We start from the raw sequence: 56722 nt of genomic DNA, 5'->3' as shown, positions 1-56722 counted from the left end.
TGCAGGCGTGGTTGAAGCACCGCTTGCCGCCGCGTCACATGAAGGCTGCAGGCGTGCGTCGACGCGGGGAGAAGCATGAGTAATTCGATGGTCATCGCCCACCCATTGTCCCGTTGGCCGGGCCTGGGCGCCTGGAACCTGTATTTCCTGGCGAAGTTCGTCATGCTCGCCGCGGGGCTGTTGGACTTCCAGCCGTTGCCCAACCTGCTGTTCGCAGCCTTCCTGATGGTGCCACTGCCAGGGCGCTGGTTGCGTGTCGTGCGGCAGCTGGTGGCCGTGCCAATTGGTGTTGCTTTGTTTTACCAGGACACCTGGCTGCCGCCATTCGAGCGTCTGCTTGCGCAGCCCGGTGTGCTCGATTTCACGCCTGACTACATGCTGGAACTGCTGGGCCGCTTCATCAACTGGCATTTGATGGGCGCTTTACTGTTGACGATGGTGGGCTATTTCTACCTGCGACACTGGTTGCGCCTGAGCACTTTGAGCGTGGTTGGGCTGCTGTGGCTGGCCACAAGCGGATTGCCGTCGATCACACCGGTCACCTCGCGCCAGGTGGTGACCGACGTCGCCACCCAGAAGGCGGCCGCCGTGGCGGCAGACGATGCCACGCTCAACGCCAAGCTCGATAGCTTCTTCGACAGCGAGCGCCAGCGGGTCACCGCGTTCCCGGTAGTCAGGCCCGACGAGCAACCTTTCGATCTGTTGGTGATCAACGTCTGCTCCTTGGCCTGGGATGACCTCACCGCTGTCGGCCTGCATGAAAACCCGCTGTTCTCGCGCCTGGACGTGATCTTCGACCAGTTCAACTCGGCTACCTCATACAGTGGCCCGGCCGCGATCCGCGTGTTGCGCGCCAGCTGTGGCCAGCCCTCGCATGAAATGCTCTACAAGCCAGCCCCTGAGCAATGCTTGCTGTTCGAAAACCTCGCCCGGCTTGGCTTCGAGCGCCAAACGCTGCTTAACCACAGTGGCCATTTCGATGATTTCCTGGGGGACATCACTAGCCAGCACATGCCGTCGCCGGCGCTCTCGAGTAGCGATTTCCGCCGCTCGCTGGTCGGCTTCGACGGCTCGCCGATCGCCAGCGACCTGGAGGTCCTGCAGGGCTGGTGGGGGCGCCGCAAGGCCTCGGGAGCTGCGCATGTGTCGCTGTTCTACAACACCATCAGCCTGCACGATGGTAACCGGGTGGTGACCGCCGACGGCGGCACGCGCGCGGCGGACTACAACACCCGCGCAACCCGTCTGTTCGATGACCTGGGCAAGTTCCTCGATGAGCTGCAGCACAGCGGCCGACGGGTCGTCGTGGCCATCGTGCCCGAGCATGGCGCGGCCCTGCACGGCGACCGCATGCAGCTACCGGGCATGCGTGAGATCCCTACGCCGTCGATCACCCATGTACCTGTGGGGATCAAGTTCATCGGCATGGATCAACCGGCGCGCAACGAGCCCCTGCATGTCTCGACGCCGACGAGCTACCTGGCGCTGTCCGAACTGCTGTCGCGCGTCTACGCCAATCAGGGGGCTGGCCAGGTCCTGGATCTGCCGGGCGTGCTGAAAGACCTGCCCACCACCGAACATGTCGCTGAAACCTCCGGTGCCCAGGTGATGGACTTCCAAGGCACCAGCTATATGCGCCTCAAAGGCCAGCCTGACTGGCAACCGATTCCGAAGGAGAGCAAGTGATGACAAGGAAAGCCGATCCTGCCGATCGTAGCGATGATATCGCCCGGCTCCGTCAGCACCTGGACATGCCAGAGCTGAACTACCAGGACATCTCTTTGATGGTCGGGGTGCGCGAAGCCCTGCGGCGCTGGCCCTTGCTGGGAGAAAGCTGCGCGAAGTCCATGAGTGACCTCGCTCCTGAAATAGCTCCAACGCCCAAGGCCACCGCGCGATGACCAGCCTCGCGCTGCACGGGCTGCGTGGCGGCCTTGGACGTAGCGCCATGCTCGCTGCGCTGGGGCATGCCCTGCGAGAGTTGGGCGAGCGGGTGTTGTTGGTCGACCTGTGCCCGGAAAACCTGTTGGGTCTTCATTTCAACCTGCCGCTGGCCGGCTGTGACGGCTGGGCCTGCGCCGATCTGGATAGTCGCCCTTTTGGCGAGCAGGTCTACGAAGTGTACGACGGCTTGTACGTGATGCCGTTCGGCGAGGTGAGCGAGTCGGCCCACGCCAGGCTGACCGGAACGCGCGATCCCGCTATCTGGAATGCGCGTGCGGCGCAATTGGCCAGTCATTTTGACTGGCTGCTGTTCGACCTGCCGTCGACGGGTGCTCTGCGCGAGTTGGAGGTGGATGTGCGCGTGCTGGTCGCGGAAGCTGAAATGAGCAGTCACATACTCTTGGAGCGCCAGAGACCCGAGCGCTTCGATTTGCTTCTGGTCAACCGATTCGACCCGGCCAGCCGCTTGCAAAGCGACGTGTTGATGGTCTGGCGCAAGCTTTATCACAGTCGCCTACCGTTGCAGGTAGTGCACCGCGACGAGGCGTTCGTCGAAGCCCTGGCCTGCAAGGCACCGGTCGGTCACTACGCGCCACAGAGCCTGGCCTCCCGTGATGTGCAGAGCCTGGCCGTGCGCTGCCTGACGAGGCGACGGTCGTGAAGCTTTCGCCGTCGAACGCCTACCGCTACTACACCACTCGAGGTGCCGGGCGGCTGACCGCGCTGGTGTTCACCTTGGGCACTTGGCTGGCTTTTCTTCTGCTGCGCCTGGAGTCCCCGGCCTGGCAAGCGCTGCTGGCCGATCGTCAGCGGCTGTTCCCGCAAGTGGCGGGCAAGCGCCCGACCTTGGGCGACCCGCTGCGCCTGCTGATTCAGGGCGCCTGGTTGTTGATCCGGCGCGAGCCGGTACCTCGCGCGCCGTCGGCGCTGGCGCGGGGTTGGCGTGCCTTGTGCGAGGGCGCCGTCGCTATGCGGCAACGCATCCGGCTGCTGCGCGCGCATTTGGTCGAGCGGTTGCGGCAGGTCCCGGGCCAAGTGCGCACCAGCACCTGGCAGCGTGATGCCGCCCAACAGTTGCGCAGCCTGAGCAAAGGCGCCCGGCGCGCGTTCTACTTCGTGCTCACGGTGTGCGCCCTTGCCTTGGCGCTGCTGTGCGTGACCGAACCATTCGGCTACCTGGCCCAGCTGATGTTCATTCTGCTGCTGTGGGGCATCGCCATGCTGGTGCGCCACATGCCCGGTCGCTTCCCGACCCTGATGCTGATCATCCTCTCGACGATCATCTCCTGCCGTTACCTGTGGTGGCGCTACACCTCCACGCTGAACTGGAACGACACGTTGGACCTGGTGTGCGGTCTGACCCTGCTGATCGCCGAGACCTATTCCTGGTTCGTGCTGATCCTGGGCTATATCCAGACCTGCTGGCCACTGGAGCGCAAGCCGGCGAACCTGCCGGAGCAGCTTACCGAGTGGCCGACCGTGGATCTGATGATCCCCACCTACAACGAAGACCTCTCGGTGGTGCGCACCACCGTGCTCGCGGCGTTGGGTCTGGACTGGCCGCGCGAGCGTCTGCGCATCTACCTGCTCGACGATGGCCGCCGCGATAACTTCCGCGCCTTTGCTGACGAAATGGGTGTTGGATACATCATCCGTCCCGACAACAAGCACGCCAAGGCTGGCAACCTGAATCACGCCCTGGGCGTCACCGACGGCGAGTTGGTCGCGATCTTCGACTGCGACCATGTGCCGGTGCGCTCCTTCTTGCAGATGACGGTGGGCTGGTTCCTCAAGGACCCACGCCTGGCGCTGGTGCAGACGCCTCACCATTTCTTCTCGCCTGACCCGTTCGAGCGCAACCTGGGCACCTTCCGCAACCGCCCCAACGAAGGCGAGTTGTTCTACGGCCTGATCCAGGACGGCAACGACATGTGGAACGCGGCGTTCTTTTGCGGCTCCTGTGCCGTGTTGCGACGCACCGCCCTGGAAGACATCGGCGGGTTCGCCGTGGAGACCGTGACCGAAGATGCCCATACCGCCTTGCGCCTGCACCGCCATGGCTGGAACTCCGCCTACCTGCGCCTGCCGCAGGCAGCTGGTCTGGCTACCGAGAGCCTGTCGGCGCACATCGGCCAGCGAATTCGTTGGGCGCGCGGGATGGTACAGATCTTCCGCACCGACAACCCCTTGTTCGGTCGTGGTCTGAGCCTGTTCCAGCGGGTGTGCTATGCCAATGCCATGCTGCACTTCCTGGCCGGTCTGCCGCGTCTGGTATTCCTGACCGCACCGTTGGCGTTCCTGCTGCTGCATGCCTACATCATCTACGCCCCGGCGCTGATGATCCTGCTCTACGTACTGCCGCACATGATCCACGCCAGCCTGACCAACTCGCGCATGCAGGGCAAATACCGGCGCACCTTCTGGGGCGAGGTCTACGAGACCGTGCTGGCTTGGTATATCGCACGGCCCACCACGGTGGCCCTGTTCGCGCCGAAGAAGGGCAAGTTCAACGTCACCGCCAAAGGCGGGTTGATGGAGGAGAGCCAGTTCGACTGGCGTATCGCCCAGCCTTATCTGTTGCTGGCGGTGCTCAATTTCGTCGGGCTCGGTTTCGCGGTCTGGCGCCTGTTCACCGGCCCGAACGAAGAGATCGGCACGGTCATCGTCAGTTCGCTCTGGGTGACCTACAACCTGTTGATCATCGGTGCTGCGACGGCTGTGGCCGCGGAGGTGCGCCAGGTGCGGCGTGCGCACCGGGTGCAGATGCACCTGCCGGCTGCGCTGGTTCTTGAGAACGGTCACGCCTATCCGTGCACCCTGGTGGACTATTCGGACAGCGGTATCGGCCTTGAGCTGGGTGACGGCCTGGCACCGAAGACCGGTGGCCGGGTGCGTCTGCTGCTCAGTCGAGGGGAGCGTGAATTCGCCTTCGATGCACGAATCACCCGCCGGGTTGGGCGCCACCTCGGCCTGACCTTCGATGAACTGGACACACAGCAACGCATCGACCTGGTGCACTGCACCTTCGCCCGCGCCGACGCTTGGCTGGCCTGGCAAGAGGCGCACCAGCACGATCGTCCACTGCAAAGCTTGGTCGATGTCCTGAAGTTGGGCGGAGTCGGCTACCTGCGACTGCTCGAGTACGTTCCGGTGCGGCTGTTGGGGCCGGTACGACCGCTGGTCGTACTGGCGCGCTGGCTGGCGACCTTCATGCCGCGCACCCCGCGGCCTCTTCCTTCCACGAATCTTTTAACCCGAGACGCATCATGACTCGTTACCCCGCACGTACCTGGGGCCTGGCGATGGCGCTGCTCGCCTGCGTGTTCCAGGCCACCGCCGACACCACCCCGTCCACCCCCGAGGCCGTTGCCGAGCCGGTGGTACCCAACTGGCCCGTGGCGAGAACGTTCGAGCAGCTCGGGCATCCTGCCGACACCCTGTTGCTCGGTGTGCGCAACAGCGAGCAGATCGAATTCGGCCTGCGGCGCGACCGTCTCGCCACCGAGGCGGTCCTGCAGCTGGACTACACGCCATCGCCGGCGCTGCTGCCGACCCTGTCGCACTTGCGCGTCTACCTTAACGACGAACTGATGGGCGTGCTGCCGGTAGAAAAGGACCAGCTTGGCCAGCGTGTGCAGCGCCAGCTGCCGCTCGACCCCAAGCTGATCAGCGACTTCAACCGGGTGCGCCTGGAGTTCGTCGGTCACTACGCCGACATCTGTGAAGACCCTGCGCACAGCGGCCTGTGGCTGAACCTCAATCGCAAGAGCGAGGTGCACCTGCGCGAGCAGGCCCTGGCGATGGAAAACGACCTGGCGTTCTTCCCGTTGCCGTTCTTTGACGCGCGCGATACCGGCAAAGTCGACTTGCCGGTGGTCTTCGCCGCCAGCCCGACGCTGGGCGAACAGCGCGCCGCCGCGATTCTCGCCTCCTATTTCGGCAGCCAGGCGGGTTGGCGCAAGGCGACCTTCCCGGTGCTCTTCGATAGCCTGCCGGCTGCAGGCGACAAGCCCAAGCCGGCGATCGTCTTTGCCAGCAACGAGCGCCGCCCGGCCTTCCTGGCCGATTTCGAGAGGTTCCCACGAGTGGACGGCCCGGTCGTGCAATTGATCGACCATCCAAGCGATCGTTGGAGCAAACTGCTGCTGGTGCTTGGCCGCAACGACGAGGACCTGGTCAAGGCTGCCTCGGCACTGGCGGTGGGCAACAACCTGTTCCGTGGCGATCGGGTGAAGATCGAGCAGATGAGCGATCTGCAGCCTCGCAAGCCATACGATGCGCCGAACTGGACCCGCACCGACCGTCCGGTACGTTTCGCCGAGTTGCTCGATTACCCGCAGCAGTTGCAGGTCAGCGGCTTGCAACCGAACGCGATCATCCTCGATGTGAACCTGCCGCCAGACCTGTTCGTCTGGCGCAACCAGGGCATTCCGCTGCGCACGCTGTATCGCTACACGCCGCCGGCGGTGACGGACGAATCGCGCCTGACCATCAGTGTCAACGATCAGTACATCACCAGCATGCCCTTGGTAGGCAATGATCGTCGTGGCGGCACGCTCGAAGAGCTGCGCCTGAGCGTGCTATCCAGCGATAGCACGGCATTGAGCGAGCAGGCATTGGTGCCGGCGCTGAAGATCGGCGACCGCAACCGCCTGCGTTTCGACTTCAGCTTCGCCAGCAAGCTCGGCAGCTCCCAGCGTGATCAGTGCCAGACCTCTTTGCCGGTGGACGTTCGCGCGGCCATTGACGAAAACTCCACCATCGACCTTTCGGGGTACCACCACTACATCGCCATGCCGGACCTGCGTGCCTTTGCCCGCAGCGGCTTCCCGTTCAGCCGCATGGCCGACCTGTCCGAAACCCAGGTCCTGGTGCCGGGCAAGCCGACGCCGATGCAGGTGGGCATTTTGCTCGATGTGATCGGTAGCATTGCCGGCCAAGTCGGCTACCCGGCCTTGGGCATTCGCCTGATCGATGACTGGAAGCAAGCAGCCTCGGCCGATGCCGACCTGCTGGTCATCGGCACATTGCCCCAGGAGCTGTCCCAGGAGCGCAACCTTGGTCTGTTGCTCAATGCCCAGCGCGACTGGCTGGCGCAGGGGCGCTCCACAAACATGCCCGGTCGCTACCGGTTCGACACATCGCCCGTGCCGGCCAGCAGCCATGTGGCAATCAGTGCCCAGGCCCCGATCGGCGCGATCACAGGTCTCAAGTCTCCCTTCCACGAGCAGCGCAGCGTGGTCGCCTTGCTGGGCAATACCGATGCCGACTATGCGCTGCTGCGTGAGGCGCTCGGCGATACCGGCAAGCTCGATGCGGTAGCCGGCTCGGTCACCCTGGTGCGATCCAGCGGGGTGAGCAGCCAGTTCGTGGGCGAGCATTATTTTGTCGGCCAGTTGCCCTGGTGGCTGCTGTTGTGGTTCCACTTGTCCGAGCAGCCGCTGTTGATCGCGGTCCTTGCCACCATCAGCGTTCTGTTGTTTGCCTTCCTGCTGTGGCGTGCGCTGCGTTGGGCTGCCCGACGTCGGCTGGGTGAGGCTGACTGACCATGCGGCGGGTTCTGGTAATGCTGCTGGCGCTCGGTCTACCGGCGCTTGCGAGCGCGGCGCCGGCCTGTTCATGGCCGGCGTGGGAGCGCTTCAAGAGCGAGCTGGTGAGTGCGGACGGGCGCGTCCTGGACCCCAGTGACAAGCGCCTGATCACTACCTCGGAGGGGCAGAGCTACGGCCTGTTCTTTGCCCTGGTCGGCAACGACCGGGCAACGTTCGCCAAGCTGCTGCGCTGGACCACCAACAACCTGGCCGACGGTGACCTGTCGCGTCATCTGCCGGCCTGGTTATGGGGGCGTGACGCCAAGGGCAAATGGCAGGTGCTCGACCCCAACAATGCCAGCGATGCCGACCTCTGGATCGCCTACAGTCTGCTCGAGGCCGGGCGTCTGTGGCACGAACCTGGCTATACGCAGCTCGGTCACCATCTGCTTTGGCGCATCGCCGCCCAGACCTTGCGACCGATGCCGGGCCTGGGGGTGATGTTGCTGCCGGCGGATTACGGCTTCGACAATGCCCAGGGGTGGCGCCTGAACCCAAGCTACCTGCCATTGCAGTTGCTCGACCGGTTCGCCCTCATCGACCCGCTGTGGGACGAGTTGGCGGGCAACACCCGCCGGCTGCTGCTCGAAGCCTCGCCGAAAGGCTTCGCCCCCGATTGGCTGCTCTGGACGCCTGCCGGCAAGATCGAACCTGATCCGCAGTATGGCAGCGCGGGCGACTACGATGCCATTCGCGTCTACCTGTGGGTTGGCATGCTGGCTAAGGACTCGCCACGGCGCAGTGAACTGCTTGAGCGTTTTGCACCGATGGCCGCGCTGACAGTGAAGAACGGCCAGCCACCGGAAACCGTGGATGCCCGCAGCGGCGAGGCGAAAGGCGGCGGCCCCGGCGGTTTCTCCGCCGCGCTGCTGCCATTGTTGGCCGTGGCGCCAGGCGCAGGCGAAGGTCTGCAAGCCCAGCGCCAGCGTTTGCAGGAGCATCCGATCGAGCCGCGTGCCTACTACAGCCAGGTACTGGCACTGTTTGGTCAAGGCTGGGATGAGTCGCGATATCGCTTCGATGAGCAGGGGCGCCTATTGCCGGCCTGGAGTGTGTCATGTACCGAATGATTGGCATCGTGCTGCTCGCTGGGCTCGCCAGCCAGGCCGCAGCGCAACAACCGACCGACCGACACGAGCAACGCCAATGGTTGCTAGAGCAGGTCCGCATAGGCGAGGCGCTGCATCGAGATGACCTGGTGCGCGATGCCCTGGGCCGCTTGCGCCTGCTCGAGCCCCGTGATGCCGAGGTCTTGCTGGCGTCGTTGCGCCTGGCCTTGCGCGAGCGTGACCAAGTGCAGGCCAACCAACTGTTGGCGCGTATCAGCCAGGTGGCGCCGGGCAGCGCCCAGGAGCGCAATGCCAAGCGTTTGCTCGAGCTGCAGAAGCCAGACGTCAACCGACGCCTGCAACAGGCCCGCCTGTTCGCCATGACCGGCCGTAGCGCCGAAGCGGTGGAGCTGTACGATCAATTGTTTGCTGGCGATCCGCCCAGCATGGACCTGGCTGTGGACTACTGGCGTGTGCGCAGCAGCCTGCCCGGTCAACGGCTGGAGGCGATCGACCGGATGCAGGCACTCGACCGCCAGTACCCGGGCAACGCTGGCCTGCGCCAGACCTTGGTGGGGTTGTTGTTCGCCGAGAATCGCAACGCCGAAGCGCTGGCCGTGCTCGAGCAGCTGTCGCGCGACCCGGCCGCCCGCGATGCCGCGGCTCAGCGGGAATTCGACTACCTCTCAGGACAGCCGGTCAGCCGTGATAGCGTGGCTGCCTGGCAGGCATTCGTGCAGCGCTACCCGGCATCGCCATTGCTGCATCAGGCCAGCGAGGTCCTGGCGCAGCAACAGCGCCTGGTCGCCGATCCTGCCTGGCAGGCAGGCCAGCTTGGCCAGCGTCTGCTGGCCCAAGGGCGCAACGCGCAAGCCGAGGCACAATTGCGTCGGGCGCTGCGCCAGTACCCGGAAGACTCCGAACTGCACGGCGCCTTGGGCTCAGCTTTGATGGGCCAGCGCCGCTACGAAGAGGCCAACGCCTCCTTCCGGCTGGCCGCGGCGAAGGAGCAGGACACCCGCCGGATAAGCAAATGGCGGGACCTGGAAGCATCCAGCCAATATTGGGGGATGCTGCAGAAGGCCGACCGCGCCTTGGAGAAGCAGAATCTTAAGGTTGCCCGCTCCCTCTATCAGCAGGCACGCAAGCAACGGCCGGACGATGAATTCGCCGTGCTTGGCCTGGCCGATGTGGCCGCGGCCGAGGGCGACCCGGCTACGGCTGAGCGCCTGTACCAGCAGGCGCGGCGTATGGCACCCACCAATGAGAGCGCCGTGCGCGGCCTGTTGCGTATCTACCAGGCGCAATCGCCCGACAAGGCTCGTGCGTTCCTCAATGGCCTGCCAGCGAAGCAGCAGGCATCCTTCGCCGATCTGCGCCGCAGCCTGGAGCTGGAGCAACTGCGTGGCCAGGCCGATGCCGCCACACAGCGCCAAGACTGGTCTGGCGCGAGCCAGGCATTGAGCAAAGCCGTAGAGCTCGCGCCTGATGAGCCATGGCTGGTCTACCAGTTAGCCGGCAGTCTGCGGCAGCAGGGCCGCCAAGGCGAGGCCGATGCCGCCTTCTCCAAGCTGCTGCAGCGCCACCCCGCTGACCCTGCGGCGCGCTATGCCCATGGTTTGTACCTTGAGTCGACCGACCGAGACGCCTTGGCCTTGGACAGCCTGGCCAATGTGCCACAGAGTGCCTGGACCGACGACATGCGTGCGCTGGACAAGCGTGTACGCCGACGCGTGACCCTGGCCCAGGCCCAGCAGTTGCGTGACCAAGGGCGTGAAGCCGAAGCCACAGCCTTGCTGGAAGCCGGGCTGACTGGCGGTGACAACGATCCCGATGACCTTCTTACACTGGCCGATTGGGCTGCGGCCCGTGGTGACCAGAAGGCTGCCCAGGGCTACTACGAGCGCGTGCTGGCGCGCCAACCAGGGCAACCCGAGGCGCGCCTTGGCCTGATCGAAAGCTGGATCGAAGCTGGCGACCTGCCCCGGGCACATCATGCTCTAGAGCAAGATGTACCGCAGTTCCCGGCCAGCGAGATCAACGCCCAGCGCCGCGTCGCCAACGCCTGGTTGGCCGTCGGTGAGCGGGACAAAGCCTCGGCCATGTTCGATCGCCTGGTCACCCAGCAGACACAGCCTGACCCGCTGCTGCGCCGGGATGCCGCGCGCCTGACGGCTGCCCACGACCCGCAGCGAGCGCTGGATCTGTACGCAGCGGCCATGGCCGATGCCGACCTGCTCGAGCGCCGCGCGGTGCAACCACGGGACGATCGGGCGCTGACCTATGCGAGCCGCGCCAAGGACGAGGACGACTGGCTGGCGCGTAGCCTGCGCAGCGACGTCGATGAGCTGTACCGTCAGCAGAATCCCAGCATCACGCTGATGCATGACTATGGCTGGCGCAATGACGACGGGACTCCCGGGATCTCTGAGCTCAAGAGGCAGACGACCCTCCTGCATGCCGACATGCCCCTGCAGGATGGCAAGGCGTTCGTGCGCCTGGAGCGGATTGGCCTGGATGCGGGCAGCTTCGATCTCGAAGATGGCCAGCACACCGAGGCCTTTGGCACCTGCCAGGTCCGCGGTACCACCCGTTCGGGTGATCCACTGCCGGCCGGATGTCCTGGCGGCTCGCAGACGGCCAATGGCCGGATCATGGCAGTGGGCTGGGAAGGCGAGCGCTGGGCTGCCGACCTCGGTACTACCGATGGCTTCGAGGTCAACAACTGGCTAGGCGGTGCCACGGTCAACGGCGACCTGGGAGAGCTCGGCTGGTCGCTGACCGCCTCGCGGCGGCCAATGAGCAATTCGCTGCTTTCGTTCGGCGGTGCCAAGGATCCGCGCACAGGCGTGCGCTGGGGCGGGGTCACCGCCAACGGCGCAACCCTCGGATTGAGCTGGGATCAAGGCGGCGACGATGGTGTGTGGGCCAGCCTCGGTCATCATTGGCTGTACGGTGAGAATGTCACCGACAACCAACGTACCCGAGCCATGGCAGGTTACTACTACCGTCTGGTGGAGCGGGCTGACGAGCGCATGCGCATCGGTCTGACCGTGATGCATTGGCGGCATGACAAGGATTTGGGCGATTACTACTTGGGCCAGGGTGGCTACTACAGCCCGGAGCGTTACAACTCCATCGGGGTACCGTTCAGTTATGCCTGGCGCAATTACGATTGGTCGGTATTGTTGGAGACCTCGGTCAGTTGGTCCCAATCCAAGAGCGGCAGCCGTCCGCGTTATCCCAACCAGTCGCTGAACGACAAGTTGCTCAATCGCTACGATCTCGAAAGCTCGAATATCGGCGATATCAGCGAGGGCAGTTCCAGCAACGGCGTGGGTTATCACTTAAGAGGCCTGTTCGAGCGCCGCCTGAGCGACCATTGGGCCTTGGGCGGGGGCTTCGACTGGCAGCACAGCGATGACTACGCGCCGAGCAGCGCCATGCTCTACGTGCGGTATCTGTTCGAGCCCTGGCGCGGCAACCTGCTGTTGCCGGTGGAACCGCTGGAGCCCTACAGCGAGTGGCGTTGAGGCCTGGCAGCCGCTTCAGCAGGAACACCTGCCCCTGCTGAAGCGGCCAGACGGTCCCCAAGATGAACAACAATTCATCCAGGCGATCCATCGCCTCCGGTTGACGACAGGGGGAGGGCAAGGCGTAGTATTGATAGTTAGCAAACTATGAATATCCTTGGTTCCTCTCATGACGCTTGATGCACTGCACATGAAAATCAGCAGCGGCATGGTCGTGGCCGCCCGCCACTGGCGACGCATCTGCCAGGCGGCCCTGACGGGCTACGGCATCTCCGAAGCCTGCGCTGTGCCATTGCTGATGATCGTGCGCCTGGGCGATGGGGTGCACCAGGTCGCGGTGGCCCAGGCCGCCGGCCTGGAAAGCCCATCGTTGGTGCGCCTGCTCGACCAGTTGTGCAAGGCCGGACTGGTATGTCGCAGCGAAGATCCCCTGGACCGCCGTGCCAAGGCCTTGAGCCTGACCACGGAGGGCCGCCGTTTGGCCGAGTCGATCGAAGAAGAGCTGGTGCGCCTGCGCCGACAGGTGTTGCGCGGGATCGACCAAGCCGACCTGGAGGCCACCTTGCGGGTGATCCAAGCCTTCGAAGACGCAGGCCAAGTCGCACCGGGCGGGCTTGCATGAACGGTTTCTTCAGTTCGGTCCCTCCGGCCCGCGATTGGTTCTATGGCGTGCGCACTTTCGCCGCTTCGATGATCGCCCTGTACATTGCCCTGCTCATGCAATTGCCACGTCCCTACTGGGCCATGGCCACGGTGTACATCGTCTCCAGCCCCTTCGTCGGGCCGACCAGCTCCAAGGCTCTGTATCGCGCCTTGGGCACGTTGCTGGGTGCCGGCGGGGCGGTCTTGCTGGTGCCGCCATTGGTACAGTCGCCAGCGCTGCTCTGCGTCGCCATTGCCTTGTGGACCGGCACGCTGCTGTTCCTGTCGCTGAACCTGCGCACGGCCAACAACTATGTGCTGATGCTGGCCGGCTACACCTTGCCTATGATCGCCCTGGCTGTGGTCGACAACCCGCTGGCGGTGTTCGATGTGGCCTCCTCCCGAGCCCAGGAAATCTGCCTGGGCATCGTCTGCGCGGCGGTGGTCGGCGCGATCTTCTGGCCGCGCCGCCTGGCGCCGGTGGTGCTCGGCTCGGCCAACAGCTGGTTTCACGAGGCGATTCGCTACAGCGACACTTACCTGGCCCGCGAAGTCGCCGCCGACAAGGTCGCCGGCATGCGCGCCTCGATGGTCGCCACCTTCAACAGCCTGGAGATGATGATCGGCCAGCTCGGTCATGAAGGCACCGGCCCCCATACCCTGAAAAATGCCCGCGAGCTGCGCGGACGGATGATCCACCTGCTGCCGGTGATCGATGCCCTGGACGATGCGCTGATCGCGCTGCAAAGCCGCGCCCCGGGCCAGTTCGCCCAGCTCCAACCACTGCTGGCCGAAACCCGCACCTGGCTAGAAGGCACCGCCCAAGACGCCTCGCTGGCGCGCTGGACTGCCCTGCACGAGCAGCTCGAGTACCTGCAGCCCAGCGCAGCCGCACTGGACCAACGCCAGCAATTGCTGCTCTCCAACGCCCTTTACCGACTGAGCGAATGGATCGACCTCTGGCAGGACTGCTGCGCGCTGCAGCACGCCTTGCGCAAGGATGACGCCACGCCATGGCGTGCGGTGTACCGCCACTGGCGCCTGGGCCGGCTGACGCCGTTCTTTGACCGCGGGCTGATGCTCTACTCGGTGTTTTCCACTGTCACCGCGATCATCGTCGCCAGTGGCCTGTGGATCCTGCTCGGCTGGAACGATGGTGGCAGCGCGGTGATCCTCGCCGCCGTGGCGTGCAGTTTCTTCGCCGCCATGGATGACCCGGCACCACAGATCTACCGGTTCTTCTTCTGGACGCTGATGTCGGTGATTTTCTCCAGCGTCTACCTGTTCTTGGTGCTGCCCAACCTGCACGACTTCCCGATGCTGGTGCTGGCCTTCGCCGTGCCGTTCATCTGCGTCGGCACCCTGACCGTGCAGCCGCGTTTCTACCTCGGCACCTTGCTGACCATCGTCAACACCGCCACCTTCATCAGCATCCAGGGCGCCTACGACGCCGACTTCCTGACTTTCATCAACGCCAACATGGCGGGCCCCGTGGGGCTGCTGTTCGCCTTCATCTGGACCCTGCTGCTGCGCCCGTTCGGTGTGGAGCTGGCGGCCAAGCGCCTGACCCGCTTCAGTTGGCAGGACATCGTCGAGATGACTCAGCCCGCGACCCTGGCCGAGCATCGCCATGTCGGCGTGCAGATGCTCGATCGCCTGATGCAGCACCTGCCGCGCCTGGCCCAGACCGGCCAGGACAGTGGCGTGGCGCTGCGCGATCTGCGTGTGGGCCTCAACCTGCTGGACTTGCTGGCCTACATGCCGCGGGTCGGTCAGGGGCCTCGCAAGTGCCTGCAGGCCGTGGTGGAGGAGGTGGGCGCCCATTACGCCCAGTGCCTGCGTGCCAAGGAGCGCCTGCACGCCCCGGCGGCGTTGCTGCGTGACATGGAGCGCGCCCGCCAGGCGCTGGCCCTGGATGCGCACGACAACGACCGAGGCGATGCCCGCGTGCACCTGTTGCATGCCTTGAGTGGCCTGCGTCTGGCGCTGTTGCCGGGCGTCGAGGTGATGCTCGAACCTGCCGACCAACCGCAATTGCCCCCGGGCATCGATGGAGCCCCACTGTGATCGGTGATCTGGATATCAGCGGGGTATTCCTGCCCACGCTGCTGGTGATGATGGTCTTCACCTACCTGTTGTTCCTGGGCGTGCACGCCGTGCTGGTGCGCCTTGGCTTCTACCGCCTGGTCTGGCACCGGGCGTTGTTCAACGTTGCCCTTTACGCCGTGCTGCTTGGCGCGGTGGATCACTTTTGTCGAAACCTGATGCTGCCATGAAAAAACCGTTGTTGACCTTGGGCCGAGTGGTCCTGACATTGCTGGTAGTCACCTTCGCGGCCGTGCTGGTCTGGCAGATGGTCGTGTACTACATGTTCGCGCCTTGGACGCGTGACGGGCACATTCGTGCTGACGTGATCCAGATCGCCCCGGACGTATCGGGGCTTATCCAGAAGGTCCAAGTGCGCGACAACCAGATGATCAAGCGCGGCGATGTTCTGTTCACCATCGACCAAGATCGGTTCACCCTCGCCCTGCGCCAGGCCAAGGCGACCCTGGCCGAGCGTCAGGAAACCCTGGCCCAGGCCTCCCGTGAGGCACAGCGCAACCGCAAACTGGGCAACCTGGTGGCGGCCGAGCAGTTGGAGGAGAGCCAGTCGCGTGAGGCACGCGCTCGTTCGGCGGTCAGCGAGGCCCAGGTGGCGGTGGACACGGCCCAGCTCAACCTCGACCGTTCGGTAGTGCGCAGCCCAGTGGACGGCTACCTCAACGACCGCGCGCCGCGTGCTCATGAATTCGTCACCGCCGGGCGGCCAGTGCTGTCGGTGGTCGACAGCGCCTCGTACCACGTCGATGGCTATTTCGAAGAGACCAAGCTCGGCGGTATCCACATCGGTGACGCCGTGGACATCCGCGTGATGGGCGACAATACCCGGCTGCGAGGCCATGTGCAGAGCCTGGCGGCGGGCATCGAGGATCGAGACCGCAGCAGCGGCGCCAACCTGTTGCCCAACGTCAACCCGGCCTTCAGCTGGGTGCGCCTGGCCCAGCGGATCCCGGTGCGTATCGCCTTCGATGACGTGCCAGAAGACTTCCGCATGATCGCCGGGCGTACCGCCACGGTGTCGATCATCGAGGGCCAGCGGCCATGAAACAGCTGATCCTGGCGGGGCTGTGCCTGTCCCTGGGCGCCTGCATGATGGTCGGCCCGGACTACGAAGTGCCCAAGGACGCCGCCGTGCAACGCAGCGACCTCAACGGCCCGCTGCGCCAGGACGCCGACAGCGTGGTCTCGGCGCCGGTGCCAGACGACTGGTGGCAGCTGTACCACGATCAGCGCTTGAACGAGCTGGTGCACCAGGCCCTGGCGGCCAACACCGAGCTACGCGTCGCGGCGGCCAACATCGCCAAGGCTCGTGCCCAGGTGGAAGTGGCCGAGTCCCAGGGTGGCTTCAACGGTGGGGTCAAGCTCGGCGCCCAGCGGCTGCAGGAATCCGGCGAAGCTTTCCTGCTGCCGGAAAAGGTGCCGGTGGCCAACATCGGCGAGGCGATCATCAGCGCCAGCTACCAGTTCGATCTGTGGGGTACCTTCAAGCGTGGCACCGAGGCCGCCAAGGCCAATGCCGACGCGGTGCAGGCCGCGGCCGATACAGCGCGCATCACCCTGGTGGCTGACGTGGTCAAGGCTTACACCCAGGTGTGCTCGGCCAACGAGGAGTACCACATCGCCCGTGAGTCCCTCGACCTGCAGGAACAGAGCGTGCAACTGAACCAGCGCCTGCGCGACGCTGGCCGCGGGGATGAAACCCAGGTCACCCGTTCGCAGACCCAGTTCAAATCCTTGCGCGCCGAGCTGCCGCGCTTCAAGGCCGAGCGTGAGGCTGGCCTTTACACCCTGGCGGCCCTGCTGGCCAAGCCGGTCGAGCAGCTGCCGGCCGGCACCGCTGACTGCGCGGAGCTGCCACACATCACCCAGTTGCTTCCGGTAGGCGATGGCGCTGCGCTGCTCAAGCGCCGCCCCGACGTGCGCCAGGCCGAACGCCAGCTCGCCGCCGCCACCGCAGCCATCGGCGTGGCCACCGGTGCGTTGTATCCGGACATCAGCATCGGCGCCCAGGTCGGCACCATCGGTATCCTCGAAAACCTCGGCGACCCGTCGACCAACCGTTGGGGCTTCGGCCCGCAGGTCAGCTGGACCATCCCCACCAACGGCACCCGGGCGCGCATCCGCATGGCCGAGGCCTCGACCCAGGCGGCGTTGGCGCACTTCGATGGCGTGGTGCTCAATGCCATCCGCGAGACCCAGACCCGCCTGGCCCAGTACAGCGCGTTGCTGGAGCGCCGCGACGCCCTGGCCGACGCCGAGCGCTCGGCGAAGGAGTCGGCGGACCAGACTCACCTGCGATACCAAGTGGGACGCGAGTCGTTCTTGGCCGATCTGCAGGCGACCCGCACTTATACCGATGTGCGCGCGCAGCTGGCTGCTGCCAATACCCAGGTGGCCATGGGGCAGATCGGGGTGTTCCTGGCCTTGGGCGGTGGATGGCAGGGCGCGGCGGCCAAGCCTTGAGGGCCCATTCGCGAGCTTCATGATCGAGGGCACGCCGTCGGGCGGCGGAAGCATCATTAGTTTGTCACAAGATTTTTCATGAAATCCGCCCACGAGCCTTGAGCGAAAGGGAGTGGAAGTGAACAATGTTCTCTTTCGTATTTACCGCGAGAATGGCCATGATGTCCCCCTCCCGTCTGCTCGCCTGGCTGCCCGCCTTGTTGCTCGGCCCGATACTGGCGCTGAGCAGCTCCCCGGCGCTGGCCGAATCCCCCGCCGAGGCTGCCAAGGCGTTGCACCTGCTCGACTACATCGGCGCCGACTACCCACCGACCGTGCACGACGGCAAGGTGGTGGATGCGGGTGAATACCGCGAGCAGCAGGAGTTCAGCGCCGTCCTGGCCGAAGTGCTCAAGGCCCTGCCGGACAATCCTGAGCGTAACGGGCTCGAACAGGGCGTGCAGGCACTGCGTCAAGCCATCGACCAACGCCAAGAGGGTGCAGTCGTCGCCAAGCAGGCCCGCCAGCTGGGCGCACGGCTGGCGGTGGCTTATGAAGTCAGCCAGGCGCCGATCATCACCCCCGATCCGGCCCGTGGCGCCTCGCTGTATGCACAGAACTGCGCCATCTGCCACGGTGATACCGGTGCCGGCGATGGCCCTGCGGGCCTGGGGTTGGAGCCGCCACCGGCCAACCTGCGCAGTGTTGCGCGCCTCGACCAGCTGAGCCTGTTCGACCTCTACAACACCCTGGCGCTTGGCATCGAAGGCACCGAGATGCCGTCGTTCGCTGACCAGCTCGATGAACGTCAGCGCTGGGATGTGGCCGCCTACGTGGCGAGCCTCACGGCCGACCCGCAGGCCGCCAAGGGCGACAAGACCTGGAACTTGGCCGACCTGGCGCGCCAGACCCCGGCCGAAGTCGCTGCCAGCGAAGGCGCCGAAGCCGTGCCCGCCTTCCGCGCCCAGCGTGCCCAGCCGCCGCAGGTCAAGCGTGGCCCTGCGCAGTTGCTCGAGTACACCGCCAGCACCTTGGACAAGAGCCTGGCCGCCTACCGCGAAGGCGACCATGACCAGGCTTATGACCTCTCGGTAGCGGCCTACCTTGAAGGCTTCGAGCTGGTCGAAAGCTCCCTGGATAACATCGACACCCTGGCACGCAAGGACACCGAGAAAGCCCTGATGGCTTACCGTCAGTCATTGCAGGACGGGCTGCCGGTCGCCCAGGCTGAGCAGCGTCTGGCCGAGGCCAAGGCCAAGCTCGACGGCGCCGCCAAGCTGCTGGGCGGCGATGGGCTGAGTTGGTCGCTGAGTTTCGTTTCCGGCCTGTTGATCCTGCTGCGTGAAGGGCTCGAGGCCATCCTGGTGCTGGCGGCGATCCTGGCCTTCTTGCGCAATACCGGCCAGCAATCGGCAGTGCGCAGCGTCAATCTCGGCTGGGGCCTGGCGCTGGTCGCAGGCTTCGCCACCTGGGCCCTGGCGGCCTATGTGATCGACGTCGGTGGTGCCCAGCGCGAGCTGCTCGAAGGCTGTACGGCGTTGTTCGCCGCGGTGATGGTGCTTTGGCTGGGCGTGTGGATGCACGACCGTCGCCACGCTGCGGCCTGGCAGGACTACATCAAGAGCAGCCTGGTCGGCGGTGGTGGGCGTTTCGGCTTTGCGGTACTGGCGTTCTTCTCGGTGTACCGCGAGTTGTTCGAGGTGATCCTGTTCTATGAAACCCTGTGGCTGCAGGCCGGCCCAGCGGGCCACAACGCCGTGCTGGCCGGAGGGGCTACTGCGCTGGTGCTGCTGGTGGGCCTGGCCTGGGTGATCCTTCGTGGCTCGGCCAAACTGCCGTTGTCGCTGTTCTTCACGATCAATGCGGCCTTGCTGTGCGTTTTGTCGGTGGTGTTCGCCGGGCATGGCATCAAGGCGCTGCAGGAAGCCGGCGTGTTGGGCACGCGGCCCGTGGCGTTCTTCGAGTTCGACTGGCTGGGGATTCATGCCGATGCCTATTCGCTCGGCGCGCAGGCGCTGGCATTGCTGGCGATCATGTTCCTCTATGGGCGGTCACGCCTGGCCGAGAAGCGCCGGATCGCGGCGAGCTGAAAGCCGCTCCCGCAGGCATACTGTGAACCTGTGGGAGCGGCCTTGGGTCGCGATTGGAGGGTCAAGCCCTCCCCAACGATTTCGAGGAAACACCTGCAATGCGTGTATGGATCGATGCCGACGCCTGTCCCAAGGCGGCCAAGGACCTGATCGTCAAGTTCGCCCTCAAGCGCAAGTTCGAGGTGGTGCTGGTGGCCGGCCAGGCCCAGATCAAGCCGGCGTTTGCCTGTGTGCGGCTGATTGTGGTGCCCAGCGGCATGGACGCGGCCGATGACTATCTGGTGGAAAACGCCGTGCCTGGCGAGCTGGTGATCTGCAGCGACGTGCCGTTGGCCGATCGCCTGATCAAAAAGGGCGTGTCCGCCCTCGACCCGCGTGGGCGTGAGTTCGATGAGCGCAACATGGGCGAGCGCCTGGCGGTGCGCAACCTGTTCACCGAGCTACGCGAGCAAGGGCAGGTCGGGGGAGGGCAGGCGCCTTATGGCGAGCGGGAGAAGCAGGCGTTCGCCAATGCCCTAGACCGGATTCTCACCCGGCTGTCGAAGGTGTGACGAACAGCCCCCAAGGGTTGGATGGGTATCCAACTGCTTGGGGGCGGAGCTGGTCAATCGTTCTCGTGGGTCAGCTCCAGCACTCGATCAACCAGCTTGTAGATACCGCTGGCCGCCTCGCTGATGGACGTTGCCAGCATGTAGGCGGGCGTGGTCACTAACTTGCGTTGGGTGTCCTCGACGATGTCGTGTACAGCGCACTCCTCGTGGGTACCGCCCATCTTCACCACCGCCGCGCTGGTGTCGGCGTCGGTGCCGATGGTGCAGACCACGCCCGGGCCGTAGATCTTCGCCGCCAGCGCCGGGGAAATGCAGATCAGCCCCACCGGCTTGCCTGCCTCGGCGAACGCTTCGGCCAGTGCCAGCACGTCCGGATTGACGGTGCAGTTGGCGCCCTCGACGGCAAAGTTGGACAGGTTCTTCGCCGCACCGAAGCCACCCGGAACGATCAGCGCGTCGAAGTCCTCGGCCTTGGCCTCGCGGATGTCCTTGATCTGGCCACGGGCGATGCGCGCCGACTCCACCAGCACGTTACGCGACTCAGGCATGGGCTGGCCAGTGAGGTGATCGATCACATGCATCTGGGCGATGTTGGGCGCGAAGCACTGCACCTGGGCGCCGCGCTGGTCGAGGCGCAGCAGCGTGATCACGCTTTCGTGGATCTCGGCGCCGTCGTAGACGCCACAGCCGGAAAGTATCACCGCAACTTTTTTCGTCATGCTCATTACTCCAGTGTCGAGGCGCTAAATGTCCTCTAGTTTGGCAGATGTCGCCATAGGGTTTCCCACGCACGAGGCCTAATCTTTGGGGATAACCCCGGAGATGCTTGTCCATGGACCTGATTCTGTTGGCCGTGCCGTTCTTTTTCGTGCTGATCGCCGTGGAGCTGATCGCTGACCGCGTGCGGGGTCAGCGCAACTACCGGCTGGCCGATGCGATCAACAGCCTGAGCACGGGCGTGCTGTCGACCACCACCGGTCTGTTGACCAAAGGCGTGGGTCTGGTGAGCTACGCCTTGGCCTGGGAATATCTGGCCTTCTCGCGCCTGCCGGGGGACGCCTGGTGGACCTGGCTGCTGGCTTTCGTGCTGTACGACTTGTGCTACTACTGGCTGCACCGCCTGGGACATGAGCGCAATATTCTCTGGGCCGCCCATTCGGTGCATCACCAGAGCGAGGAGTACAACCTCACTACCGCCCTGCGCCAGACCAGCAGCGGCTTCATCTTCTCCTGGATCTTCTACCTGCCCCTGGCGCTGATCGGCGTGCCACCGCTGGTGTTCGTTACCGTGGCCTCGCTGAATCTGCTCTACCAGTTCTGGGTACATACCCGACACATCCCCAAGCTGGGCTGGCTCGAATGGGTGCTGATCACGCCGTCCAATCATCGCGTCCACCATGCGCAAAACCCTCTGTACTTGGATCGCAACTACGGAGGCGTGTTCATTCTCTGGGATCGGCTGTTCGGTACCTTTCAGGAAGAGGACCCGCGTGAGCCTGTGGTGTTCGGCGTGACCACACCCCTGGCTAGCTGGAATCCGCTGTGGGCCAACCTGCAGTTCTATGCACAGCTCTGGGAGGATGCCCGGCGTACCCACTCGCTGCGGGACAAGCTGCGTATTTGGTTCATGCCCACCGGTTGGCGCCCGGCAGACGTCGCGGCACGTTATCCACAGGCCAAGCCGGACCTGGCGCGGTTTCGCAAGTTCGAGATTGCATTGGGGCGAGGGTCACAGGTTTACGTCGTGGCGCAGTTTGCGGTCTACGTTGCCTTGGGCAGCTACCTCATGCAGGTGGCCGAACAGGTGCCCACGGCCGGCCTCGTGCTGGGCTGGACAGTCATGGCGTTTGGTTTGTTCGTGCTCGGCGCTGCACTTGAGAATCGGCCTTGGGCCAGGCGCCTGGAGCTGGCACGACTGGCATCGAATGCACCGGCGCTGTACCTGGCCGGTGCCATGGGCTTAGGGCCGGTCACGCCCTTGGGGTGGCTCTTGCTCCTGGGATACAGCGGCGCCAGCCTCTGGGGTCTGACCCGCTGCGGCTGCCTTGCGCTCGGCGCGCAGGGTGCGGAACCGGCGGCGCAACCAGAGCAGGCCACCGAGCGCCAGCAGGCCGCCGAGCACCCATAGCTCGTACTTCTTTACGTTGCCCAGCATGCCTTCGAGGATGGCGCCGAAGTGGTACGCCGCGGCGCCCAGGGCCAGGGCCCAGACCGCTGCGCCGATGCCGTTGAGCAACAGGTAGCGCCGGGGTGGGTAGCCGGACAGACCTATGGCCACGGGCATGACCGTGCGCAGGCCGTAGACGAAGCGAAAACTCAGGACCCAGATGTCCGGATGGCGGCGGATGTGGTCCAGTGCCCGGTCGCCCATGGCCTGCCAGCGCGGTTTGCGCGCGAGGATGGCCCGGCCGTGACGGCGGCCCATGAAGTACCACAACTGGTCGCCGGCATAACTGCCGAAGAACGCTGTGAGCACCACCAGATTGATGTCCATGTATCCGCGGAACGCAAGGAAGCCCGCAAGAACCAGGATGGTCTCGCCTTCAAAAAACGTGCCGAGAAAAAGGGCAAAGTAGCCGAAATCCTGCAGGAATTGTTGAAGCATTTTCTGGGGTGCTAGCGAAATGAACGCGCAGCCTACCCCTTCGCGCGCATTCGGGAAAGTGTCCAAATGTGTCTCGACGTGAACAATTCCTACAGGAAAGGTCGCTTTGGCCTCTGGTCAAAGGGTTGCCCAATACTGTCATCCCAGCGTCATAATGTCGGCTTATAACTGTCGCGCCAGCCCGCGTGCGCGGGCCCAGGAGTCTGCCGTGAGCGTTGCCCCGCCCATCCTCCTTCCCGTGCCGCCAGGCTGCGCAGTGACCGTCGGGATGCGTTTTCCACCGGGATCCTCTCCCTCGATGTACCGCTGGAAGCTGCACAGGACCGGTGCCGCTTCAAACGGGCAGGCGCCGATGGCATCCTGACCTCTTTGCGCTGCCCGCGCCGCTCAATTGTCGAAAGGGCAGTCACGCCCTCCAGGAACGTCAGATGAACAATGAAGTGCTAACACCTGTCGCGATCAAGGATGCCCAGGCGGTTCCCGAAGAAATGGTGCAGACACCGCCGGATCTGCCACCAGCAGCCGAGCCTGCGGCCGAAGCTGTCGCGCCTGCGCCCGCGCCGGCCATCGCCATTCCGAGCCTGGACGACAGCAGCCTGTACATTCATCGCGAGCTTTCGCAGCTGCAGTTCAACATTCGGGTGCTGGAGCAAGCGCTGGACGAATCCTACCCGCTGCTCGAGCGCCTGAAATTCCTGTTGATCTTCTCCAGCAACCTGGACGAGTTCTTCGAGATCCGCGTGGCGGGGCTGAAGAAGCAGATCACCTTCGCCCGCGAGCAAGCCGGTGCCGATGGCTTGCAGCCGCACCAGGCGCTGGCGCGCATCAGCGAGCTGGTCCATGGCGAGGTCGAACGCCAGTACGCGATCCTCAACGACGTGCTGCTGCCGGAACTGGAGAAACACCAGATCCGCTTCATTCGCCGCCGCCACTGGACGACCAAGCTCAAGACCTGGGTGCGTCGCTACTTCCGCGACGAAATCGCGCCGATCATCACCCCGATCGGCCTGGACCCGACCCACCCCTTCCCGCTGCTGGTCAACAAAAGCCTGAACTTCATCGTCGAGCTCGAAGGTGTCGATGCCTTCGGCCGCGATTCGGGTCTGGCCATCATCCCTGCACCGCGCCTGTTGCCGCGGGTGATTCGTGTGCCGGAAGACGTCGGTGGCGCCGGGGACAACTTCGTGTTCCTGTCCTCGATGATCCACGCCCACGCCGATGACCTGTTCCAGGGCATGAAGGTCAAGGGCTGCTACCAGTTCCGCCTGACCCGTAACGCTGACCTTGCGCTGGACTCCGAGGATGTCGAAGACCTGGCGCGGGCCCTGCGTGGCGAGCTGTTCTCGCGCCGCTACGGTGACGCCGTGCGCCTGGAAGTGGCCGACAATTGCCCAAAACACCTGTCGGATTACCTGCTCAAACAGTTCAGCCTGAGCGAGAGCGAGCTGTACCAGGTCAATGGCCCGGTCAACCTGACCCGGCTATTTAGCATCACCGGTTTGGACAGCCACCCTGAGCTGCAATACACCCCGTTCACCCCGGCGATTCCGAAGATCCTGCAGAACGCCGACAACATCTTCAGCGTGATCGGCAAGCAGGACGTGCTGCTGATGCACCCGTTCGAGTCCTTCACCCCGGTGGTCGACCTGCTGCGCCAGGCCGCCAAGGATCCGCATGTGCTCGCCGTGCGCCAGACCCTGTACCGCAGCGGCGCCAACTCCGAGATCGTCGACGCCCTGGTGGATGCGGCGCGCAACGGCAAGGAGGTCACGGCGGTGATCGAGTTGCGTGCGCGCTTCGACGAAGAGTCCAACCTGCAAATGGCCAGCCGTCTGCAGGCTGCGGGCGCGGTGGTGATCTATGGCGTGGTCGGCTTCAAGACCCACGCCAAGATGATGTTGATCCTGCGCCGCGAACAGGGTGAGATCGTGCGCTATGCCCACCTGGGCACGGGTAACTACCACGCCGGCAATGCGCGCCTTTACACCGACTACAGCCTGCTCACGTCCGACGATGCGTTGACCGAGGACGTCGGCAAGCTGTTCAGCCAGCTGATCGGCATGGGCAAGACCCTGCGTATGAAAAAGCTGCTGCACGCGCCGTTCACGCTGAAGAAGGGCATGCTCGACATGATTGCCCGGGAAACCCAGTTCGCCCTGGAAGGCAAGCCCGCGCACATCATCGCCAAGTTCAACTCGCTGACCGATGCCAAGGTCATCAAAGCCTTGTACAAGGCCAGTCAGTCGGGCGTGCGCATCGATCTGGTGGTCCGCGGTATGTGCTGCCTGCGCCCAGGGATTCCGGGGGTTTCACACAATATCCAGGTGCGCTCGATCATCGGTCGCTTCCTGGAGCACACGCGGGTGTTCTACTTCCTCAATGGCGGCGAGGAGCAGATGTTTCTGTCCAGCGCCGACTGGATGGAGCGCAACCTCGACAAGCGCGTCGAGACCTGCTTCCCGGTGGAAGGTAAAAAACTGGTGCTGCGGGTCAAGAAGGAGCTCGAGGGTTACCTCACCGACAACACCCACGCGTGGATCCTGCAGTCGGACGGCCGCTACGTGCGCAGCACGCCGACCGGCAACCAGAACCCGCGCAATGCCCAGGCCGCCCTGCTCGAGCGCCTGAGCAATCCGGTTCTCAACGTACGCTGAGGATGAAGTTGACCCGGGCCAGCCACTGCGCCTCGTTGGCGAAGTCGGCCTGGGTCAGCTGGTTTTCTTCCAGCCAGCCCTGCGGGAACACCACTTCCAGGTTGTCCTCGCCTGCCTTGAGCTCCACCTTCGGCATCTGCTGTGTACCGCGGATGTGGTGGAACAGGATGGCGAAGCGCAGCAGCACGCACAGACGGATCAACTGCACGCCTTCATCGCCGAACTCCGCGAACTTGTCTCTGGGGATATTACGGCGGTGGCCACGAACCAGCAGGGCCAGCATCTGCTGGTCCTCGCGGGAGAAGCCGGCCAGATCGGAGTGTTCGATCAGGTAGGCGCCATGCTTGTGATAGTGGTAGTGGGCGATGTCCAACCCCACTTCGTGCACTTTCGCCGCCCAGCTCAGCAGGTCTCGCCAGTTGCCTTCTTCCAGGCCCCAGGCCTTGGCCACTTGGTCGAACGCATGCAGCGCCTTGCGTTCGACGCGTGCCGCTTGGCCTTGGTCGACGTGGTAGCGCTCCATCAGCGAATTCAGGGTGCGCTCACGGACGTCTTCGTGGTGGTGACGGCCTAGCAGGTCGTACAGTACGCCTTCGCGCAGGGCGCCGTCACAATGGTCCATGCGTTGCAGTTCGAGGGCGTCGAAGATCGCCTCGAGAATCGCCAGGCCTGCCGGGAAGATCGCGCGACGATCCGGCTTGACGCCTTCGAAATCGATCTTGTCGACCTCGCCGAGCTTGAACAATTTGCGCTTGAGCGCCGCCAGGCCCTCGGCGTTGACCTCGCCACTGCCCATGCCGTTGGCCTTGATCGCAGCGCCAATGGCACGGATGGTGCCAGACGAGCCGATGGCTTCGTCCCAGGTCAGGCGGTGCAGGGCGTTCTCGATGCTCATCAACTCCAGGCGTGCGGCGGTATAAGCCTGGGCGTAGCGTGCGGGGGTGATCTTGCCGTCGCGGAAATAGCGCTGGGTGAAGCTGACGCAGCCCATCTGCAGGCTCTCGCGCAGCAGCGGCTCGAAGCGCTGGCCGATGATGAACTCGGTGCTGCCGCCGCCGATATCGGCGACCAGGCGCTTGCCCGGGGTGTCGGCCAGCGTGTGGGAGACGCCCAGGTAGATCAGGCGCGCTTCCTCGCGACCGGAGATGACTTCGACCGGATGGCCAAGGATGGCTTCGGCGCGCAGGATGAATTCGTTGCGGTTGCGTGCTTCGCGCAGGGCGTTGGTGCCGACGATGCGCACGGCGCCCTGGGGCATGCCGTTGATCAGTTGCGAGAAGCGCTTGAGGCATTCGAGGCCCCGCTGCATGGCTTCTTCGCTCAACTGACGCTCTTCGCTGATGCCGGCGGCCAGCTGCACTTTTTCCCCGAGCCGCTCGAGAATGCGGATTTCACTGTGGTGGGCCTTGGCCACGACCATGTGGAAACTGTTGGAGCCAAGGTCAATGGCGGCGATCAGAGACAGGTTCTTCGCGGTGGTATGCGGCATGATCTCGATGTTCTCGGTCGATAACCCGCCAATCCTGCCATGATCCATGGCTTGCGCCAACGCATGACAATAGTCGGGATTGATGCAGGGCAATGTGCCACTCGATGCTATGACAGTGATGTGACAGTTTCGATTCGTGGCGTCTTGCACAACTATAGTTACACTCAATCGTGCGCGACTTCCTGTAGGACGTAGGTGCGGCTATGATGGGCAACGTTTTTTATTGCTTACGACCTTGGAGATTTCCATGAGCGACAAAATCAAACACGTCACCGACGCCAGCTTCGAAGCCGACGTACTGCAGGCTCAAGGCCCGGTGCTGGTCGACTACTGGGCTGAATGGTGCGGCCCATGCAAGATGATCGCTCCGGTCCTGGACGACATCGCGGCTACCTACGAAGGCAAGCTGACCGTCGCCAAGCTGAACATCGACGAAAACCAGGAAACCCCTGCCAAGCATGGCGTGCGTGGTATCCCGACCCTGATGCTGTTCAAGAACGGCAACGTCGAGGCGACCAAGGTCGGCGCCCTGTCCAAGTCTCAGCTGGCCGCGTTCCTCGACGCCCACCTGTGATGTGAAAAAGCCCCGCACATGCGGGGCTTTTTTCTGGGCCCAAGCGCTTGCGCGTGCAGGATTGCCCGCGAATTCGAGGGTGAAGCCGCGGCTGCCTTCACAGGTAAACCGGTTCCCACGAGGCGCGATTTACCCAGTCAAAACCCCTAGACGTCGAAAAAAGCAAGTGTTACATTCGGCCTCGCACTGTTTCTCCAGTGCCCTCTGCACGCCGTCGCCGAAGCATCCCTAATTCGAATCAGTACGCGATCCTGTCGCCATCTAGCGGCGCGGCCTCATTAAGCCAACGCTTAATTCTCCCTTCTTACATGATTACGTCACTCCCCTTATGAACCTGACTGAACTCAAGCAAAAGCCGATTACCGATCTTTTGGAAATGGCCGAACAGATGGGCATCGAAAACATGGCCCGTTCGCGCAAACAGGACGTGATTTTCGCCCTGCTGAAGAAGCATGCGAAAAGCGGCGAAGAGATCTCGGGTGACGGCGTGCTGGAGATTCTCCAGGATGGTTTCGGTTTCCTGCGTTCGGCGGATGCCTCCTACCTGGCCGGCCCTGACGATATCTACGTCTCGCCCAGCCAGATCCGTCGCTTCAACCTGCGCACTGGTGACACCATCGTCGGCAAGATCCGTCCGCCGAAGGAAGGGGAGCGTTACTTCGCCCTGCTGAAAGTCGACACCATCAACTTCGACCGTCCGGAAAACGCGAAGAACAAGATCCTGTTCGAGAACCTGACGCCGCTGTTCCCGAACGAACGCCTGAAAATGGAAGCCGGCAACGGCTCCACCGAAGACCTCACTGGTCGTGTCATCGACCTGTGCGCTCCGATCGGTAAAGGCCAGCGTGGCCTGATCGTCGCTCCGCCGAAAGCGGGCAAGACCATCATGCTGCAGAACATCGCGGCCAACATTACCCGTAACAACCCCGAGTGCCACCTGATCGTCCTGCTGATCGACGAGCGCCCGGAAGAAGTGACCGAGATGCAGCGCACCGTGCGCGGCGAAGTGGTCGCCTCGACCTTCGACGAGCCGCCGACCCGTCACGTGCAGGTTGCCGAGATGGTCATCGAGAAGGCCAAGCGCCTGGTCGAGCACAAGAAGGACGTGGTCATCTTGCTCGACTCCATCACCCGTCTGGCCCGCGCCTACAACACCGTCATTCCGAGCTCCGGCAAAGTCCTGACCGGTGGTGTCGACGCCCACGCCCTGGAAAAGCCAAAGCGCTTCTTCGGTGCTGCCCGTAACATCGAGGAAGGTGGTTCGCTGACCATCATCGCTACCGCGCTGGTCGAAACCGGCTCGAAGATGGACGAAGTGATCTACGAAGAGTTCAAGGGCACCGGCAACATGGAGCTGCCGCTGGACCGTCGCATTGCCGAGAAGCGCGTGTTCCCGGCCATCAACATCAACAAGTCCGGTACCCGTCGCGAAGAGCTGCTGACCGCCGACGACGAACTGCAGCGCATGTGGATCCTGCGCAAGCTGCTGCACCCGATGGATGAAGTTGCCGCCATCGAATTCCTGGTCGACAAGCTCAAGCAGACCAAGACCAACGACGAGTTCTTCCTGTCGATGAAGCGCAAGTAGGCGCTGTAGATCAGGATGTAATTGGGGCCGCCTCGTGCCCCTTCGCGGGTAAATCCGCTTCCACAGGTTTCGTGTGATCCTGGTGGGAGTAGCTTTACATGCGAAGGGCCGCGAAGCGGCCCCAAGTCATTTTTGCCCCCAACAAAGCCTTGAACGGCGCTACACTCTGCAACCCGATCGATACGGCCAACACGAGGCTCCTGCATGCAGTATCGCGACTTGCGCGACTTCATCCGTGGCCTGGAACAGCGCGGTGAACTCAAGCGCATCCAGGTTCCGATCTCCCCCATCCTGGAAATGACCGAAGTCTGCGACCGCACCCTGCGCGCCAAGGGCCCGGCGCTGCTGTTCGAAAAGCCCACCGGCTTCGACGTGCCTGTGCTGGGTAACCTGTTCGGTACGCCGGAGCGCGTGGCCATGGGCATGGGTGCCGAGTCGGTCGATGAGCTGCGTGAAATCGGTAAGCTGCTGGCCTTCCTCAAGGAGCCCGAGCCGCCGAAAGGGCTCAAGGACGCCTGGTCCAAGCTGCCGATCTTCAAGAAAGTCGTGTCCATGGCGCCGAAGGTGGTCAAGGACGCGGTGTGCCAAGAAGTCGTGGTCGAGGGCGAAGACGTCGACCTCACCCAGCTGCCGATCCAGCACTGCTGGCCGGGCGATGTGGCGCCACTGATCACTTGGGGCCTGACCGTCACCCGCGGCCCCAACAAGGATCGTCAGAACCTCGGCATCTACCGCCAGCAGCTGATCGGCCGCAACAAGGTCATCATGCGTTGGCTGAGCCACCGTGGCGGTGCGCTGGACTACCGTGAATGGTGCGAGAAGCACCCCGGGCAGCCATTCCCCGTGGCCGTTGCCTTGGGGGCGGATCCGGCGACCATCCTCGGTGCCGTGACCCCCGTGCCGGACACGCTCTCCGAATACGCCTTCGCAGGCCTGTTGCGCGGCAATCGCACCGAGCTGGTCAAATGCCGTGGCAGCGACTTGCAGGTGCCAGCCACTGCCGAAATCATCCTCGAAGGGGTGATCCACCCAGGTGAAATAGCCCCGGAAGGGCCCTATGGCGACCACACCGGTTACTACAACGAGGTGGACAGCTTCCCGGTCTTCACCGTCGAGCGCATCACCCACCGGCAAAAGCCGATCTACCACAGCACCTACACTGGCCGTCCGCCGGATGAGCCGGCGATCCTGGGCGTGGCGCTGAACGAAGTGTTCGTGCCGATCCTGCAGAAGCAGTTCCCGGAGATCGTCGATTTCTACCTGCCGCCGGAAGGCTGCTCGTACCGGATGGCGGTGGTGACCATGAAAAAGCAGTATCCAGGGCACGCCAAGCGCGTGATGCTGGGTGTGTGGTCGTTCCTGCGACAGTTCATGTACACCAAGTTCGTTATTGTCACCGACGATGACATCAACGCCCGTGACTGGAACGACGTGATCTGGGCCATCACCACGCGCATGGACCCCAAGCGTGATACGGTGATGATCGACAACACGCCGATCGACTACCTCGACTTCGCGTCGCCGGTATCGGGCCTGGGGTCGAAGATGGGCCTGGATGCCACGCACAAGTGGCCGGGCGAGACTACACGCGAATGGGGGCGTGCCATCGTCAAGGACGAGGCCGTCACCCGCCGTATCGATGAGCTGTGGGATCAGTTGGGAATAGATTGATGCAGGTAACGTTGCAGCCGTCCGGAGCGGTACTGGCCGTCGAGCCCGGAGAACGGATTCTGGATGCGGCCCGGCGTCTGGGTTATGACTGCCCCAACAGCTGCCGCAACGGCAATTGCCACGTTTGCGCCGCGCTGCTGGTAGAAGGGCGGGTGCGCCAAGAAGGTGAAGTTCGCGATCATGGCGAGCTGTTCACCTGCATCGCCGAGCCGCTGGAGGACTGCGTGGTGCTCTGGGATGGTGTGCTGGCGCTGGGTGAGTTGCCGGTGCGCAAGCTGGCCTGCACGTTGAGTGAGTGCGTCGAGGTTGGTGGCGACGTCTGGCGCGTGCGCCTGCGCGCCCCCGCCGGCAAGGCGCCGCGCTACCACGCCGGACAATACCTGATGATCGAACGTGATGGAGCCGACAAGGCGGCCTTTTCCCTGGCATCGGCCCCCCATGGTGGTCGTGACTTGGAGCTGCATGTGCTGGCACGTGAAAACAGCGCCCGGCAACTGATCAGCCAGTTGCAGCGCGACGGCGTGGCACGTATCGAGCTGCCGTTTGGCGACGCGCACCTGGCCGAATTGCCGGACGGGCCGCTGGTGTTGATCGCCGCCGGTACCGGCATGGGCCAGATGCACAGTCTGATCGAGCATTGCCGCGCCCAAGGCTTCAAGCACCCGGTTCACCTGTATTGGGGCGTGCGTCGACCCGAGGACTTCTACCAGATCGAGCATTGGGCCGAGTGGGAGCAGTTGCCGAACCTGTTCCTGCACAAGGTGGTGAGTGATCTGTGCGGTTGGGAAGGACGCTGCGGGCTGTTGCATGAAGCGGTCTGCGAAGACATCGCTGACCTGAATCACGTGCATGTCTATGCCAGCGGCTCGCCCACCATGGTCTATGCGACCCTGGATGCGCTGGTCGAGGCCGGCATGGACGCGCATCGCATGCGCGCCGATGTTTTCGCCTACGCGCCGCGGGCCTGAAACAGCACACGGCACACCGCAAGGGTGTGCCGTTTTTAATAACCGAAGAGTTTCGTCAGTATTATAAGGCGCTCATTGTTGCCGCCGCAGTTAATAACTTTCACTATACTCGGAACAATACTTGGCTGTTATCCGCAAAGGCAGATGAATACTGGCCTGAGGCAACACTTTTGGCTTGAGTTCAAGGCACTTTCTGCCGTACGGTAATTCCAGCGGGGCGTCACGGCTTTTACAGTGACAGCCTTCGGTAGTTTACGGGGAATAATGGCGGCAGCATGATGTCGGCACTTGAAAGTTCGTCGTGGCAGGTGACTTATCCTCCTTCGCTGGATTTCGGTCAGCAGTTGACCGAAGAGCAGTTGCATCACTCCATGAAACTGACCATGTCGCGTCACGAAGGTGGACCGGTGTGGTTGTTCGCCTATGGTTCGCTGATCTGGCGGCCGGAATGCAATTCGGTCGAGCGCCAGCGGGCGCGCGTGCATGGGTACCACAGGGGCCTGTATCTATGGTCCCACGAGCATCGTGGCACGCCCGATTGCCCGGGGCTCGTGTTCGGCCTGGACCGTGGTGGCTCGTGCAGCGGTTTTGCCTATCGCCTGGACGAGAACAACCTGGATGACTCGCTGATGGCCCTGTGGCAACGCGAGATGCCGTACCCGGCATACCGGCCGCACTGGCTCAACTGCCGGTTGAGCGACGGTAGCAAGGTGCAGGCCCTGGGCTTTGTGCTGGAGCGGCATCTGCCGTGCTATGCCGGCAATCTGCCGGACGCGTTGCTCAGCCAGATTCTGGCCAGTGCCAAAGGGCGCTATGGCAGTACCCGGGACTATGTCGAACAGACGCTCAACGCCTTGCGCAGCCACCAGATGCCCGATCGCAATTTGGAAGCGCGGTTCCGCAGGTGTCATAACCTGCGCGAGGTGTAAGAAACGCCCGTTCCCCATCAAGTGCTTGCGACTCTCGGGGTGGGCCTTGCCGCTCGTGGGCAGGCCTCGCCCAGCCCCCCCTATTTGGTCAGCACCACCAACTTGCCCACAGCCTTGCGCTGCGACAATCGCTCGATGGCTGCACCGGCATCTGCCAGCGCATAGGTCTGCGACACCAGCGGTTTGAGCTTGCCCTCGGCATGCCAGACGAACAACTGGCGGAAGTTGGCTGCGTTGTCCTCGGGCTGGCGCTGGGCGAAAGCGCCCCAGAACACGCCCAGCACTGCGGCGCCCTTGAGCAATGCCAGGTTCACGGATAACTGGGGGATGGTCCCGCTGGCAAAGCCCACCACCAGTAGTCGACCGTTCCAGGCCAGACCGCGTACGGCCTGCTCGAACAGTTCGCCACCCACCGGGTCGTAGACCACATCCACGCCCTGGCCTCCAGTCAGGCGCTTGATTTCATCCTTCAGGCTGGCCTGGCTGTAGTCGATCAGCTCATCGGCTCCGGCAGCCTTGGCGACGGCGAGCTTCTCGGCGCTGCTGGCTGCGGCGATCACCCGGGCGCCCATGGCTTTGCCGATCTCCACGGCGGCCAAGCCCACGCCGCCAGCTGCACCGAGCACCAATAGGGTTTCGCCGGCCTTGAGCTGGCCGCGCTGGCGCAGAGCATGCATCGAGGTGCCATAAGTCATGCCGAACGCTGCAGCGGTGGCGAAGTCCATCGACGCGGGAATCGGCAGCACGTTATAGAAGGGCACGGCGACCTGCTCGGCGAAGCTGCCCCAGCCGGTCAGTGCCATGACCCGGTCGCCGACCGCGAAGGCACCGGCCTTATCCCCGACCGCCGCTACCACGCCGGCCGCTTCACCCCCAGGGGAGAACGGCAGCGGTGGCTGGAACTGGTACTTGCCCTCGATGATCAAGGTATCGGGAAAGTTGACGCCGGCGGCATGAACCTCCAGCAGAAGCTCGTTCTTCTTCGGTACCGGGCTTGCCACCTCCTCCAGCACCAGGTTTTGCGCAGGGCCGAGGGTTTTGCACAACACTGCTTTCATCGGGGCTATTCCTTTGCGTGCGTTGGCCGATAAGTGTAGGAGGGGCACAGGACGGGTCAACGAGCATGCCCCGCCCTGATGGGGCGGCATAAGCCCGGGCTTGGGTTTGAGCGATGTGCTGGGTAAGCTGGCGCCAACTGTATTGAGGAGCGAATTCGTGAAAGCGTGGATCTTGATGATGCTGGCCTTGTTGTTGCCAGCGGCGGCCCTGGCCGAGGAAGCCAAGGAAGGAGAGCCCAAGGTGGCTTACATCAGCCTAAGTCCACCTTTCGTCGGCAACTATGCCCTCGACGGCAGCCCCAAGCTGCGTGTGTACAAGGCCGACGTTGCCCTGCGCGTGACCGGTGATGCTGCGGCCACCGCGGTCAAGCACCATGAACCGCTGATTCGCAACCAGCTGGTGGCACTGTTCACCCAGCAGGGTGTGGACAACATGAGCAATGTCGAGGCCAAGGAAAAGCTGCGCCAGGAAGCGCTCAAGCAGGTTCAGCAGGTGATGGAAGCCGAGGAAGGCAAGCCGATCGTCGAGGACTTGTTGTTCAACAACCTGATCGTGCAGTAAACGCGTTTTTCACGGGTGGCCCCGTTCCCGCAAGGCTTACCGTCGGGCCTGCGGGGCCGGGCTTACCAGTGTGTCAGGTCGTCAGCGTCAAAATCGCTGCCCACTGTTCGGCCGTGACCGGCATTACCGACAAGCGGCTGCCTTTTTGCACCAACGGCAGTTCGTCGAGGGCGGCCTGCTGCTTGAGCAGCCCGAGGCCCAGCACCTGGCGAAAGGTCTTCACATGGGCAACGTCCACGGCGCTCCAGGGGTTCTTCTCGGCAGTGGCCTTGGCGTCGTAGTAGTGGCTCTCGGGGTCCAGCGCGGTCGGGTCGGGATAGGCCGAGGCAGTGATGCGCGCGATACCGGCAATGCCCGGCTGTGGGCAGCTGGAGTGGTAAAAGAAGAACTCGTCGCCCACGCTCATGGCGCGCAGGAAATTACGGGCCTGATAGTTGCGCACTCCGTCCCAGCGCGCCTGTCCGAGACCTGCCAGGGCTTCGATGGAGAGCTCGTCTGGCTCGGATTTCATCAGCCAATAGGCCATGGGTGAGGCTCCTGAAAAAGTTTGAAATAACCTGACGCATTTAACCGACAGTCGGTTGGCGTCAACGTTTGCGTGTCGACTCAGGTTGTCGGAAAATGCGCCGATTTTAAGCTTGACGCTCCGGCAGCACCAAGAAGGTTGCCGAGCCTGACTGTTTGCCTAGGGGGGCAATCATCAATGAACCAACGCAAACCGGACCTGCTCTGGATCCTGGTCTTTATCTTTGGCCTGGGTGTCGTCACCACCGGTTATGCGCAGAGTTTCCTTGAGCGCAAGGTGGACGCCGCCTACCAGATGCCAGTCGATCCAGCCCAGCCGCAGCGCTGATCTGGCCGCGGCGCCGTTCAAGTCGGCGCCAGGTACCAGCCTCGGTCCGAGATCGTCCCCTTGAGCGGAACATCCCAACTGGCCTGAGCCAGCCGCTCCACCTTCTGGCACTCATGGGCCAGCCCCAGCAGCAGCGGTTTCTTCCACGTCTTGCGGCGCGCCTGATAGGCCAGGCTGCGGTCATAGAAGCCGCCACCCATGCCCAGGCGCCCCCCCACCTCGTCGAATCCCACCAATGGCAGCAGGATCAGGTCCAATGACCAGATCGGCCGTTGGCGCTTGCGTTCGACCACAGGTTCAGGAATGCGGAAGCGGTTGGGGCGCAGCTTTTCGCCGTGCTCGAAATGCTGGAAAACCATGCGCGTGCGTGGCCAGGCATGCAGCACCGGCAGGTAGACACGCTTGCCGCGTCGTTGGGCCTCGCGCAGCAACAGGCGCGGATCGATCTCGCCATCGTTGGGCAGATACAGGGCGATGTGCCGGGCGCGGCGGAACAACGGATGCTGGGCCAGCTGGCGGTACAGGCCGAGGGAGGCTTGGCGTTGTTGGGCGGGTGTCAGTGCGCGGCGGGCATTGCGAAGCAGACGGCGCAATTGGGGGCGGGTGAGCGGCGCGGTGTCGGTCATGGCACAGGCGTTCCCAGATGTGCCGGACGCCGTGGCGACCGGACGATTTGCCCGCCAGGGCAGGCGGGCAAGAAAGAATTCAGGCTCCCCGACAAGACCGCTATCGGTGTAGCCCTTGAACCCGAAAGTTCAAGGTGGAGATTGCAGGGGGCGTTAAGGCTTTCCGTCGGGCGGACATGCACACCGGCCCCAGCGTGCAACCCCCGTGGTTGTGCGTATCGGCTCAGGGACATAACCGACTGGCGCATCCCCCAGGGAGTGGCGCCAGTATACCAAGCTCAGCCGATTTTGGTATCCGCGTCGTCGGACAGCGCCTGGTCGACCCGCTCGAGCAGGTCGCGCACTTGCTCGCGTGTGGTGCCGCTGGCGGCAACATCCGGACGCTCCTGACGGTGCAGCAGTTCGTGGGTGATGTTCAGGGCTGCCATGACCGCGATGCGGTCCGCACCGATCACCTTGCCGCTGCTGCGGATCTCGCGCATCTTGCCATCCAGGTAGCGGGCGGCGCTGACCAGGTTGTTGCGCTCTTCCGGCGGGCAGATGATCGAGTATTCCTTGTCGAGGATCTGGACGGTGACGCTATTGCTTGAACTCATGAGTCTTGCTCCAGGGCCTTGAGGCGTAAAATCATCGACTCGACCTTTCGCCTTGCGATCTCGTTCTTTTCGATGAGGTGGGCGCGCTCCTCGCGCCAGGATTTTTCCTGCGCTAATAGGAGTGCATTTTGCCGTTTTAGTTGCTCGACTCGCTCGATCAGCAACTCGAATCGGCTCATCAGCGCTTGCAAGTCGTTCTCTGGCATGGATTGCACTCGATTCGCTCCCTCGTTGACTGCCTGGCGATCATGCCTCTTCCGGGGGCGGTACAGCCAGTGCGGATGGTCTTGGCGCGCCTGCCGGTGCTAGGATACAAGGTCTTCATTCTAGTCATTGCGCCGTCTGGCGCCTAGCTGCCCATGCCCAATACCCAATCGCCCTACACTGCCTTCGCCACGCTGCTCTCCAGCAATGGCCATCCTGTCTCCCCCGCCGAACTGCACGGCCTGCTGATCGGTCGCAGCTGCGCCGGCGCAGGCTTCGATGCCGATTCCTGGCTGGCCGACGCCGCCGGTGCGCTGGAGAACGAGCCGGTGGATGCCGTGCGCGCCGCCTTGCTTGGTCTGCAGGAAATGGTCAAGGCCGAGCTCACTGGCGAAGACATTGCCATCGTCCTGCTGCTGCCGGGCGACGATGCGCCGCTGACCGAGCGTGCCACTGCCCTGGGTCAATGGTGCCAGGGCTTCATCACAGGCTTCGGGCTCAACGCCGGCGGCAAGGACCTCTCCGACGAAGCCAAGGAAGTCCTACAGGACTTGGTGGCCATTTCCCAGGTTCAGGACGCCCTCGAAGAGTCCGAGGACGGTGAGAGCGACTACATGGAAGTCATGGAGTACCTGCGTGTCGCCCCGTTGTTGCTGTACACCGAGCTGGCCAAACCCGCCGCGCCCGCGCCCAAGCCATCGCTGCACTGATACCCCGGGGGTCCTGCCCATGAGCCATATTCCGAAGGCCGAATATGCCCGTCGGCGCAAGGCGCTGATGGCGCAGATGGTCCCCAACAGCATCGCCATCCTGCCGGCGGCCGCGGTTGCCATCCGCAATCGCGACGTCGAGCACGTTTACCGGCAGGACAGCGATTTCCAGTACCTGAGTGGCTTCCCTGAGCCCGAGGCGGTCATCGCGCTCATTCCTGGCCGTGAGCATGGCGAGTACGTGCTGTTCTGCCGCGAGCGCAACCCTGAGCGCGAGCTGTGGGATGGCCTGCGTGCCGGCCAGGAAGGCGCGATCCGCGACTTTGGCGCCGACGACGCCTTCCCCATTACCGATATCGACGAGATCCTGCCCGGCCTGATCGAAGGCCGCGACCGGGTCTATACCGCCATGGGCAGCAATCCCGAGTTCGACCGCCGGCTGATGGAGTGGATCAACGTGATTCGCTCCAAGGCGCGGCTCGGCGCCCAGCCTCCGAACGAATTCGTTGCCCTGGATCACCTGCTGCACGACATGCGCCTGTATAAATCGGCGGCAGAGGTGAAGGTGATGCGCACCGCCGCGAAGATTTCCGCGCAGGCTCACGTGCGGGCCATGCAGGCGTGCCGGGCCGGGTTACACGAATACAGCCTGGAAGCAGAACTGGATTACGTATTCCGCAAGGGCGGCGCGAAGATGCCGGCCTATGGCTCGATCGTCGCGGCTGGACGCAACGCCTGCATCCTGCACTACCAGCAGAACGACGCTCCGCTCAAGGATGGCGACCTGGTGCTGATCGACGCCGGCTGTGAAATCGACTGCTACGCCAGCGACATCACCCGGACCTTCCCGGTCAGCGGGCGTTTCTCGCCGGAGCAGAAAGCCATCTACGAACTGGTGCTCAAGGCCCAGGCCGCCGCGTTCGCCGAGATCGCGCCGGGCAAGCACTGGAACCACGCCCATGAGGCGACCGTGCGGGTTATCACCGAGGGGCTGGTGGAGTTGGGGCTGCTCAAAGGTGACGTGCAAGCGCTGATCGACAGCGAGGCCCATCGTGCGTTCTACATGCATCGCGCCGGTCACTGGCTGGGCATGGATGTGCACGATGTGGGCGATTACAAGGTGGGCGGGCAGTGGCGCGTGCTCGAGCCGGGCATGGCGCTGACCGTCGAGCCCGGTATCTACATTGCCGCCGACAACCAGAACGTCGCGAAGAAATGGCGCGGCATCGGCGTAAGGATCGAGGACGATGTGGTGGTGACCAAGCAGGGCTGTGAAATTCTGACCTCCGACGTACCGCGCACGGTTGCCGAGATCGAAGCGTTGATGGCCGCCGCCCGCAAGGACGCGGCATGAACCGGGTCAACCTGGCGATCATCGGTGGCGGCCTGGTCGGGGCCAGCCTAGCCCTGGCCCTGCAGGCCGGCGCCAAGGCGCGCGGTTGGAAGATTCTGCTGATCGAGCCCTTTGCCCCGGGTCACAGCTTCCAGCCCAGCTACGATGCCCGCTCCTCGGCGTTGTCCTACGGCACCCGGCAAATCTATGAGCACTTGGGTCTGTGGCAGCTGATCAGCCAACGCGCCGAGCCAATCAGCCAGATCCAGGTGTCCGACCGAGGTCGCTTCGGCGCCACCCGTCTGGATGCGATCGAGGAAGGCGTGCCGGCGCTGGGCTATGTGGTGGAGAACGCCTGGCTTGGCCAATGCCTGTGGCAGAGCCTTGATGCCGATGTGGTGAGCTGGCGTTGTCCGGCCGAGGTCAAGGCCATGCAGGCTGTCGCCGGTGGCTACCGCTTGCTGCTGGACGACGACACCAGCCTTGAGTGCGACCTCGCGGTACTCGCCGACGGTGGCCGCTCGGGCTTGCGCGAACAACTGGGCATCCATGTTCGGCGTACCCCCTATGAACAAAGCGCACTGATCGCCAACATCACCCCGGGCGAAGCCCATCGCGGGCAGGCCTTCGAACGTTTCACCGAGCAGGGCCCGATGGCCTTGCTGCCGCTGCCGGAAAACCGCTGTGCGCTCGTCTGGACCCGCCAAGGGATGGACGCCCAGCGCCTGGCCGAGATCGACGAACGCAGCTTCCTGCGTGAACTGCAAGATGTATTCGGCTACCGCCTGGGCGCCCTGCGTCAGGTAGGGGTGCGCCATCTGTATCCGCTCGCCTTGATCGAAGCCCAGGAGCAGGTGCGTCCACATCTGGTGGTGCTGGGCAACGCGGCCCACAGCCTGCACCCGATCGCAGGGCAGGGCTTCAACCTGTCGCTGCGTGACGTGCAGTCTCTGGCCGAAGCCCTGCTGGCCGGCCCGCAGCCGCTGGGCGACCTTGCCACGTTGCAGGTCTACCATCAGCGCCAGCAACTGGACCAGGCCATGACCATCGGTTTTTCCGACCAGGTCACCCGCTTGTTCGGCAGCAGCCAGCCTTTGCTGGCCGCCGGTCGCAACCTTGGGTTGCTCGGCCTGGACCTGCTGCCGCCGGCCAAGCGCTGGTTCGCCCGACAGGCCATGGGCCTGGGTACCCGTCCCGACCCGCGAGGCCGTGCATGAGCGATTCGCGCAGGCTCGCCCGAAAGGCCCGCATGTTGCGGTGGCTGCTCAACCTCTACCCACCCTATCTGGGCGCCGGTATCCGCGTGCAGCACATCAGTCCCGACATGCGCAGTATCAGGGTGCGCATGAAGCTGACCCGTTGGAACCGCAACTACGTCGGCACCCAGTTCGGTGGCAGCCTCTATTCGATGGTCGATCCTTTCTACATGTTGTTGTTGATCGAGCGACTCGGGCGTGAATACATCGTCTGGGACAAGGCCGCCACCATCGATTTCATCGCACCCGGCAAAGGCCCGGTATTCGCCGAATTCCATGTCGATGACGCGTTGCTGGAGGACATTCGCCAGCAGACCGCCAGCGGCAAGAAATACCTGCCTCGTTTGCAGGTCGATATCCGCGACGGTGCAGGTGAGCTGGTGGCGCGGGTCGATAAAACCCTTTATGTGCGGCTCAAGCCGCAAGCGAGGCAGGCGTAAGGCATGGAAATGCGCGCAGATCTTTTGATTGTCGGTGCCGGTATGGTCGGCAGCGCCCTGGCCTTGGCCTTGCGCCACAGCGGCCTGGAAATTCTCCTGCTCGATGGCAGCCCCCTGTCGGTCAAACCCTTCGACGCCCAAGGACCATTCGAACCCCGCGTCAGCGCACTGTCGGCGGCCAGCCAGCGCATCCTTGAGCGCCTAGGCGCCTGGGAAGGCATCGCCGGGCGCCGGGTCTCGCCGTACACGGACATGCACGTCTGGGATGGCAGCGGTACGGGTCAGATCCACTTCTCGGCAGCCAGCGTGCACGCCCAGGTGCTCGGCCATATCGTCGAGAACCGCGTGGTGCAGGATAGCCTGCTGGAGCGTCTTCACGACAGTGACGTCGGCCTGCTGCCCAATGCTCGCCTGGAGCAGATGCGCCGCTCCGGCGACGAATGGCTGCTGACCCTGGCCGATGGGCGGACCCTGCGTGCGCCGCTGGTGGTGGCCGCCGATGGCGCCAACTCCGCGGTACGCAAGCTGACCGGTTGTGAAACCCGTGAGTGGGATTACCTGCACCACGCTATCGTCACCAGCGTGCGCTGCAGCGAGGCGCACCAGGCCACGGCCTGGCAACGCTTTACCGATGAAGGGCCGCTGGCTTTCCTGCCGTTGTCCCGTGATGACGGGCAGGCCTGGTGCTCGATTGTCTGGTCGACCACGCCGGAGCAGGCCGAGAAACTCATGGCCTTGGATGACGCCGCCTTCTGCGAGGCGCTCGGTCGTGCTTTCGAGGGGCACCTGGGTGAGGTGGTGAGTGCCGATCCGCGGCTTTGCGTGCCGCTGCGCCAGCGTCATGCCAAGCGCTATGTGGACGAGGGGCTGGCGCTGATCGGCGACGCTGCGCACACCATCCATCCGCTGGCCGGACAGGGCGTCAACCTGGGCTTTCTGGATGCTGCCGTGTTGGCCGAGGAGCTGGAGCGCGCCTGCGAGCGTGGCGAACGGCTGGCCGACGTGAAGGTGCTGACCCGCTTCGAGCGGCGACGCATGCCGCACAACCTGGCGTTGATGGCGGCGATGGAAGGTTTCGAGCGCTTGTTCCAGGCCGATCCATTGCCGCTGCGCTGGCTACGCAACAGCGGGCTGAAGCTGGTGGAGCAGTTGCCGGAGGCCAAGGCGTTGTTCGTGCGCCAGGCGCTGGGGCTTTCCGGGGATCTGCCGGCCTTGGCCAAGGCCTGAGGGCGTCCGGCAACATTCGGTAACGTCTGCGCAGGTGAGGTGGATAATGGGATTCACTACCATTTGCACCTCTCAACTCACCGAGGAAGACCCCGATGTTGCCACGCAAGCCCCTATTGGCCGCTCTGGCCCTGACCCTGTTCGGCGGCACTGCCCAGGCGGCGGACGAAGTGGTGGTGTATTCCTCGCGTATCGACGAGCTGATCAAGCCAGTGTTCGACGCCTACACCGCCAAGACCGGCGTGAAGATCAAGTTCATCACCGACAAGGAAGCCCCATTGATGCAACGCATCAAGGCCGAGGGCGAGAACGGCGTGGCCGACCTGCTGCTCACCGTCGATGCCGGCAACCTCTGGCAGGCTGAACAGATGGGCATCCTGCAACCGATCAAATCGGACGTCATCGACCAGAACATCCCTTCCCAGTACCGCGCTTCCTCCCATGACTGGACAGGCCTGAGCCTGCGTGCGCGGACCATTGCCTACTCCACCGAGCGGGTAAAACCCCAAGAGCTGACCACCTACGAAGCCCTGGCCGACAAGCAATGGGAAGGCCGTCTGTGCCTGCGCACGGCCAAGAAGGTCTACAACCAGTCGCTGACTGCGACCCTGATCGAGAACCACGGCGAGGCCAAGACCCAGGAAATCATCAAGGGTTGGGTCAACAACCTGTCCACCGATGTGTTCTCCGACGACACCGCCGTGCTCCAGGCCATCGAGGCCGGTCAGTGCGACGTGGGCATCGTCAACACCTATTACTACGGTCGTCTGCACAAGGAAAAGCCCAACCTGCCGGTCAAGCTGTTCTGGCCCAACCAGGGCGACCGTGGCGTGCATGTCAACTTGTCGGGCATCGGCCTGACCAAGCACGCGCCGCACCCGGAGGCGGCGAAGAAGCTGGTCGAGTGGATGACCGGCGTCGAGGCGCAGAAGCTGTTTGCCGACATCAACCAGGAATTCCCGGCCAACCCGAAGGTCCAGCCGTCCGAGGAAGTCGCGGCCTGGGGTAGTTTCAAGGCCGACAGCATTCCGGTGGAAGTGGCCGGCAAACGCCAGGCCGAGGCCATTCGCTTGATGGACCGGGCTGGCTGGAACTAAGCCCCAGGCTTTATCCTTCAGGGCCTGCAAAGGCCCTTCGCGGGTAAACCCACTCCCCAGGAACACCCGCTCCCTCGAGGGTGTTCCTGGGGAGCGGGTTTACCTGCGAACGACCGCGCAGCGGTCGCCATCAGCACAGAGACGTTCGCCTTGCCCCACACCCTCCAACGCCGTTGGTACTTCCCAGTCTTTCTCGTCGCTGCTTTGGTGCTCTTGCCCCTGAGCGTGCTGCTGCTGTCCTGGCAGTCGATCGACGTGCAGATCTGGTCGCACCTGCTCGACACCCAGATGAGCCGCTTGCTGGGCAACACGCTCACGCTAGTGCTGGGAGTGGGCGTCGGGGTGACGGTGCTGGGTGTGAGCCTGGCCTGGCTGACCAGCCTTTGCCAATTCCCCGGTAGGCGGTGGCTGGACTGGGCGCTGATGCTGCCCTTCGCCATCCCAGCCTACGTATTGGCATTTGTCTTCGTCGGACTGCTCGATTTCGCCGGCCCCGTGCAGACTGCCCTGCGCGAGGTGTTCGGGCCCATGCGCCTGCCTCGGGTGCGCTCCACCGGTGGCGTGATCACCGTGCTGGTGCTGGTGTTCTACCCCTACGTCTATCTGCTGGCGCGCAGCGCCTTCCTGGCCCAAGGCAAAGGGTTGATGGAGGCGGCGCGGGTGCTTGGGCTGTCGCCGCTACAGGCGTTCTGGCGTGTGGCGCTGCCCATGGCCAGGCCCGCCATCGGTGCAGGCATCGCCTTGGCCCTGATGGAGACCCTGGCAGATTTCGGCGCCGTGGCGGTGTTCAACTTCGACACCTTCACCACGGCCATCTACAAGACCTGGTATGGCTTCTTCAGCCTTTCCAGCGCAGCGCAACTGGCCAGCCTGTTGCTGCTGGTGGTGATGCTGGTGCTGTACGGCGAGCGGCGGGCTCGTGGCAAAAGCCGCCATGGCAACGAGCGGCCCCGGGGGCAGGCGCTCTATCACCTGCGTGGCCTAAAAGCGCTGGCGGCTACCGGGTGGTGCCTGCTGGTATTCGCCTGTGCTTTCGTCATCCCGCTGCTGCAATTGCTGGCGTGGTTCTGGCAGCGGGGGCGGCATGACCTTGACGAGCGGTACATTGGCTTGGTGCTGCATACCCTCTACCTGGGCGCCATGGCTGCCTTGATCACGGTCAGCGTGGCCCTGCTGTTGGCCTTTGCGCGGCGTCAGTCGCCAACCCGAGGCATCCGCGCCGGGGTGGGCGTGGCCAACCTGGGCTATGCCCTGCCGGGCTCGGTACTGGCCGTGTCGATCATGCTTGCCTTCAGCTACCTGGACAACCAATGGGTGGTTCCGTTGTCCCGATGGTTGGGCGGCGCCGGCAAACCGTTGTTGCTGGGCAGCCTCTGGGCTTTGCTGCTGGCCTACCTGGTGCGCTTCATGGCCGTGGCCTACGGTCCGCTGGAGAGCAGCCTGGAGCGTATACGGCCGTCGCTGCCGGAGGCTTCGCGCAGTCTGGGGGTCGGTGGCGTGGGGTTGTTTTTCAAGGTGTATCTGCCGTTGCTGGTGCCGGGCGCCCTGAGTGCGGCGCTGCTGGTATTCGTCGATGTGCTCAAGGAGATGCCGGCGACGCTGCTGATGCGACCGTTCGGCTGGGACACCCTCGCCGTCAGGGTGTTCGAGATGACCAGCGAAGGCGAATGGGCACGAGCCTCGCTGCCAGCGTTGACGCTGGTGCTGGTCGGCCTGCTGCCGGTCATCGGGTTGATCCGCCGTTCGGCTCGGCGTCCCGGGCATCGTCACTGAGGGTGCCAGGCTCCGCCCTTGCGGCTACAATGCGCGGCATTCGCTGCGGCGGGTCCTGAACAAGATCAGGCAACGAATCAACGTTGCCGACCGCCGCTGCCTCGCCACGCCCGGAAGGAGAAACCCATGGGACAGCGTACGCCTCTGTATGACCTGCACCTGGCGCTCGGCGCCAAGATGGTCGATTTCGGTGGTTGGGACATGCCCCTGCACTACGGTTCGCAAGTCGAGGAGCACCATCAGGTGCGCAGTGATTGCGGCGTCTTCGATGTATCCCACATGACCGTCATCGATGTTGCCGGCGACCAGGCCACACCCTGGCTGCAACGTTTGTTGGCCAACGATGTGGCCCGTCTGGACAGCCCCGGCAAGGCGCTGTACAGCCCGTTGCTCAACGCCGACGGCGGCGTCATCGACGACCTGATCGCCTACCGCACGGAAATCGGCTATCGCCTGGTGGCCAACGCCGCCACCCGCGACAAGGTCCTCACCTGGCTGCAGGCGCAGAGCGCCGGTTTCGCCATCAACTTCGTCGAGCGCTCCGAGCTTGCCATCCTCGCCATCCAAGGCCCCCATGCCCGCGAAAAAGTCGCCCAACTGCTCAGTGCCCCGCGTGCTGCACTGGTCCGTGAGCTGCGCCCGTTCGAAGGGGTTGCCGAAGGTGACTGGTTCATTGCCCGCACCGGCTACACCGGCGAGGACGGCCTGGAGATCATCTTCCCCGGCCAGCAGGCGCCAGCCTTCTTCAACGACCTGGTCGGTGCAGGCATTGCGCCGAGCGGCCTCGGTGCGCGCGACACGTTGCGCCTGGAAGCCGGCATGAACCTTTACGGCCAGGACATTGACGAAAACCATACGCCACTGACCTCCAACCTCGGCTGGAGCGTCGCCTGGGAACCGGCCGAGCGCGACTTCATCGGGCGTACCGGCCTGCTTGCGGAAATCGAGCAGGGTGTGCAAGAGAAACTGGTCGGCCTGGTGCTGGAAGAGCGTGGTGTACTGCGCGCCCATCAGGTAGTGCGGGTAGCCGGGATTGGCGAAGGGGAGATCACCAGTGGTAGTTTCTCGCCTACGCTGAGCAAATCCATCGCCTTGGCGCGTGTGCCCATGGCTACGGGCGAGCGCGCCGAGGTGGAGATTCGTGGCAAGTGGTATCCGGTGCGGGTGGTCAAGCCGACCTTCGTGCGCCATGGAAAGATTCTGATCTGAACAATTACCGGCGGGCTGACCGCTGAGCCAATCGAGGAAGACAACAGATGAGCAATATCCCCGCCGAACTGCGTTTTGCCGAAAGCCACGAGTGGGCACGCCTGGAAGCCGATGGCAGCGTGACCGTCGGTATCAGCGATCATGCCCAGCAAGCCCTGGGTGATGTGGTGTTCGTCGAATTGGCAGAAGTGGGCAAGGTGTTTGCCGCTGGCGACGCCGCGGGCGTGGTCGAGTCGGTCAAGGCCGCTTCGGATATCTACGCACCTGTGGCCGGCGAAGTCATCGCCGTCAACGAAGAACTGGCCGACAGCCCTGAGCTGCTCAACGAAGAGCCCTACGCTGCCTGGATCTTCAAGCTCAAGCCAAGCAACCCAGCCGATCTGAACAACCTGCTGGACGCTGCTGGCTACCAAGCTGCCATCGGCGAGTAAGCCTTCCTGGCACAACTAAACCCCTCCTGCAGGCGCGCTCCGAGCCCTGCGGGAGCGGGTTTATCCGTGAAGAAGTCACTGGGCAACGCAAGATTTCACGCAGCATGGGCAATCCCTTCCTAGACTTGTAAGTCTCCATGAGACCTGGTCCAGGAAGAGACGATCGCCATGTCCCAGTCGCCATCCTTGAGTCAACTGCAAGAGCTCAACCCCTTCCTGCGTCGTCACCTGGGGCCTGATGCCTCAGAGCAGAAGGCCATGCTCGATGCCCTCGGCATCGCCAGTCGCACCGAACTGATCGAACAGACCGTCCCCCCGGGCATCCGCCTGGCCCGCCCGCTGGACCTTCCGCCCGCCCTGGATGAGCAAGCTGCCCTGGCCAAACTGGCTGGGTACGCGGAGCAGAACCAGATCTGGACCAGCCTGATCGGCATGGGTTACCACGGGACCGTCACGCCCACCGTCATTCTGCGCAATGTGCTGGAGAATCCGGGCTGGTACACCGCCTACACGCCTTACCAGCCGGAAATTGCCCAAGGGCGGTTGGAGGCGCTGCTGAACTTCCAGCAAATGGTGATCGACCTGACCGGACTGGCCCTGGCCAATGCCTCGTTGCTCGATGAAGCCACTGCGGCGGCCGAGGCCATGGCCCTGGCCAAGCGGATGGCCAAGAGCAAAAGCAATGTCTTCTTTGCCGACGAGCACTGCCATCCGCAAACACTCTCGGTGCTGCGCACCCGCGCCGAGGGGTTCGGCTTCGAACTGATCGTCGATTCGCTGGACAACTTGGGCAAGCATCAGGTGTTCGGCGCCTTGATGCAGTATCCCGACACCCATGGGGAAGTGCGCGACCTGCGTCCACTGATCGACCAATTGCATGGCCAACACGCCTTGGCCTGCGTCGCGGCGGATATCCTCAGCCTGGTGGTGCTGACCCCACCCGGTGAGCTGGGGGCCGATGTGGTGCTGGGTTCGACCCAGCGTTTTGGCGTACCCATGGGCTATGGCGGCCCCCATGCCGCATATTTCGCCTGTCGTGATGAGTTCAAGCGCGCGATGCCGGGGCGCATCATCGGCGTCTCGCGCGATGCTCGCGGCAATACCGCCCTGCGCATGGCCTTGCAGACCCGCGAGCAGCACATCCGCCGCGAGAAGGCCAATTCCAATATCTGCACCGCTCAGGTGCTGCTGGCCAACATCGCCGGGTTCTACGCGGTCTACCATGGCCCTGAAGGGCTCAGGCGCATCGCTCAGCGGGTGCATCGGCTGACGTTCGTCCTGGCCGCAGGCCTCGAAGCCAAGGGCATCAAGCGGGTGAACCAGCACTTCTTCGATACCTTGACCCTCGACGTTGGCGGTACCCAGGCGGCGATCATCGAAAGCGCCGAGAAGGCCCGGATCAATTTGCGCATTCTCGGGCGCGGACACCTGGGCGTCAGCCTGGACGAGACCTGCACCGAGGCGACGGTCATGCGTCTGTTCGATGTCTTCTTGGGCGTCGACCATGGCCTGCACATCGCCGACCTCGACGCCCAGGCGCTCCCCGAAGGCATTCCGGGGGCGCTGGTCCGGCGTACGCCGTTGCTCACCCATCCGGTGTTCAATCTGCACCACAGCGAAACCGAGATGCTGCGCTACCTCAAGCAGCTGGAGAACAAGGACCTGGCGCTGAACCAGTCGATGATCCCGCTGGGCTCGTGCACCATGAAGCTCAATGCCACCAGCGAGATGATCCCCATCACCTGGCCTGGCTTCGCCTCGCTGCACCCCTTCGTCCCGGCCGGCCAGGCCCAGGGCTACAAGGCCATGATCGACGAGCTGGAAAGCTGGTTGTGCGCCATCACCGGCTTCGATGCCATCTGCATGCAGCCCAACTCGGGCGCCCAAGGCGAATATGCAGGGCTGATGGCAATCACCCGCTATCACCAGAGTCGCCATCAGCCGCAGCGGACCCTGTGCCTGATTCCTTCATCGGCGCACGGCACCAACCCTGCATCGGCGCAGATGGCTGGCATGGAGGTGGTGATCGTCGACTGCGACGATGATGGCAACGTCGACCTCGACGACCTCAAGGCCAAGGCGCGCGCTGCTGGCGATAGACTTTCCTGCCTGATGATCACCTACCCCTCGACCCATGGGGTGTATGAAGAAGGCATTCGTGAGATCTGTGAGGTGATCCACCAGCAGGGTGGCCAGGTGTACATGGACGGCGCCAACCTCAATGCCCAGGTCGGCCTGACACGGCCGGCCGACATCGGTGCCGATGTCTCGCACATGAACCTGCACAAGACCTTCTGCATCCCCCATGGTGGCGGGGGGCCCGGCATGGGGCCGATCGGGGTGCGTGCCCACCTCAAGGCGTTCGTTGCCAGCCACCCGGTGGTGCCGGTGCCAGGGCTCGACCCGAACAACAGTGCAGTCAGCGCCGCGCCCTGGGGCAGTGCGAGCATCTTGCCGATCAGCTGGATGTACATCGCGATGATGGGGCCGCAACTGGCCGATGCCAGCGAGGTGGCGATCCTCTCGGCCAACTACCTGGCCCACCAGCTCGATGGGGCATTCCCGGTGTTGTACCGGGGGCGCAACGAGCGTGTCGCCCACGAATGCATCCTCGACCTGCGCCCGCTCAAGGCGCTGACTGGAATCACCGAGGAGGACGTGGCCAAGCGCCTGATGGACTACGGCTTCCATGCCCCGACCATGTCCTTCCCGGTGCCGGGTACCTTGATGGTCGAGCCTACCGAGAGCGAATCCAAGGCTGAGCTGGACCGCTTTGTCGAGGCGATGCTGGCGATCCGGGCGGAGATCGATGAAGTGAAGGACGGCAACTGGCCCGCCGAGGACAACCCGCTCAAGCATGCCCCCCATACCCTGGCCGATGTGCTGGCACCCTGGGCGCGCCCCTACAGCCTGGAGCAAGGCGTAGCCCCCAGTGCTCATGTGCGCTTGCACAAGTATTGGCCAGCGGTGAACCGGGTCGACAATGTGTATGGGGACAGGAACCTGTTCTGCTCGTGCGTGCCGGTGGAGGCGTATCGCTGAGGCCGATGTCAGGCCATCCAAGGTAGGTGGGAAGCAGAGGGAAATGGGCGATTGAAGCGGCGGTTAGATGACCCCAGCATCTGAGTCGTCTGCTTGCGGGTCAGCCGCTCCCACAGGGCCAGCATGGACCAGTGGGAGCGGGTTTACCCGCGAACAAGACGCCACGGAGCAAGACCGTTGCTCATACAGGCCCGAGATGGACCTGTCGGAAGGACCCTGCGGTGTTACTCGACGACGGCGTTCTTGGCCAGGATAGCGTTGGCCAGGTCCATGTCGGTCGCTTGCATGCCAGGGTTGTCGGCGCGCACCTTGCGGATCGCTGCCTCCAGGTATGGCCCGCGGATGGCGCCTTCGCTGGCAACGAAGCTGCCGGCATCGTCTTGGGCGGCCACGACCATCTTGTGGTCTTTGGAGGTCAGGTAGCTCGACGCGGTGGTCGCGCCGGAAGTCATGACGTTACGCCAGAAGGTATCGGCCATGGCGGAGCCAACAGGCAGCGAGAGCAGGGCGGCTGCTGCGATGGCGGTTTTGAGACGCATGGTGCATTCACCTCGAGTGGTGAGGGTTGTGGGAATGGCCGTTTGGATCGTGTCTGAGTGACGCAAGTTCCCTGAATACAAGGGAATTTTGCTCAGGAGCAGACCCTGAGCACCTCCGCCAGGCTGGTCTGTCCGGCGCTGATTTTCACCTCCCCGCAGTGGCGCAGGTCCTGCAACCCTTCCGCCAGAGCCATCCGACGCAGGGCGGCCAGATCGCTGTTGGAGCCGATGCTGGCGCGCAGGCCTTCGCTTGGGATCAACAGCTCGAACAGCCCCGTGCGGCCATGAAACCCCGTCCCGCGGCAAGCACGACAGGCAACACCGTCGAGGGCCGCCGTGCCCTGGCAGTCGCAGCAGAAGGTACGCACCAGGCGCTGGGCCATGACGCCGAGCAGTGTGGCTTTGAGCAGGTAGTCCGCCACACCCAGCTCCTGTAGGCGGGTGATCGCGCTGCAGGTGTCGTCGGTGTGAAGGGTGGACAGCACCAGGTGCCCCGTCAGGGCTGCTTGCACCGCGACCTGGGCGGTCTCGCGATCACGTATCTCACCGATCATGATGATGTCCGGATCCTGGCGCAGCAGGGCGCGCACGCCATTGGCAAACCCCAGGTCGAGGCTCGGCTGGACCTGCAGCTGGTTGAACGCAGGCTCCAGACGCTCGATAGGGTCTTCGATGGTGCACAGGTTGACCTGGGGCGTGGCCAGTTGACGTAGGCTGGCGTAGAGCGTGCTGGTCTTGCCCGAGCCTGTGGGGCCTGTGACCAGGACGATACCTTGGCGGTGGTTCAGCAGCCCTTGCCATTGGCGTAACAAGTCGCCCTCCAGACCCAGGTGGTGAAAGTCCTGGTGCGATTGTTGGGAGTCGAACAGCCGCAGTACCAGTTTTTCGCCGAAAGGCGTGGGTAATGTGGACAGCCGCAGTTCCACGTCGCCACCCCCCGGCAGACGGCTTTTCAATCGACCGTCCTGGGGGCGGCGCTTTTCTGCGACATCCATGCGCCCCAAGTGCTTGAGGCGGCTGACCAACGCCAGGGTGACACCTGCCGGAAAGGCATAGACCGTATGCAGCAAGCCATCTATGCGGTATCGCAGCTGGCCCTGTTCTCGGCGCGGTTCGAGGTGGATATCGCTGGCGCGCTGTTCGATGGCGTACTGCAGCAGCCAGTCGACGATGTGCACGATGTGGGCGTCGTCGGCGCTGGCCTCGGTGTGGCGCTGGCCGAGCTCCAGCAGATGCTCCAGTTCACCCAGGCCAGTGGTCTGCTGGCGCTGTGCGCCCTTGACCGAGTGGGCCAGGCGAACGAAGGTCTGGGCCAATTGGCGAACCTGCACCGGGCTGGCCAGTACGCGGCGGATCGGCTTGCCCAGGCTGCGGACCAAGTCGGCCTCCCATTCGCACTGATAGGGTTGGGCGCTGGCCACCGTGACGCAGCTGTCGTCCACAGCCACGGCGAGGATGCCATGGCGCTGGGCGAAAGCTGGCGACATCAGGCCGCTGACCTGCTGCAGGTCGACTTGCAGTGGGTCTATGCGCATGAACGGTTGGCCGGCCCGGTTGGCGAGCCATTGGCAGAGGATGTCCAGGTCCAGGCGTCGGTCGGGGTGGCGACGGTCATGGAGGTCGAGGCTGGCGATGGTCTCGAGCGGATGCTGATCTGGGTGGCGGTGGGCCTGTTCGAGAACGCGCAGGGTGTCGCTGGCGTCCAGGTGCTGTTCGATGAGCAGGGCGTCGAGCACTCGGCTCAGTTCGAGGGCGTGGGTGTCGTCGGTATACATAGTTGGCTTCCTTGCCAGGGTGGATCGGTCCCGGGGAAGGCTAGCCCGCGTCAGGTGAAGGAGTCGGGGCAAAAAGTGTCTGGATCTTGCTCAGAGAAGCCGAACGAGGCCACCCCCGTCTTGCAGTCCTCAGCTTGCAGCCACCTCGGCCATCCGCGGCATGTTCTCAAGGCACACTTCACCGACACACACCAGGTTGCGCAATTTCTGTGCAATGACTTCGGCCCGATGCCAGCTCAGCCCGTCCACACCCACTTCGATATCCAGCAGATCGTCCTGCTGTTGCACATTGACGCTGTGCGGAGTCAGAAACTGCAACGCGAACAGATTGAGCACCCGGCACAGGCTGTCCGGCTCGGCCTCGGCCTGCAGGCGATAGCGTGCGGTGCAGTGAGCGGCGCTGGCGGCCCAGGTGTCGGTGCGTTGCGGGGTGTCGGGGCGTTCGAGTGCGTTCATGCCGATCTCCATCGTCGAGGGAGCAATTCTGGCAGGTCGAGGGGGGTATTTTTTCGCTATGATTCCAGCCGGTTGCCCCTTGGCAGCTATTTCTATTCGAGTCCGTGCGAAATGGAGAATTGTTCATGCAAAGCGAGCTTGACGCTTACGATCGCCGCATCCTGGAGCTGTTACAAGAGGATGCTTCGCTGTCCAGCGCGCAGATCGCCGAGCGCATCGGCCTTTCGCAATCGCCGTGCTGGCGGCGCATACAGCGCTTGAAGGACGAGGGGATCATTCGTGGCCAGGTGACCTTGCTCGACCGCAAGAAGGTTGGCCTCAATACGCAGATCTTCGCCGAGGTAAAGCTCAATGCCCATGGGCGTTCGAACTTCACCGAGTTCACTGAGGCGATCCGGGGGTTTCCGCAGGTGCTGGAGTGTTATGTGCTGATGGGTTCGGTTGATTTCCTGCTGCGCATTGTCACGCCGGATATCGAAGCCTACGAACGGTTCTTCTTCGAGAAGTTGTCCAACGTGCCAGGGATCCAGGAAGTCAATTCGATCGTGGCCCTGTCCGAAATCAAATCCACCACCAGCCTGCCGTTATCGAGGTGAAGCGTTCACAGGGGAACCCGCGCTCACAGGGCTGCGCAAAGTCAGAATCTGCGCCGTATCTGTAGGAACGGGTCCACCCGTGAAGTAGGCGAGCCGGTATCAAACTTTGAGCAGATGCTTCCAGCCCCGGCTCTGATCGATGACGCGGGCCTGCTCGATCCGCGCCTCTAGCAGTTCATCGCTGATCGGCAGTTCCGCCAGCTCATGTAGCTTCTTCAGGTCGCCATACAGCCGGTCCATCTGCGGCGCCTCGAGCACGTGGCGCGCGTGGTGCAGCCAGGCCAGCAATTGCTCGATGCGCGGCAATTGCTCGGCAAGGTCTTCTGGACGCTGGGCATACAGCGGCAACTTCAGCGAACGGCCTTCCTCGCCCAGCAGGTGCGCCAGCCAGCTGGCCAGGTGCGCCTTGCCCTGGCGCTCGCCCCGGCCGGCGCGCTCGACGGTCCAGGTACGGGCCAGCAGCCAGCGCGAGGTTTCCAGGGAGAACTGACCCCAGCGAGTGTCTTCGAGCTCGTCAGCGAACTGCTCGGGGGCGGCGCGGCGGACGTCTTCGTCGTCGTTGCCGGCCTGTACCAACGGACGCCAGTCTTCCAGCAGGGCGTCCAGGCGCAGACGCAGGTCACGTGTGGTCGCGCGGGGGGCGGCCTGGCCCAAAGTGCTGACCAGGGCACGCAGCTCGGCCAGGCACTGCACCCAGTCCTGCAGCAGGCGCCAATGGCCGCTGTGACGGTACTGCTCGGCCAGGCGCTGGCTGCTGCCGAGCAACTGCCAGGCCAGCGCCGCGAAGGCGTCGTCCACCGAAGTTTCGGCTTCAAGCTCGGTGTTCGGCAAACTCAGCTCATAGCTTTCGGGCTCGAGCAGGCGGTAGCCGCGCTCGGCTTTGCTGATGTCGCAGGGCATCAGCGGCAGGCTGGCGGCCAGTTCGGCGGCCAGTTCCAGCAGCGCTTCAGGGGCACCTTCACGCAGCTCAAGCTCCAGCTCGCAGATTTCTTCCTTGCGCTTGCCAGCGATGACGAAGCCTTGGTCAAGGGCGGCTTCGATCACCACCTTGGCTTTGCCACGACCCCAGGCGATCTCGGCGAACTCGCGGGTGAAGTCGGTGGTGAACAGCGGCTTGATGGTCTTTTTGTCCAGCCCCGCCAACTGCTCTGGCCAGCAGGTGTCGTCGAGCTTCTTGAGGTCCAGCTTGACCTTGTCCAGGTGCCATTCGTGTTCGTTGCGCTCGGACAGCCCGGCCACGCTCTGGCCTCGGCACTTGAGGGTCTGGATGATGACCTCGCCGTCCCGGCGCAGGCGCAGGGCAACGCGAGCAGCCGCGAGGTCGCGGTCTGGGGTGTCGAAGTACTGGTTGAGCAGTTCGCGGGTCTGCCAGCCGGACTTGTTGCGCTTCTTCAGCAGGGGGTGCTCGCGCAGGGCGGCAAGGGTCTCGCGGCTGGCGCGGAGCTTGAGTTCGGTTTCTTTGTGCATCGCAGACTCGAAGGAGGGGGCATCGTTGTCGTGCAGTCTACAGGAGTCGGCTCCCGGCTGTTGGGTTGTTCCGGGGACGGGATGCATTGCTATGATGGGCCTCGAGCCCGAGGAGAGCGCTTATGCCCCTGCCGTCGCTGAAAGACCAGTTCGCCGCCCTGATCGCCGCACCGTCGGTCAGTTGCACCCAGGCTGCGCTGGACCAGTCCAACCGTCAGGTCATCGACTTGCTGGCCGGCTGGCTTGGCGATCTTGGCTTTGTCTGCGAGATCCGTCAGGTAACGCCTGGCAAGTTCAATCTGCTGGCCAGCCGTGGCACGGGTCCCGGCGGCCTGGTGTTGGCCGGACACAGCGATACCGTGCCCTATGATCCACAACTGTGGGCCAGCGATCCGCTCAAGCTGACCGAGGTCGATGGCCGCTGGGTGGGCTTGGGCAGTTGCGACATGAAAGGCTTCTTTGCGCTGGTCATCGAGGCCGTGTTGCCGCTGTTGGAACACGATTTCAAGCAACCGCTGCTGATTCTTGCGACCTGCGACGAGGAAAGCTCCATGTCCGGCGCCCGCGCCCTGGCTGAGGCCGGCCAGCCCCTAGGTCGCGCGGCAGTGATCGGTGAGCCTACGGGCCTGCGGCCGATTCGCATGCACAAGGGTATCCTCATGGACCGTATCGACATCCTGGGGCGCAGCGGGCATTCCTCTGACCCAAGCCTTGGGCGCAGTGCCCTTGAGGCGATGCATGCGGTGATGGGCGAGCTGATGGGCCTTCGCCAGCAATGGCAGCAGGCCTACCGCAACCCGCAGTTCAGCGTGCCGACCCCGACGATGAACTTCGGCTGCATCCACGGCGGCGACAACCCTAATCGTATCTGCGGCCAATGCGCCCTGGAGTTCGACCTGCGTCCGCTGCCCGGCATGGATGTCGAGCAGCTGCGCGCGGCGATCCGGGAAAAACTCGTGCCGGTGGCCGAACGCCACGAAGTGCGCATCGACTATGCGCCGTTGTTTCCGGAAGTCCCTCCGTTCGAGCAGGCCGCCGACGCCGAACTGGTGCAATTGGCCGAACGTCTGACCGGCCATCGCGCCGAGGCAGTGGCCTTTGGCACCGAAGCGCCTTATCTTCAACAACTGGGCTGCCAGACCATCGTGCTGGGCCCGGGCGACATTGCCTGTGCCCACCAGCCGGGCGAATACCTTGAAATGTCACGTATCGAGCCTACCGTGCGTCTATTGCGTGATCTGATCCGGCACTATTGCCTGAGCTAGGATCTGTATGAAATGTGTTCGCACGCATGTACACGCGCATTTGGGAGCCCTGTTCCAACACAGCATGGGCCAGAGCGGATACATTTCGTACAGCGCCTAAACGTCCATTGACCTGATTCGTCCCTGCCTAGAGGAGACCGCGCGTGACCGCAAGCCTGTTCCGACGATGATTTTGAACGCCGCCGTTTGTTCGCCGTTCTCCGTTCACTTATCCACAGGCCTTGTCATGCCCGATTACGTCAACTGGCTGCGCCATGCTTCTCCCTACATAAACGCTCATCGCGACTGCACCTTTGTGGTCATGCTCCCAGGCGATGGCGTGGAACACCCCAATTTCGGCAACATCGTCCACGACCTGGTGCTGCTGCATAGCCTCGGCGTGCGGCTGGTGCTGGTCCATGGCTCGCGTCCGCAAATCGAGAGCCGCCTGGCCGATCGCGGCCTGACGCCTCACTATCATCGCGGCATGCGCGTCACCGACGCGGCGACCCTGGACTGCGTGATCGATGCCGTGGGCGCCCTGCGCCTGGCCATCGAGGCGCGCCTGTCGATGGATATCGCCGCCTCGCCGATGCAAGGCTCGCGCCTGCGGGTGGCGTCGGGCAACCTGGTCACCGCCCGGCCGATCGGGGTGCTCGAAGGGGTCGACTATCACCACACCGGCGAGGTGCGGCGGATCGACCGCAAGGGTATCAACCGCCTGCTCGACGAGCGCTCCATCGTGTTGCTGTCGCCCTTGGGCTATTCGCCTACCGGCGAGATCTTCAACCTGGCCTGCGAAGACGTGGCGACCCGCGCCGCCATCGAGCTTGGCGCCGACAAACTGCTGCTGTTCGGTGCCGAACCCGGCTTGCTGGACGAGCAGGGCAAGCTGGTGCGTGAGCTGCGTCCACAACAGGTACCCGCGCATCTGCAACGCTTGGGCAGCGACTATCAGGGCGAACTGCTCGATGCCGCCGCCGAAGCCTGCAAGGGCGGTGTGGCGCGCAGTCATATCGTCAGCTATGCCGAGGACGGCGCGCTGCTGACCGAGCTGTTCACGCGTGGCGGCGGGGGCACGCTGGTGTCCCAGGAGCAGTTCGAAGTGGTGCGTGAGGCGACCATCGACGATGTGGGCGGTTTGCTGGAGCTGATCAGTCCGCTGGAGGAGCAGGGGATCTTGGTGCGGCGCTCGCGTGAAGTGTTGGAGCGAGAGATCGAGCAGTTCAGCGTCGTCGAGCGCGAGGGCATGATCATCGCCTGCGCGGCGCTGTATCCGATCGCCGATTCCGATGCAGGGGAGCTGGCGTGCCTGGCGGTGAACCCTGAGTATCGCCATGGCGGACGTGGCGACGAGTTGCTGGAGCGGATCGAGAGTCGGGCACGGCAGCAGGGCCTTAGCACCTTGTTCGTGCTCACCACCCGTACCGCGCATTGGTTCCGTGAACGCGGCTTTGCGCCCAGTGGGGTGGAGCGGCTGCCGGCGGCGCGGGCATCGCTGTACAACTACCAGCGCAATTCGAAGATTTTCGAGAAGCCGCTTTGAGACTGTGCTGATCTCTTCGCGGGCGACACGGTCCCGGAATGAAAAACGCCGCCCCTTGGGGCGGCGTTTTCGTTTACACGGTATGCAGGTACCAGTTGTACTCGAGGTCGGAGATCGAGTGCTCGAACTCCTCCAGCTCGCTCTCCTTGCACGCGACGAAGATGTCGATGTACTTCGGATCGATGTACTTGTTCAGGATTTCGCTGTCGTCCAGCTCGCGCAGGGCATCGCGCAGGTTGTTCGGCAGGCTCTGCTCCAG

General features: G+C 63.8%; 48 protein-coding genes, 1 other RNA gene and 2 pseudogenes (1 of these 51 running past the window's edge). 37 read left to right on the top strand and 14 right to left on the bottom strand.

All coding sequences use genetic code 11. The features are described from left to right. The 15 genes from bcsF to HMPREF3173_RS05230 form a co-directional block, all read left to right on the top strand. A protein-coding gene (gene bcsF, locus HMPREF3173_RS05300; protein WP_043212092.1) for a cellulose biosynthesis protein BcsF crosses the window boundary here: on the top strand, nucleotides 1-83 show its 3' end. The gene continues 91 nt to the left of window position 1, outside the view; the window shows 83 of its 174 coding nt (coding positions 92-174); the start codon falls outside the window, past its left edge; it ends in the stop codon at nucleotides 81-83. Continuing rightward, nucleotides 76-1686: a cellulose biosynthesis protein BcsG gene (bcsG, locus tag HMPREF3173_RS05295; RefSeq protein ID WP_070571808.1), complete on the top strand. Its 1611-nt coding sequence runs from the start codon at nucleotides 76-78 to the stop codon at nucleotides 1684-1686. Before bcsF ends, bcsG begins: the two co-directional genes overlap by 8 nt. Further along, nucleotides 1683-1901 (top strand): cellulose biosynthesis protein BcsR, encoded by a 219-nt coding sequence (gene bcsR, locus HMPREF3173_RS05290; protein WP_043212098.1) that lies wholly within the window; start codon nucleotides 1683-1685, stop codon nucleotides 1899-1901. The genes bcsG and bcsR overlap by 4 nt, the downstream gene beginning before the upstream one ends. Further along, nucleotides 1898-2605, top strand: a complete 708-nt coding sequence (gene bcsQ / locus HMPREF3173_RS05285; protein ID WP_070571807.1) for a cellulose biosynthesis protein BcsQ — start codon at nucleotides 1898-1900, stop codon at nucleotides 2603-2605. Before bcsR ends, bcsQ begins: the two co-directional genes overlap by 4 nt. After that, a complete protein-coding gene (bcsA, locus tag HMPREF3173_RS05280) occupies nucleotides 2602-5214 on the top strand; it encodes a UDP-forming cellulose synthase catalytic subunit (protein ID WP_070571806.1) in 2613 nt (870 codons plus the stop codon). The genes bcsQ and bcsA overlap by 4 nt, the downstream gene beginning before the upstream one ends. Then, nucleotides 5211-7490 carry a cellulose biosynthesis cyclic di-GMP-binding regulatory protein BcsB gene (gene bcsB / locus HMPREF3173_RS05275; RefSeq protein ID WP_083299930.1) on the top strand — a complete coding sequence of 760 codons (2280 nt, stop codon included), beginning with the start codon at nucleotides 5211-5213 and terminating at the stop codon, nucleotides 7488-7490. The genes bcsA and bcsB overlap by 4 nt, the downstream gene beginning before the upstream one ends. A gap of 2 nt (nucleotides 7491-7492) precedes the next feature. After that, nucleotides 7493-8605 carry a cellulose synthase complex periplasmic endoglucanase BcsZ gene (gene bcsZ, locus HMPREF3173_RS05270; protein WP_070571805.1) on the top strand — a complete coding sequence of 371 codons (1113 nt, stop codon included), beginning with the start codon at nucleotides 7493-7495 and terminating at the stop codon, nucleotides 8603-8605. Further along, nucleotides 8593-12117 carry a cellulose synthase complex outer membrane protein BcsC gene (gene bcsC / locus HMPREF3173_RS05265; RefSeq protein WP_070571804.1) on the top strand — a complete coding sequence of 1175 codons (3525 nt, stop codon included), beginning with the start codon at nucleotides 8593-8595 and terminating at the stop codon, nucleotides 12115-12117. The genes bcsZ and bcsC overlap by 13 nt, the downstream gene beginning before the upstream one ends. A gap of 169 nt (nucleotides 12118-12286) precedes the next feature. After that, nucleotides 12287-12739 carry a MarR family winged helix-turn-helix transcriptional regulator gene (locus tag HMPREF3173_RS05260; protein WP_070571803.1) on the top strand — a complete coding sequence of 151 codons (453 nt, stop codon included), beginning with the start codon at nucleotides 12287-12289 and terminating at the stop codon, nucleotides 12737-12739. Further along, the gene (locus HMPREF3173_RS05255; RefSeq protein WP_070571802.1) at nucleotides 12736-14826 is read left to right on the top strand and encodes an FUSC family protein; all 2091 of its coding nucleotides are present in this window, start codon (nucleotides 12736-12738) and stop codon (nucleotides 14824-14826) included. Before HMPREF3173_RS05260 ends, HMPREF3173_RS05255 begins: the two co-directional genes overlap by 4 nt. Then, a complete protein-coding gene (locus HMPREF3173_RS05250) occupies nucleotides 14823-15035 on the top strand; it encodes a DUF1656 domain-containing protein (protein WP_043212118.1) in 213 nt (70 codons plus the stop codon). The genes HMPREF3173_RS05255 and HMPREF3173_RS05250 overlap by 4 nt, the downstream gene beginning before the upstream one ends. Then, on the top strand, nucleotides 15032-15907 hold the full coding sequence (locus HMPREF3173_RS05245; protein ID WP_070571801.1) for an efflux RND transporter periplasmic adaptor subunit: 876 nt from the start codon (nucleotides 15032-15034) through the stop codon (nucleotides 15905-15907). Before HMPREF3173_RS05250 ends, HMPREF3173_RS05245 begins: the two co-directional genes overlap by 4 nt. Beyond that, complete coding sequence (locus HMPREF3173_RS05240; protein WP_070571800.1) at nucleotides 15904-17325, top strand: efflux transporter outer membrane subunit; 1422 nt, start codon at nucleotides 15904-15906, stop codon at nucleotides 17323-17325. Before HMPREF3173_RS05245 ends, HMPREF3173_RS05240 begins: the two co-directional genes overlap by 4 nt. Nucleotides 17326-17450: 125 nt before the next feature. Then, nucleotides 17451-19394: a cytochrome c/FTR1 family iron permease gene (locus HMPREF3173_RS05235; protein WP_070571799.1), complete on the top strand. Its 1944-nt coding sequence runs from the start codon at nucleotides 17451-17453 to the stop codon at nucleotides 19392-19394. Between the two features lie 98 nt (nucleotides 19395-19492). Continuing rightward, nucleotides 19493-19945, top strand: a complete 453-nt coding sequence (locus tag HMPREF3173_RS05230) for a YaiI/YqxD family protein (protein WP_070571798.1) — start codon at nucleotides 19493-19495, stop codon at nucleotides 19943-19945. A 53-nt stretch (nucleotides 19946-19998) separates the two neighbouring features. Here HMPREF3173_RS05230 and elbB read toward each other — a convergent pair whose 3' ends face one another. Continuing rightward, entirely contained in the window at nucleotides 19999-20664 is a 666-nt protein-coding gene (gene elbB, locus HMPREF3173_RS05225) for an isoprenoid biosynthesis glyoxalase ElbB (protein ID WP_070571797.1), read from the bottom strand. 113 nt (nucleotides 20665-20777) lie between these two features. Here elbB and HMPREF3173_RS24825 point away from each other — a divergent pair. Then, nucleotides 20778-21404: pseudogene (locus tag HMPREF3173_RS24825) on the top strand (sterol desaturase family protein); the annotation flags it as partial. 501 nt (nucleotides 21405-21905) lie between these two features. Here the strand turns inward: HMPREF3173_RS24825 and HMPREF3173_RS23795 are convergent. Next, on the bottom strand, nucleotides 21906-22550 hold the full coding sequence (locus HMPREF3173_RS23795; protein ID WP_083299928.1) for a DedA family protein: 645 nt from the start codon (nucleotides 22548-22550) through the stop codon (nucleotides 21906-21908). Between the two features lie 428 nt (nucleotides 22551-22978). Between HMPREF3173_RS23795 and ppk1 the strand changes: the two genes are divergently transcribed. Next, the gene (gene ppk1, locus HMPREF3173_RS05215) at nucleotides 22979-25204 is read left to right on the top strand and encodes a polyphosphate kinase 1 (protein WP_070571795.1); all 2226 of its coding nucleotides are present in this window, start codon (nucleotides 22979-22981) and stop codon (nucleotides 25202-25204) included. Here ppk1 and ppx read toward each other — a convergent pair. Next, complete coding sequence (gene ppx, locus HMPREF3173_RS05210; RefSeq protein WP_070571820.1) at nucleotides 25191-26693, bottom strand: exopolyphosphatase; 1503 nt, start codon at nucleotides 26691-26693, stop codon at nucleotides 25191-25193. The genes ppk1 and ppx overlap by 14 nt on opposite strands. A gap of 247 nt (nucleotides 26694-26940) precedes the next feature. Between ppx and trxA the strand changes: the two genes are divergently transcribed. From trxA to HMPREF3173_RS05185, 5 genes are all read left to right on the top strand, one after another. Continuing rightward, nucleotides 26941-27267 carry a thioredoxin TrxA gene (trxA, locus tag HMPREF3173_RS05205; RefSeq protein ID WP_012274768.1) on the top strand — a complete coding sequence of 109 codons (327 nt, stop codon included), beginning with the start codon at nucleotides 26941-26943 and terminating at the stop codon, nucleotides 27265-27267. 328 nt (nucleotides 27268-27595) lie between these two features. Next, a complete protein-coding gene (rho, locus tag HMPREF3173_RS05200) occupies nucleotides 27596-28855 on the top strand; it encodes a transcription termination factor Rho (protein ID WP_043212134.1) in 1260 nt (419 codons plus the stop codon). Between the two features lie 204 nt (nucleotides 28856-29059). After that, nucleotides 29060-30526, top strand: a complete 1467-nt coding sequence (gene ubiD / locus HMPREF3173_RS05195; RefSeq protein ID WP_070571794.1) for a 4-hydroxy-3-polyprenylbenzoate decarboxylase — start codon at nucleotides 29060-29062, stop codon at nucleotides 30524-30526. After that, nucleotides 30526-31494, top strand: a complete 969-nt coding sequence (locus tag HMPREF3173_RS05190) for a CDP-6-deoxy-delta-3,4-glucoseen reductase (protein WP_070571793.1) — start codon at nucleotides 30526-30528, stop codon at nucleotides 31492-31494. The genes ubiD and HMPREF3173_RS05190 overlap by 1 nt, the downstream gene beginning before the upstream one ends. A gap of 278 nt (nucleotides 31495-31772) precedes the next feature. Then, the gene (locus HMPREF3173_RS05185; protein ID WP_070571819.1) at nucleotides 31773-32423 is read left to right on the top strand and encodes a gamma-glutamylcyclotransferase; all 651 of its coding nucleotides are present in this window, start codon (nucleotides 31773-31775) and stop codon (nucleotides 32421-32423) included. Nucleotides 32424-32503: 80 nt separating this feature from the next. On the opposite strand, the gene HMPREF3173_RS05180 is transcribed toward HMPREF3173_RS05185, so the two are convergent. After that, nucleotides 32504-33481 (bottom strand): NADPH:quinone oxidoreductase family protein, encoded by a 978-nt coding sequence (locus tag HMPREF3173_RS05180; RefSeq protein WP_070571792.1) that lies wholly within the window; start codon nucleotides 33479-33481, stop codon nucleotides 32504-32506. Between the two features lie 157 nt (nucleotides 33482-33638). Between HMPREF3173_RS05180 and HMPREF3173_RS05175 the strand changes: the two genes are divergently transcribed. Continuing rightward, a complete protein-coding gene (locus HMPREF3173_RS05175; RefSeq protein WP_043212140.1) occupies nucleotides 33639-34043 on the top strand; it encodes a flagellar basal body-associated protein FliL in 405 nt (134 codons plus the stop codon). 73 nt (nucleotides 34044-34116) lie between these two features. Here HMPREF3173_RS05175 and HMPREF3173_RS05170 read toward each other — a convergent pair whose 3' ends face one another. Beyond that, entirely contained in the window at nucleotides 34117-34569 is a 453-nt protein-coding gene (locus HMPREF3173_RS05170) for an EVE domain-containing protein (RefSeq protein ID WP_070571791.1), read from the bottom strand. Between the two features lie 177 nt (nucleotides 34570-34746). Between HMPREF3173_RS05170 and HMPREF3173_RS24520 the strand changes: the two genes are divergently transcribed. Further along, complete coding sequence (locus HMPREF3173_RS24520) at nucleotides 34747-34896, top strand: hypothetical protein (RefSeq protein ID WP_167358061.1); 150 nt, start codon at nucleotides 34747-34749, stop codon at nucleotides 34894-34896. A 17-nt stretch (nucleotides 34897-34913) separates the two neighbouring features. Here HMPREF3173_RS24520 and HMPREF3173_RS05165 read toward each other — a convergent pair whose 3' ends face one another. From HMPREF3173_RS05165 to HMPREF3173_RS05150, 4 genes are all read right to left on the bottom strand, one after another. Beyond that, entirely contained in the window at nucleotides 34914-35522 is a 609-nt protein-coding gene (locus HMPREF3173_RS05165; RefSeq protein ID WP_070571790.1) for a 5-formyltetrahydrofolate cyclo-ligase, read from the bottom strand. A gap of 81 nt (nucleotides 35523-35603) precedes the next feature. Next, nucleotides 35604-35783: non-coding RNA, 6S RNA (gene ssrS / locus HMPREF3173_RS05160), on the bottom strand. A gap of 17 nt (nucleotides 35784-35800) precedes the next feature. Further along, nucleotides 35801-36118: a cell division protein ZapA gene (locus tag HMPREF3173_RS05155; protein ID WP_043212146.1), complete on the bottom strand. Its 318-nt coding sequence runs from the start codon at nucleotides 36116-36118 to the stop codon at nucleotides 35801-35803. Next, nucleotides 36115-36324, bottom strand: a complete 210-nt coding sequence (locus HMPREF3173_RS05150; protein ID WP_043212148.1) for a TIGR02449 family protein — start codon at nucleotides 36322-36324, stop codon at nucleotides 36115-36117. Before HMPREF3173_RS05150 ends, HMPREF3173_RS05155 begins: the two co-directional genes overlap by 4 nt. A gap of 153 nt (nucleotides 36325-36477) precedes the next feature. Here HMPREF3173_RS05150 and HMPREF3173_RS05145 point away from each other — a divergent pair, with 153 nt between their 5' ends. The 10 genes from HMPREF3173_RS05145 (at nucleotide 36478) to gcvP (ending at nucleotide 48840) form a co-directional block, all read left to right on the top strand. Then, entirely contained in the window at nucleotides 36478-37032 is a 555-nt protein-coding gene (locus tag HMPREF3173_RS05145; protein WP_043212150.1) for a YecA/YgfB family protein, read from the top strand. Between the two features lie 19 nt (nucleotides 37033-37051). Continuing rightward, on the top strand, nucleotides 37052-38386 hold the full coding sequence (gene pepP, locus HMPREF3173_RS05140) for a Xaa-Pro aminopeptidase (RefSeq protein WP_043212152.1): 1335 nt from the start codon (nucleotides 37052-37054) through the stop codon (nucleotides 38384-38386). Then, nucleotides 38383-39582 (top strand): 2-octaprenyl-6-methoxyphenyl hydroxylase, encoded by a 1200-nt coding sequence (ubiH, locus tag HMPREF3173_RS05135; protein ID WP_070571789.1) that lies wholly within the window; start codon nucleotides 38383-38385, stop codon nucleotides 39580-39582. Before pepP ends, ubiH begins: the two co-directional genes overlap by 4 nt. Continuing rightward, nucleotides 39579-40061 (top strand): DUF4442 domain-containing protein, encoded by a 483-nt coding sequence (locus tag HMPREF3173_RS05130; RefSeq protein ID WP_043212156.1) that lies wholly within the window; start codon nucleotides 39579-39581, stop codon nucleotides 40059-40061. Before ubiH ends, HMPREF3173_RS05130 begins: the two co-directional genes overlap by 4 nt. Before the next feature lie 9 nt (nucleotides 40062-40070). Continuing rightward, on the top strand, nucleotides 40071-41288 hold the full coding sequence (locus tag HMPREF3173_RS05125; protein ID WP_168166365.1) for a 2-octaprenyl-3-methyl-6-methoxy-1,4-benzoquinol hydroxylase: 1218 nt from the start codon (nucleotides 40071-40073) through the stop codon (nucleotides 41286-41288). A 95-nt stretch (nucleotides 41289-41383) separates the two neighbouring features. Beyond that, complete coding sequence (locus HMPREF3173_RS05120; RefSeq protein WP_070571787.1) at nucleotides 41384-42385, top strand: extracellular solute-binding protein; 1002 nt, start codon at nucleotides 41384-41386, stop codon at nucleotides 42383-42385. Nucleotides 42386-42535: 150 nt separating this feature from the next. Next, nucleotides 42536-44158: an ABC transporter permease gene (locus HMPREF3173_RS05115; RefSeq protein WP_070571786.1), complete on the top strand. Its 1623-nt coding sequence runs from the start codon at nucleotides 42536-42538 to the stop codon at nucleotides 44156-44158. A gap of 126 nt (nucleotides 44159-44284) precedes the next feature. Next, a complete protein-coding gene (gcvT, locus tag HMPREF3173_RS05110; RefSeq protein ID WP_070571785.1) occupies nucleotides 44285-45367 on the top strand; it encodes a glycine cleavage system aminomethyltransferase GcvT in 1083 nt (360 codons plus the stop codon). Between the two features lie 47 nt (nucleotides 45368-45414). Beyond that, complete coding sequence (gene gcvH / locus HMPREF3173_RS05105; protein ID WP_070571784.1) at nucleotides 45415-45798, top strand: glycine cleavage system protein GcvH; 384 nt, start codon at nucleotides 45415-45417, stop codon at nucleotides 45796-45798. A 168-nt stretch (nucleotides 45799-45966) separates the two neighbouring features. Beyond that, nucleotides 45967-48840 carry an aminomethyl-transferring glycine dehydrogenase gene (gene gcvP / locus HMPREF3173_RS05100; RefSeq protein ID WP_070571783.1) on the top strand — a complete coding sequence of 958 codons (2874 nt, stop codon included), beginning with the start codon at nucleotides 45967-45969 and terminating at the stop codon, nucleotides 48838-48840. Between the two features lie 224 nt (nucleotides 48841-49064). On the opposite strand, the gene HMPREF3173_RS05095 is transcribed toward gcvP, so the two are convergent. The 3 genes from HMPREF3173_RS05095 to HMPREF3173_RS05085 form a co-directional block, all read right to left on the bottom strand. Next, the gene (locus HMPREF3173_RS05095) at nucleotides 49065-49379 is read right to left on the bottom strand and encodes a DUF2388 domain-containing protein (RefSeq protein ID WP_070571782.1); all 315 of its coding nucleotides are present in this window, start codon (nucleotides 49377-49379) and stop codon (nucleotides 49065-49067) included. 92 nt (nucleotides 49380-49471) lie between these two features. Continuing rightward, nucleotides 49472-51154, bottom strand: coding sequence for a GspE/PulE family protein (locus HMPREF3173_RS05090; protein ID WP_070571781.1), 1683 nt, complete (start codon nucleotides 51152-51154; stop codon nucleotides 49472-49474). A 129-nt stretch (nucleotides 51155-51283) separates the two neighbouring features. Further along, nucleotides 51284-51610 (bottom strand): hypothetical protein, encoded by a 327-nt coding sequence (locus HMPREF3173_RS05085; RefSeq protein ID WP_070571780.1) that lies wholly within the window; start codon nucleotides 51608-51610, stop codon nucleotides 51284-51286. Between the two features lie 125 nt (nucleotides 51611-51735). Between HMPREF3173_RS05085 and HMPREF3173_RS05080 the strand changes: the two genes are divergently transcribed. Further along, nucleotides 51736-52206: an Lrp/AsnC family transcriptional regulator gene (locus HMPREF3173_RS05080; protein ID WP_043211551.1), complete on the top strand. Its 471-nt coding sequence runs from the start codon at nucleotides 51736-51738 to the stop codon at nucleotides 52204-52206. Nucleotides 52207-52305: 99 nt separating this feature from the next. Here the strand turns inward: HMPREF3173_RS05080 and HMPREF3173_RS05075 are convergent, their stop codons facing one another. Continuing rightward, nucleotides 52306-53673, bottom strand: coding sequence for a CYTH domain-containing protein (locus HMPREF3173_RS05075; protein WP_043211550.1), 1368 nt, complete (start codon nucleotides 53671-53673; stop codon nucleotides 52306-52308). Between the two features lie 122 nt (nucleotides 53674-53795). Here HMPREF3173_RS05075 and argE point away from each other — a divergent pair, with 122 nt between their 5' ends. Next, the gene (argE, locus tag HMPREF3173_RS05070) at nucleotides 53796-54938 is read left to right on the top strand and encodes an acetylornithine deacetylase (RefSeq protein ID WP_070571779.1); all 1143 of its coding nucleotides are present in this window, start codon (nucleotides 53796-53798) and stop codon (nucleotides 54936-54938) included. 226 nt (nucleotides 54939-55164) lie between these two features. Next, complete coding sequence (gene argA, locus HMPREF3173_RS05065; protein ID WP_043211546.1) at nucleotides 55165-56463, top strand: amino-acid N-acetyltransferase; 1299 nt, start codon at nucleotides 55165-55167, stop codon at nucleotides 56461-56463. Between the two features lie 73 nt (nucleotides 56464-56536). Here argA and HMPREF3173_RS24820 read toward each other — a convergent pair. Continuing rightward, nucleotides 56537-56722, bottom strand: a pseudogene (locus HMPREF3173_RS24820) (glutamine synthetase); the annotation flags it as partial.

Source organism: Pseudomonas sp. HMSC08G10 (genome assembly GCF_001808425.1).
GTDB lineage: Bacteria > Pseudomonadota > Gammaproteobacteria > Pseudomonadales > Pseudomonadaceae > Aquipseudomonas > Aquipseudomonas guariconensis.
The sequence above is the reverse complement of the archived record's forward strand: the minus strand, read 5'-3'. Positions and strand labels throughout refer to the sequence as shown.

What these genes read in the sequence shown, in the direction of transcription:
- bcsG (WP_070571808.1), top strand. Translation starts at nt 76, where the DNA reads ATGAGTAATTCGATGGTCATCGCCCACCCATTGTCCCGTTGGCCGGGC.
- bcsQ (WP_070571807.1), top strand. Translation starts at nt 1,898, where the DNA reads ATGACCAGCCTCGCGCTGCACGGGCTGCGTGGCGGCCTTGGACGTAGC.
- bcsB (WP_083299930.1), top strand. Translation starts at nt 5,211, where the DNA reads ATGACTCGTTACCCCGCACGTACCTGGGGCCTGGCGATGGCGCTGCTC.
- bcsZ (WP_070571805.1), top strand. Translation starts at nt 7,493, where the DNA reads ATGCGGCGGGTTCTGGTAATGCTGCTGGCGCTCGGTCTACCGGCGCTT.
- bcsC (WP_070571804.1), top strand. Translation starts at nt 8,593, where the DNA reads ATGTACCGAATGATTGGCATCGTGCTGCTCGCTGGGCTCGCCAGCCAG.
- HMPREF3173_RS05260 (WP_070571803.1), top strand. Translation starts at nt 12,287, where the DNA reads ATGACGCTTGATGCACTGCACATGAAAATCAGCAGCGGCATGGTCGTG.
- HMPREF3173_RS05255 (WP_070571802.1), top strand. Translation starts at nt 12,736, where the DNA reads ATGAACGGTTTCTTCAGTTCGGTCCCTCCGGCCCGCGATTGGTTCTAT.
- HMPREF3173_RS05245 (WP_070571801.1), top strand. Translation starts at nt 15,032, where the DNA reads ATGAAAAAACCGTTGTTGACCTTGGGCCGAGTGGTCCTGACATTGCTG.
- HMPREF3173_RS05240 (WP_070571800.1), top strand. Translation starts at nt 15,904, where the DNA reads ATGAAACAGCTGATCCTGGCGGGGCTGTGCCTGTCCCTGGGCGCCTGC.
- HMPREF3173_RS05235 (WP_070571799.1), top strand. Translation starts at nt 17,451, where the DNA reads ATGTTCTCTTTCGTATTTACCGCGAGAATGGCCATGATGTCCCCCTCC.
- HMPREF3173_RS05230 (WP_070571798.1), top strand. Translation starts at nt 19,493, where the DNA reads ATGCGTGTATGGATCGATGCCGACGCCTGTCCCAAGGCGGCCAAGGAC.
- elbB (WP_070571797.1), bottom strand. Translation starts at nt 20,664, where the DNA reads ATGACGAAAAAAGTTGCGGTGATACTTTCCGGCTGTGGCGTCTACGAC.
- HMPREF3173_RS23795 (WP_083299928.1), bottom strand. Translation starts at nt 22,550, where the DNA reads ATGCTTCAACAATTCCTGCAGGATTTCGGCTACTTTGCCCTTTTTCTC.
- ppk1 (WP_070571795.1), top strand. Translation starts at nt 22,979, where the DNA reads ATGAACAATGAAGTGCTAACACCTGTCGCGATCAAGGATGCCCAGGCG.
- ppx (WP_070571820.1), bottom strand. Translation starts at nt 26,693, where the DNA reads ATGCCGCATACCACCGCGAAGAACCTGTCTCTGATCGCCGCCATTGAC.
- trxA (WP_012274768.1), top strand. Translation starts at nt 26,941, where the DNA reads ATGAGCGACAAAATCAAACACGTCACCGACGCCAGCTTCGAAGCCGAC.
- rho (WP_043212134.1), top strand. Translation starts at nt 27,596, where the DNA reads ATGAACCTGACTGAACTCAAGCAAAAGCCGATTACCGATCTTTTGGAA.
- ubiD (WP_070571794.1), top strand. Translation starts at nt 29,060, where the DNA reads ATGCAGTATCGCGACTTGCGCGACTTCATCCGTGGCCTGGAACAGCGC.
- HMPREF3173_RS05190 (WP_070571793.1), top strand. Translation starts at nt 30,526, where the DNA reads ATGCAGGTAACGTTGCAGCCGTCCGGAGCGGTACTGGCCGTCGAGCCC.
- HMPREF3173_RS05185 (WP_070571819.1), top strand. Translation starts at nt 31,773, where the DNA reads ATGTCGGCACTTGAAAGTTCGTCGTGGCAGGTGACTTATCCTCCTTCG.
- HMPREF3173_RS05180 (WP_070571792.1), bottom strand. Translation starts at nt 33,481, where the DNA reads ATGAAAGCAGTGTTGTGCAAAACCCTCGGCCCTGCGCAAAACCTGGTG.
- HMPREF3173_RS05170 (WP_070571791.1), bottom strand. Translation starts at nt 34,569, where the DNA reads ATGGCCTATTGGCTGATGAAATCCGAGCCAGACGAGCTCTCCATCGAA.
- HMPREF3173_RS24520 (WP_167358061.1), top strand. Translation starts at nt 34,747, where the DNA reads ATGAACCAACGCAAACCGGACCTGCTCTGGATCCTGGTCTTTATCTTT.
- HMPREF3173_RS05165 (WP_070571790.1), bottom strand. Translation starts at nt 35,522, where the DNA reads ATGACCGACACCGCGCCGCTCACCCGCCCCCAATTGCGCCGTCTGCTT.
- HMPREF3173_RS05155 (WP_043212146.1), bottom strand. Translation starts at nt 36,118, where the DNA reads ATGAGTTCAAGCAATAGCGTCACCGTCCAGATCCTCGACAAGGAATAC.
- HMPREF3173_RS05150 (WP_043212148.1), bottom strand. Translation starts at nt 36,324, where the DNA reads ATGCCAGAGAACGACTTGCAAGCGCTGATGAGCCGATTCGAGTTGCTG.
- HMPREF3173_RS05145 (WP_043212150.1), top strand. Translation starts at nt 36,478, where the DNA reads ATGCCCAATACCCAATCGCCCTACACTGCCTTCGCCACGCTGCTCTCC.
- pepP (WP_043212152.1), top strand. Translation starts at nt 37,052, where the DNA reads ATGAGCCATATTCCGAAGGCCGAATATGCCCGTCGGCGCAAGGCGCTG.
- ubiH (WP_070571789.1), top strand. Translation starts at nt 38,383, where the DNA reads ATGAACCGGGTCAACCTGGCGATCATCGGTGGCGGCCTGGTCGGGGCC.
- HMPREF3173_RS05130 (WP_043212156.1), top strand. Translation starts at nt 39,579, where the DNA reads ATGAGCGATTCGCGCAGGCTCGCCCGAAAGGCCCGCATGTTGCGGTGG.
- HMPREF3173_RS05125 (WP_168166365.1), top strand. Translation starts at nt 40,071, where the DNA reads ATGCGCGCAGATCTTTTGATTGTCGGTGCCGGTATGGTCGGCAGCGCC.
- HMPREF3173_RS05120 (WP_070571787.1), top strand. Translation starts at nt 41,384, where the DNA reads ATGTTGCCACGCAAGCCCCTATTGGCCGCTCTGGCCCTGACCCTGTTC.
- gcvT (WP_070571785.1), top strand. Translation starts at nt 44,285, where the DNA reads ATGGGACAGCGTACGCCTCTGTATGACCTGCACCTGGCGCTCGGCGCC.
- gcvH (WP_070571784.1), top strand. Translation starts at nt 45,415, where the DNA reads ATGAGCAATATCCCCGCCGAACTGCGTTTTGCCGAAAGCCACGAGTGG.
- gcvP (WP_070571783.1), top strand. Translation starts at nt 45,967, where the DNA reads ATGTCCCAGTCGCCATCCTTGAGTCAACTGCAAGAGCTCAACCCCTTC.
- HMPREF3173_RS05095 (WP_070571782.1), bottom strand. Translation starts at nt 49,379, where the DNA reads ATGCGTCTCAAAACCGCCATCGCAGCAGCCGCCCTGCTCTCGCTGCCT.
- HMPREF3173_RS05090 (WP_070571781.1), bottom strand. Translation starts at nt 51,154, where the DNA reads ATGTATACCGACGACACCCACGCCCTCGAACTGAGCCGAGTGCTCGAC.
- HMPREF3173_RS05085 (WP_070571780.1), bottom strand. Translation starts at nt 51,610, where the DNA reads ATGAACGCACTCGAACGCCCCGACACCCCGCAACGCACCGACACCTGG.
- HMPREF3173_RS05080 (WP_043211551.1), top strand. Translation starts at nt 51,736, where the DNA reads ATGCAAAGCGAGCTTGACGCTTACGATCGCCGCATCCTGGAGCTGTTA.
- HMPREF3173_RS05075 (WP_043211550.1), bottom strand. Translation starts at nt 53,673, where the DNA reads ATGCACAAAGAAACCGAACTCAAGCTCCGCGCCAGCCGCGAGACCCTT.
- argE (WP_070571779.1), top strand. Translation starts at nt 53,796, where the DNA reads ATGCCCCTGCCGTCGCTGAAAGACCAGTTCGCCGCCCTGATCGCCGCA.
- argA (WP_043211546.1), top strand. Translation starts at nt 55,165, where the DNA reads ATGCCCGATTACGTCAACTGGCTGCGCCATGCTTCTCCCTACATAAAC.